The organism is Kineococcus aridisoli (assembly GCF_050871885.1).
Taxonomy (GTDB): domain Bacteria; phylum Actinomycetota; class Actinomycetes; order Actinomycetales; family Kineococcaceae; genus Kineococcus.
In genome coordinates, this window is sequence record NZ_JBJLSF010000013.1 from 1 (window position 1) to 57,671 (window position 57,671).

A 57,671-nucleotide genomic window follows, 5' to 3' on the forward strand; every position below is an offset into this window, starting at 1 on the left:
CCGGGTCGAGGACCCGGCGGCCGTCTGCTGCACGCGCGTGCTGATCGACCCGGCAGTCGCCTCTCGGCGAGTGGCCACTCGAAGTGGCGGAAGGTGAGGCCCGGGGACATGCAGTGGATCGATCACCCTCTACAAGCACCGGCATCAGCCCGGCATTCCCCGCTCTTCTCCGCGTGCGTGGGGTGGCCGCGGTTCATCAGCCCCGGCGCCTCAGCGGGGGCGGCTCAGCAGTGCCGCCTCAGCAGTGCCGGCTCAGCGGGGGTCGACCTCACAGGCCACACCGTCACCGTCGCGGTCCAGGTCACGGCTGTAGCCCTGCTGACCGGCGTACAACGGCGAGCCGATGGTGTTCCACACGTCGGTGCAGTTGGCGTAGAAGGCCTTGGACTGGCGCACCACACCCCCGGCGCGCGTCCACGTCAGGGTGCCGCCCTGGAAGTTCTGGTACACCCCGTTGGCGCTGGCCAGCTCCTGGCTGGTGGGGTACCCCAGCGTGCTGCGCTCCCAGCCGCGGGCGGCCCAGTAGCTGTAGAAGGCCCCCGAGACGCTGTGCGCACCGGTGGCCGGCGACCAGTACAGGGTGCCGCCCTGGAAGCGCTGGAAGACACCACCGGCCGCGGGCAGCTCTTCACCGGTGGGAAAGCCCAGGAAGGAGCGCTCGAAGCCCAGGGAGGCCCACAGCTGGTAGAAGGAGCCGGACACCTTGTGCGCGCCGGTGGCCGGGCTCCAGTACAGGGTGCCGCCCTGGAAGACCTGGAAGACGCCACCGGCCGCTGCGGGCTGCTCGTTGGTCAGCGGGTAGCCCAGCGGGCCGCGCTCCCATCCTTGGCCGGCCCAGTAGCCGTAGAAGGCGCCGTGCACCTCGTGGGCACCGGTTCCCGGGGACCAGTAGATGACCCCGTTCTGGAAGGTGTTGAAGGCCCCGACCGCGCCTGCGGTGGGCAGTTCATCGCTGAGCGGAGCGCCGGGCTTGAAGCCGGTGCCGGCCTGCAGGCGCAGCCACTCTTGCTCGATGGCCCCGCGCACGTCCTTGACGCCGTTGGGGCCGGGGTAGGGGGTGGCCTGAGCGGTGCCCGCTGCGGCCAGCAGGGCTGCTGCGCTCAAGCCGGCAGCCAGGAAACGGCGCGTCATCACGCCCATGGGAGAGCCTCCACACACGTTCGGTCGGGTTCGGAGCGTAGCGCTGGTGAACCGGATACAGGCTGCAAGACACCCACGTGGAACCTTGCTGACACGCACCTGCCGTGCCGTCCATGCCGTCCTGTCCACGGCCGCTCCCACCGCTCGCAGCACTTGCGAGCGGCTCACCCGGATGCGCGCACCACCCCCACCGCCCTCAGCAGGAGCTCAGAGCGGCGGCGCTGTCGCTGATGGCCGCGGTGCTGCCCAGGACGAGGATGCTCCGCGACTTTAGGTCGGTGACCGCCTGGCTGGTGGGCGACGGTGTGCAGTCCCTGGCGCTCAGCAGCAGCGGCGCGCCGTCGCGGGCTGCGACCGGGGTGCCGGCCAGTGCATCGGGGAAGTTGGCTCCCGTCGCCAGGTAGACCACCTGGGAGGTGGGGAAGGCATCTCGGGCCACTGCCGCGGCCGTGGCGTACCGGTCGGCGCCGGCGACGCGGCGGGCGCCGAGCGACGCTTGCACTCCCTCGCTGACCGCTGCGGGTCCACCCAGCACGATGCGCTCGCCTCCGATGCGCGGGGTGACGGAGGGAATGTAGTCGGGAGCGGTAAGCAGCAGCGGCCAGCCGCGGTGAGCCGCAGCGGCGCCGCCGGCCAGGGCGTCGGCGTAGGTGCTGCCGGAGGTGTAGTACGCGCCAGCGGCGTCGGGGAGGAATCGATCGGCGACGGCGGCAGCGGTGGCGTACCGGTCTTCGCCGCTGATGCGAGTCACCTGCAGGCCACGATCGCGCAGCTGCTGCAGCACCATGTCACTGATGGTCGTTGAGCCGCCGATGACCCAGACGCGGCGAGGCCGCAAGCGGCTCAGCTCCGCGCTGATCGACGCTGGCACTGATCCGGTTTCCACGGGCAGGATCGGCGCGTTCAGCTTCGCTGCCGCTGGCCCCGCGGACAGCGCGTCCGGCCAGTTGGAGCCGGTGACGATGAAGACGTCGTTGGCGGTGCCGGGGAAGCTGGCGCGTGAGGCTGCGGCGGCGGTGGCGTAGCGGTCAGCGCCGCCCAGGCGGGTCACGCCGCTGGCCCGCGGCAGGGCGGGCGCGATGGACGGCTCTGCGCCGGGCGGGCCCGGTGACGTGGGCGTTGGTGTTGGCGTGGGAGTCGGCGTCGGCATCGGAGTCGACGTCGAAATTGGATCAGGTGTGGGGACCGGAGTGGTGGTGAGGGTGAAGTCTCCGCTGGCCAGGGAGGGGCCGGTGGCGGGGCCGCTGGCGCCGGACGGGCTGAGGGTCACGGAGCCGTCGCGCAGGTAGCCGGTGACGTTGTTGGCTGGGTTGGCGTCGGTGAGGATGATGTTGACCAGCTTGTAGTTGCCGCTGGGCCAGGTTGCCGTCGAGGTCGTGGACGTGGCCCAGCTGGTGAAGTTCTGGTGCGCAGGATCGAACCGGGCGAACGCCTGGTACCACTGGCCGGTGGGGCCTTCGTAGGTGAACACGACGCTCTGGATGCCGGCGCCGGCGTCATGGGCGGTGAAGTCGACGCGCAGCGGCTGGCCTGCGATGAGGTTGGCGGGCGAGGTGCGGGTGAAGGCATCCAGCGTCGGAGCCGTCGTATCCACAACGTTGGAATTGGTGAGGGTGAAGTCCCCGCTGGCCAGGGAGGGGCCGGTGGCGGGGCCGCTGGCGCCGGACGGGCTGAGGGTCACGGAGCCGTCGCGCAGGTAGCCGGTGACGTTGTTGGCTGGGTTGGCGTCGGTGAGGATGATGTTGACCAGCTTGTAGTTGCCGCTGGGCCAGGTTGCCGTCGAGGTCGTGGACGTGGCCCAGCTGGTGAAGTTTTGGTGCGCAGGATCGAACCGAGCGAACGCCTGGTACCACTGGCCGGTGGGGCCTTCGTAGGTGAACACGACGCTCTGGATGCCGGCGCCGGCGTCATGGGCGGTGAAGTCGACGCGCAGCGGCTGGCCTGCGATGAGGTTGGCGGGCGAGGTGCGGGTGAAGGCATCCAGCATCGGAGCCGTCGTATCCACAGCGGCAGCAGCGCTCGTGGCCCCTAGCGGAGTCACCAGCACAGCACTGAGAACGCTGACCAAGACACCTCGAGAGCACCGCATGGGTACAGCTTGCCTGGGGGCAACCTTCATGAGGCACAGATCCCGCAGCTCAACGGCCCGCCTGGGGCGGTTGTCACCCTTGCGGGTCAGTCACCTGAGCTGAGGTGATCTGGTGTAACTGTGAGCAGGCGACAGGACGAACCGCGAGGGGGTGACGCGTCGCTGCGCCGATGACCTTCCGCCGTGCCGACGGTCCATGGTTAGCACCGTCTGCTCGGCCGGTCCCAGTTCGCTCGCCTGCGCGGCCGGGTGGCGGCGACACCGGGCCGCCGTTGCTGTCGGCGTCAGCCTGTCAGAGTGGAGGGGTGACGATGTGGCCCTCCCCCGGCCGCCGCGTGGGCGCTACGGCCGCAGCTGCCGCCATGGCGGTGACCCTGCTCGCCGGGTGCACCCTGAGCACCTCCACGACCGAGGGCAGCTCCCGCGCTAACTCCCCCGCCACCACCCCAGGCAACGCGAGCTCGCCGGCCGGCACCCCGCCAGCCACTTCTACCCCGGACGCCTCTGCTGCCTCCAGCGAGCCACCCACGAGCGCCGCACCCGCCGCCGGCCGCCCAGCAGCACCAGCGGACGGTACGCAGGCGCAGACCGCCTTGGCGGTGCTGGGCACTCTGCAGGTCAAGGGCCGGGCACCCAAGACCGGCTACAGCCGCGAGCAGTTCGGCGACGGCTGGGTCGATGTCGACCACAACGGCTGCGACACCCGCAACGACGTCCTGGCCCGCGACCTCACCGGCGAAACTCTCAAGCCCGGCACCCGCGAGTGCGTCGTCGCCTCCGGCACCCTCGCCGACCCCTACAGCGGCACCACCATCGCCTTCACCCGGGGGCAGGACACCTCCTCCGCGGTGCAGATCGACCACGTCGTGGCCCTCTCCGACGCCTGGCAGAAGGGCGCCCAGCAGTGGGATGAGGCCAAGCGGGTCGCCTTCGCCAACGACGGCCTGGAGCTGCTGGCCGTCGACGGACCCCTCAACGGGCAGAAGAGCGATGCAGATGCGGCCACCTGGCTGCCGCCCAACCGCGCCTACCGCTGCACCTACGTCGCCCGGCAGGTGGCGATCAAGGCCACCTGGGGGCTGTGGGTCACCGCCGCTGAGCGCGACGCCATCACCGCCGTGCTGAGCACGTGCCCCAAGCAGCCGGTGCCTACCGACCCGGCCGCGGCGCCGGCCAGCGGCGGGGGCAGCGCAGCACCAGCACCGGCTCCCCCGGCACCAGCAGCCCCGACACCCGCAGCCCCGGCACCCGCCGCGCCGGCACCCGCCGCGCCGGCACCCGCCGCGCCGGCACCCGCCGCGCCGGCACCCGCCGCGCCTGCTGACCCCGCACCTGCTGACCCCGCACCCGCTGACCCCGCACCCGCTGACCCCGCACCCGCTGACCCCGCACCCGCTGACCCCGCACCTGTGGCGGGCGCGAGGACGGATCCAGACTTCGGCACCTGCAAGGCCGCCAACGCCGCCGGCTACGGGCCTTACGTCCAGGGACGGGACCCCGAGTACGGCTTCTACCGCGACGCCGACGGCGACGGCACGGTGTGCGAGTGAGCCCGCAGCCACCTGCCCAGCACCCCGCACCAGGGCCCTCCGCACCAGGGCCAGGGCAGCCGGCGGCGCTGCAGCGGCTGCTGACGCTGCGCCAGTACCAGCAGAACGGCCTGCGCGCCCCGCACAAGCCGCTGCTGCTCATGCTCGCCCTGGCCCGGCTGCTGAGCACCGGCACCAGCGCCCTCACCTGGCTGGAAGCACGCCGGGAGCTGGCCGCCCTGATCACCGAGTTCGGCCCCACCAGCAAGACCACCCCCGTGCAGTCGGCGGCCTACCCCTTCACCCGGCTGCGCTCGGACGGCTTGTGGACCCTCACCCCCGACGTGCCCATGGACCGCGTCAAGCCGCTGGAGGAGCACGCCGTCGTCGGCCGGCTCGAACCCGCGCTGCAGGCGTGGCTGCTGGCGCACCCTCACGTGGCGCTGCAAGCCGTGCACGAGCTGGCCGGCACCAACATCGCGCCCACCGTCGCACCCGACGTCCTAGCCGCCATCGGCCTGGATGCGGACACCCTTCAGCTGCCGCAGCTCGACGAGCGCGTCGGCACGGACAGCATCCCTGCCACCCTTGGCGCACCTGGTAGGGCTGGGGTGCTGGCCGACGACGCGCGCCGCTCCCCCACCGAGCGGGGGCGCAGCGCCGCCTGGCGCCGGGAGGTGCTGACCGCGTGGGACCGCTCGTGCGCCTTCTGCGGCTTCGACGGGCAGCTGCTGCACACCCCCCTCGGCCTGGAAGCTGCGCACACGTGCGCTGGTTTCAGTTCTCCGGCCCGGACGAGGCCGAGGGCGGCCTGGCACTGTGCGGCCTGCATGACAAGCTCTTCGACCGCGGCGTGCTGGGCCTGACGACTCAGCTGCGGGTGCAGGTCTCCGCCGCCTTCACCGCCCGCTCCGCCGCCACCCGCAGCGTCTACGAGCTGCACCAGCGCCCGCTGGCGTTGGATCGCCCTGGGCGGGTGCCGCCGGCGGCGGAGCACCTGCGCTGGCACCAGCGGCAAATCTTCAAGGCGCCGGCCCTGCCTTGAGCCGAGTAGCCGAGGCATTCCTGCCGTGTTCTATGCCATCGCCATCGCTATCGGCACTGTCATCACCACACCACTCACCTCCTCGACAGGTGAACATCAGCAACGCGCGGATCCACAGGGTGCTCTCAACGGGTGAACCAAAGGCATCGACTGCCCATGCAGGTGAAGCATTCGGGGAATCACACGTCCATGGACCCGATGACTGAGTAGGAGCGGTGCCGCCGGCCTTGAGGCGCAGGCCGCACACCCACACGGAGCGGCGCACCACTAGGCCATGTCTGGTAAATCATGGGGTAGCGCGGTTCACTGGTCGACGTGGCACAGACCGAGGTGCTCACCCACGCCACCTGGACGCGCATCGAGTCGCTGCTGCCCTCGACGAAGCCGCAGCGCGGTGGGCGGTGGCGAGATCACCGACAGGTGATCGAAGCCATCGCATGGAAGTACCGCACCGGCTCGCCCTGGCGGGAGCTGCCCCAGCGGTACGGGCCCTGGCAGACCGCCTACTACCGCCTGTCCCTCGCTGCGCGGGAGGTACCCGCACCGGTGGGTTGCGGATAGCACGTGGCAGCGGCTGCTCGAAGCGGTGCAGGCAGATGCCGACGCTGCCGGGGAACTGGACTGGCTGGTCGCGGCGAACTCCACGCTGGTACGTGTGCACCAGCACGGCGCCAACATCAGCCGGAGCACACCCCCGGGGGCTCGGTTGGTGCGGACGAGGCTCGAAAGAGCCAACGGACCACGCGATCGGCCGCTCCCGCGGTGGGCTGACCACCAAGACGCACCTGGCCGTCGACGGGCTGGGCAGGCCGCTGGCGATCGTGCTGACGGCTGGAAACGTCAACGACACCACCATGCTCGCCACCGTGCTGGGCGAAATCCGCGTCTTCCGCAGCGGTCGGGCCGACCGCGCACACGCCCTGAGCAGGTGGTCGCCGACAAGGGCTACAGCTCGCGCGCCAACCGTCGCCTGCTCGCCGTCCGCGGCATCGCCGCCACGATCCCCGAACGCGCCGACCAGCTCGCCAACCGCCGCGCTCGTGGAAGCGCCGACGGACGCCCTTGCCGCTTCGAGGCTGCTGTCTACCGTCGGCGCAACGCCGTGGAGCGGGCCTTCAACCGCCTGAAGCAGTGGCGCGGCATCGCCACCCGCTACGACAAGCACGCCCGTCACTACCGCGCCGGGCTGCTGCTGGCCTCACTCCTTCTCTGGCTGAAGTAAAGATCCGTCAGACATGGCCTAGCGAGGCATCACCTGTTCAGCCCACATCTTGGGATGGCTTTTTGTCCTAAGGAGCGTGCGAGCAGCGAGCTCGCCAGCGAAGAGGGCGCCACCAGCATCTGGTGGTGTCCTCTTCGTCGTTCCCGCCCACCACCCGCCGGCACGCGCTCGGCGGGGTCACCGGCGACCAGCAACCCCTCGAGGAGAATCCCCGATGCACCAGCTTTCCTACCGCTCCAAGCCGGTCCTGAGCGCCGACCCGCGTCAGCTGAAGCAGCTGCACCGCGAGCATGGCTACATCTTCATCACCACCGCCGACCAGCAGGTGCGCGCCTGGCTGGGCCCGGACCGCGTGCGCTCGGCCCCCGGCCCGGACCTGTCCGGTACCCACGCGGTGCTCGACGAGTGCGCGCGCGAGTTCCTGCGCTACTGCCCGCGCGGCGGCGTCTTTGCCGTGCGCTGGCACACCGTGCGGGTGGTGCACCATCCGCGCGAGCAGATGATCGCCTACCTGCGCAGCCCTCACGATGGCAGTACCTGCGCGTCGAGCCCTCACCCCGTCCTGGGTGAGCCTCAGGGTGGTCGCCGGAGCGGCACGGCGTTCACCGCGTCCTTGACCGGCAGCAGTCGGCGCGAGCGGGGCCTGCTGCGCGAGCAGCTGCTGCAGGCGCTGGGCATGCCCGTGCCGGGGCAGCGGCGGTGAAGCACCGGCGTGAGCACCGGCCACTGCTCAGCGCTGCCCGGCGCGCCGGGTGGCGCATGGTGGATACCAAGCACGGGTGCCTGGTCTATCCCGCCGACCCCACCCTGCCGCCCATCGCGGTCGGTGGCACCAGCAGCGACTGGCGCGCTGCTCGCAACGCGCGAGCCCGGCTGCGCCGCGTCGGCCTGGGGACGCCGTGAGCAGCCAGCACCGGCCACGGCCGCCCGACCCGCTCACTCCATCTCGCCTCGTGCGGGCAAGGGCCTTGGCCCTAGCCTGAGGTGATGATCACCGCGGGTGTCGACCTGGCCACCCAGCCGGCCAAGACGGGTCTGGCGGTCATCCAGTGGCAGCCGGGGCGTGCGCAGCTGACGCAGCTGCGGCTGGGCGCCAGCGATGAGGACATCGTCGAGGTGGCGCAGGAGGCCGACAAGGTGGGCATCGACTGCCCGCTGGGCTGGCCCGATGACTTCCTAGCCTTCATCGGCGCGCACGCCGCCGGGCGCCTCCAGCTGGCCGGTGGGGAGAGCGGTGATGAGCTGCGCCGGCGGTTGGCCTACCGGCAGACCGACCGGGTGCTGCGCCGGGCCGGGTACGCGCCGCTGAGTGTGGCCGCTGACCGCATCGGGCTGACGGCGATGCGTGCGGCGCTCATCCTCGAGCGGCTGGCGGCCGCGGGCAGGCCGGTGGACCGCTCCGGCGCCGGCGTGGTCGCCGAGGTATACCCAGCGGCCTCGCTGAAGCAGTGGGGCCTGCCGCATCGCCAGTACAAGCGGGAGGGCAACCGGCACGCGCGTCAGGAGCTGGTGGCCGCCTTGCGCCGCCAGGTGCCGTGGCTGGAGCTCGGCGCGAACGCTGCGTTGTGTGATGACTCCGACGACGCCCTGGACGCCGTCGTCGCGGCTCTGACGGCCCGGGCCGCGGCGCTGGGGCGCTGCGACCCACCGCCCGAACAGGACATGGAGCGCGCCAGGCGGGAAGGGTGGATCATGCTGCCGAACGGGCCCCTGTCGACCCTGGTGCAGGACGACTCCGGTGGAGGGGCGAGATGACACGTCGGTGGCTCCGGTGAGGGGTGACGAAGCCCGCGTGGTCGTGCAGTTCAGTGCGTGGTTGCAGGACGCCGGGTGGCAGGTCAGCACCGAGGTCGACTTCTGCGACGTGGTGGCCACCCGGGGCGGGCAGACCCTGTATGCGGAGGTAAAGGGACGCACTACGTCCCCGGGGCTGGATGTCGACACCATGTACGGGCAGCTGCTGCGCCGGATGCTCCCCCAGGTCGGTGAGGACGTCAGGTACGCGGTGGTTGTGCCGCAGGCGGCACGGACCCACGCCCTACGGGTACCCGAGGCGGTCAGGGCGAGGCTGGGCATCGACGTCTACGTCGTCTCCGACGAAGGCAGGGTGGAAGCCATCACTGCTCCTCACGTGTGAGCCATCGCTGCTTATGAGGCTCGTGATCAGCCAGCCAGCTCCTGTCTAAGCCGCGACCGTGTGCGCTTCATCTGCAGAGGACCACCTGCTGTACGCGCCACGTCAGCGACATGAGCGAGCAGTCGGCGGCTCCTTGAGGCTGCGCTCACCCGCAGGTGAAAGAGGTTATCTGCGGGTTTGGGTCAATGCTGTGTCTGAGGCGAATGCTAGCGTCGTGATCGTGGTCGCCTCCCCGCAAGACTCGCCCATCGCAGCCGAGCTGCTTGATCCGCATGCACCCCTGCTCAAGCCGATGTACGTCACGGTAGGACGGCAAGGTCGTCCGCCGATGGGCTATGCATGGCGGATCTGGACCCATCGGACATCCTTCTATCTCAAGTCACGTGCGCCTGGTCTTGAGCAGCTGAAGCTGAGTCTGCATGGAGACGATCCTCGCCACCCGGCGGGCGGCGGCTTCAAAATCGCGATGGACGCGGCAGCCGAGCCGTCTCAGGAAGTCCTAACTTCTCAGTTCGGGGACTGGCCGATTTGGTTCCCTGGCAAGGAGATCGAAGAGGGAACCATCCTTGTAGCAAGGCTGCGCTGGACCTGGGACGCATGTACTCGACTGCCAGCAGCGCCATCACCCGGGGACCTAAGAAAAGGCGCCACCGGTGTAGCGGCACCGCCGCCTCCTGAGCCCGGTGATGCAGTGGATGTCGACCTCATTCTGACTACGGGCGAACCTTTCTGGCTCAACGAGTCCAAAGCGCGAGCTGATGACGCCTGCATCGGTCCGCTTCGTAACGACGCTGATCAGTGGCTTACGGGCACCGTAATCAAGCGGACAGCGAGCCACACACCCCCACCTGGGCATGGGGTGGCTCCCATGCCCAAGGGGCGTGGTGACGAGATCCGCGGCGTATCGGCCTCTATCGATCCTGAGGGCTATCTTTGGCTTTTGGAACAACGCATGTCTCGAGCTGGCCTCTCCACCTTGGCGAGCCAGGAACGACCTGATGACGACTGATCTGCTCTCCGTCATCGCGTCAATCGTCAGGCCCGCACCTGAGGTGCGTCCTCTACCGCTGGACCGGCTACCTGGCTCCCCCGGCGACGACCCCTTCCACCGCCTCGCCGCGGCCTGGCTGCTCAGCTACGGCGGGCACACCCAGACCGCTTACCGCCGCGACCTCACCGCCTGGGCCACCTGGTGCCAGCAAATGGACGTCCACCCCCTCGCCGCCCAGCGCTTCCACGTCGACGCCTGGGTCCGCCACCTCAGCACCACCCCCCAGCCCCGCACCGGCCGCCCCGTCTCACCGGCCACCATCGCCCGCCGGCTCTCGGCGCTGTCCGGCTTCTACGACTACGGCATCCACGACGCCGGCGTCCTCACCCACTCCCCCGTCGCCTCCGTACGCCGCCCCCGCGTCAGCGACGGGGGCCAAGCCGTCGGCCTCACTGCCGACGAGCTGCGCCGCCTACTCACTGCCGCGGCCGCGCACTCCGTCCGTACCCATGCCTTGGTCGCGCTGCTGACCTTCTGTGGCTTGCGCATCAGCGAAGCCCTCGGTGCGGACGTGCGCGACTACGGCCACGACTACGGCCACCGCGTTCTGAAAATCACCCGCAAGGGCGGCAAGACCGCCCGCGTCCCCTTGCCACCGCCGGTCGTGCGTGCCCTCGACGACTACCTCGACCAGCGAAACGACCACTTCCCCGGCCGACGAGGCAGTGGTCCGCTGCTGCTGGCCGCCGACGGCGTCGGCCGCTACCCGTACAAGAGCGCCTACGAGCAGCTGCGCCGCCTCTGCTCCACCGCAGGCCTGCCCGCCGGGGTCACCCCCCACAGCCTGCGCCACTCCTACGCCACCGAGAACCTGCGACTGGGCGCTGCGCTGCAGGACGTCCAAGACGCGATGGGCCACGCCGACCCCCGCACCACCCGCCGCTACGACCGCTCCCGACACCACCTCGACCGCTCCCCCAACTACCTCCTCGCCACCTCGCTGACCGGAGATGACGCAGGCTGACTCGGCGGGGCAATGGGATCGGCGTCGACACCGTAAGGACCGCTGTGGTGTTGTTAGTTGCCTGGCCTCTAACTAGTCAATAGGAAGTGTGTAGCCCATCGGGTTGCCATAATTTGCGCGTAGGTCCGGAATCGTATGGGAGGTGGCGTGCCTTGATGCAGCAAAGTTGGGCAATAGCCGAGACATGGCAGCTTGTCGCCACGGTAGTGGCGCCCCTTTTTATTCTTACGTGCACTTTGCTGCTGATATCTCTAGTCGACACATGCCAAACCTTGGTTCCAGTGGGCACCTCACGTATTGTGCTCTTTTGGTTGGAGCGTAACCATGACTTGGATGTGTTTGATCTGGATGGTGAAACGGCAGAGCAAGTGCGACGCCTACGCAAAGCTGCAAAGAATGATGATCAACAAAGAATTTCGGCTTCAACCGCCGAAAATCGCATTGCTCATGTAACTGGCGTGTATTTCAATCCAACATGGCAAGCGCAACTGCAAGAACTAACAGAAAATTACCACATTCAAATTAGGGCTCGTTGTCAGAGTGTGGATCCTCACCTTGCCCTTAGAAAACAGGATGCATGGCAAGCAGCGGGACGTCGCCGTCAGCTTCCCCTTATAGCCAAGCTCGTATTGTGGCCAGCGTACAAGCATGTAGTAGAAGACTCTGGAAAAAAAGCTTTACACACGGGTGCGCTGGGGCTAATCTTGGCCACCATTTATTGGCTAGTTCTTACCATGTCCGGCAGGCGTCCTGAATTTATTGCAGATATTGGAAACGGGTCAGCGTTTGGTGGTTTCGCTGGCCTCGTATTAGCCTTTACGCTCCAAGCGTGGCCTTTTTTCTGGCCCAAGCAGAAAGAAGATGACCGTCCGCAGCGCATTCTTTTTCGGCGGATTGCGGTCATAACTGCGTTAACTGTTGCTGTATCGGTATGGCCCCTGACGTATTTCGGGGTGTTAATTAGAGTTCAGGGATGGCTTCTCGCTAAGCCTGAATTTGGCGCATGGGCGTGGGTTGTTGTTGTTACTGTTGGCACGTTGATCAATGTACTTCGCCCCCGACCTGCAGGTACGGCTCGGGCGTCTCGCGCTTACTACCTGATCGCTATACCAGGCATAGCGCTGTTTTTAGGAGCCGCCATCTGGGCTGATGATGAAATTCCGTCATGGTATGCACTTGGAGTTATTTGGGGAAGCCTTGCGCTTTCTATGGTCGCTGTAAGCATAGCCCAAATTTTAGATAATCGAGATGTTAACGCAGACCGCCCGGATGGCGTTTCCGCTGTGCCCTTGGACTACGTCGCTTCAATGATGCTTGTATTCATTGTAGTTGTAATTCTTGGAGTTATTGGATGGGGACTGCTTCAAGTTGTCACATCGCCGACCGGAGACCTGATTGTGCTACTTTTGTTCGCTTTGCCAATTTTAGCTGTCCTCACCCTAGGGGCGCAGTGGGCAGATGAGAATAAGAAGCGACGCCCGGCCGCTCGTGCCGCACTAAGCAAAGCTCGCCGCGAGCAAGCTGAAAAGGAGTAGAAAGCGGCGCAAGATAAATTTATTGGTTCCGATTTTCTGATACCCAATTTTGAAGGAGATAACTTCCCCTAATGCATGAGCAGATTTCATGCCCGCCTTGAAATTGATCCGGTCAGGAAAAGCCATTTCCATACCCTAGTCGGTAATTTTAATGGAGGTGCATGCATACTGCGACGCCAGTTTTGCACCAAACCCTTTTTTTACTGGTCAGGTTGAGTCAGCGACCGGTAGAGCGTGGCTCGCAAGACGCCTATTGCGGCTGCTCCGGTTACTGAGTGCTGTCCGCCGTCCAACAGTGCACGGGCTGCGGCCAGCTTCGCTGGAGTCATTACCATCGGCCGTTCTCCCCGCCGGCCACGGGCGGCGGCCTACAAGCCGGCGGCGGAGCGCTCACGCAACAGGTCGCGCTCAAACTCGCCCAGCGCTCCGAAGAGGTGCAGCACTAAACGACCGGCTGCTGCCATGATGCGGTCTGTGACGGACGCAGGATCGGAGTCGGCGAAGCAGCCACCGTCGTGGCTATCCCCCTTCGGACGCCCAGGGCGCTGGTTCTCCGTCACGCCTCTTCGCCGTACCTGGGCCGCGATCCTGCTCATCCTGCTCGCTCTTGGCCTGCTCACGCTGGCGTTGTGGGTGGTGCCAGAGGTGCTCAACCGCCGTGACTTCAAGGACGCGGCCGAGCGGGCCACCGCCGTCAACGCGGCTCGTGTCCCGGTCGCCGGCCTTTTCCTCGCCGTCGTCGGTGGCCTGACCGCCTGGGCTGGTCACCGCAGCGTGCAGCAGGCCCGCAGAGCCATGGAGGAGGCCGGTCGACAGCACCAGGAGAAGCTGGAAGCGGACAAGCTCGCCGCAGCGCGGACGGCCGACCTGACGCGACAGGCGCAATACACCGACCGCTACATCAAGGCCGTCCAGCTGATCAGCGACGAGCAGATCAGCGCCCGCGTCGGCGGCCTGTACGCCTTGGAACAGCTTGCGCGCGATGTTCCGCTGAGCTACTACGTCACTGTCATGGACGTCGTAGCTGCTTACGTCCGTGACCGCGCCCCCTGGCCGCCGCGAAGGGACCAGTCGGCTACACCGACAGCGCCTCGCCCAGTCCGCTCCCGGGTAGCACAGGGGTCTTCGAGACAGGGAACACTTACCGCAACGCCCCGTATCCAGCCTCCGGTCGACGTTCAGACGGCTTTGACCATCCTCGGTCGCCGTGACATCGATTTCGAGGAGGATGCGGAGCTGAAGGTGGCCGTGGATCTGGCGCGCACCGACCTGCGCGGTGCCTACCTGCGTGAGGCGCGACTGCCGAAAGCCTTCTTGGAAGGAGCGCACCTGGAGGACGCAGATCTCGAGGGAGCGGACCTGAGGGATGCGGAGCTGGATGGTGCGCACTTAGAAGGGGCTTACATGCCCGGGGTGGTTCTGCAAGGTGCGCTTCTGCAGAGGGCACACCTACAAGGTGCCGATCTGATGGGGGCTCAGGCGCGGGGTGCCTCCTTCGCCCAGGCGCACCTTGAGGGCGCCGACCTCGGGGTGGCTTACCTGCAGGGTGCCAACCTGGAAGGGGCCCGTCTGCAAGGTGCCAACTTTACGGCCACCCGCCTGCAAGGTGCTCGGCTGAAGGCTGCCGACATGACTGGTGCTCTCACTTTGACGCAGGGCCAGCTAGACACCGTCAGGGTCAGCAGGGACACCCGGATTCCCGATGGCCTGGTGCTTCCGCTGGTTGCTGCTGAAGAGCCGAGCAGCACTTCGAACGGCTAGCTCCTCATCTCCCGGTGGCTAACCGTTCTGACGCAACGATATCCGCGTCGTCACCGAGTGACGGCGGCGCCTACCGCAGGACGCATGGTCACATCCTGGCTGACATGTTGAGGATGCTCGCTCATTGGTGAGACTGAGTCAGTGACCGGTAGAGCGTGGCGCGCGAAACGCCGATCGCGGCGGCGGTCTTGGTGACTGAGTGCTGTCCATCGGCTAGTAGTGCTCGTGCTGCGGCCAGCTTCTCCGGGGTCATCACCACCGGTCGCCCTCCGCGTCGGCCGCGCACCGCGGCCGCTTCCAGGCCGGCAGCGGTGCGCTCATGCAGCAGGTCACGCTCGAACTCCCCCAACGTGCCGAAGAGGTGCAGTACGAGGCGGCCGAGCGGGCGGTCAGCGCGCCGGAGGCGGTGTCGGTCCAGACCCGGTAGCAGTCGGCAGCAGTGAGAGCGTCGTACTGAAGGGCAGGGTCCTGGGCGGTGGCCGAGACGCGGGCGTAGCCGAGCAGGTGAGCGGGCACAGCCGGACGGTCCTAGAAAGCACCGACGTCGCGTGGGCGAGACGCCAGTTGTGTACACGGATTCTGAGACGGCGTGTCGGAGCTTCAATGCCACTCTCCCGTCCTGTCTCAGAACCGGTCGCTTCTGAGACACCAGCTGGAGCGACAGGCAGCCCTTCAAGGGCTGCCGAGCGGGGTGCCCCATACGTGACGCTGCTTGACATCCAGCCGGAAAGTTGAAATAATCCTCGACACAGCCCCGGAGTGGCCCACGGCCCCGGGGTTGTGTCGTTCCTGTGGCTTGTCCTGAGCAGGCAGAAGCCATCCGGGTGACAAGCGATCAAGGGTGCGTCCCCGCGGGTCGATGCGCTGCAGGAGCGCTGTCCTCGCAGGTCTAGGCATCGGACCTGCGTACGTGATGGCGCCGCTGCAGCAGCGATCGAAAGCGGTGAGCCAGCGTGCACGAGGGGCACTCCAACCGGCATGGTCACGAGGCCGGGCAGGACCCGCGTGGCGCGGCGGTGCGCCGCTCAAGCAGTGGGCGCATCCCCCAGTGGGCAATGGATGAAGCCGTCGGCCGTTCCAGCACCGCCCCCACCTGGCGCGGTGACCTCGTCGACACCTCCGTCGCCACGGCAGCCGGCGCCCCTGGTCGGCGCAGTGGCCGGCAAGGCCACCGCAGCCTGTACCGGCGCCGATTCACCGCACGGCTGCGCGGGCGGGTGGGAGTGGCCGCGCTGGTGGTCGCCGTCGTAGCGGGCGCAGCATGGCTGCACACCAGTGGACTGGTCGCAGGGCCGGCCGCCGCCACCAGGGCCGGGCAGGCCCCCTCCCCCGGCCATGAGTCCGCCGACGCACCCCTGGGTCAGCCCGCGCCCCTGCTCCAACGCAGTGACGCTTGGCGACCGCTGCACACCCAAGCTGACGGCGCCACCGCGGTGGCCTGGGACCCGTGCCGACCCATCCACTACGTCACCCGCCCCGACGCCGCCCCCGCCGGCGCGCAGGAGCTGCTGCACCAAGCTCTCGCCCGCGTCAGCACCGCCACCGGTTTGCACTTCGTCGACGACGGCGCCACTACCGAAGGCCCCTCCGCCCAGCGCGAGCCCTACCAGCCCGAGCGCTACGGCGACCGCTGGGCCCCAGTGCTGATCACCTACGTCAGTGCCGCCGAGGTTCCCGACATCGCTGCCACCGTCATCGCCCAAGCGGGACCCGTCGCCATCACCACCACCCAGCCCACCGCCTGGCAGCGCATCAACGGCCAGCCCGGTGAGCCGGTCTCGGTGTACGTCTCCGGTGCCGTGCAGGTCGACGCGGCCCAAGTCGCTGACGCCCTCACCCGCCCCGGCGGTCAAGAGCTGGTACGCGCTGTCTTCGAGCACGAGCTGGGCCACCTGCTGGGACTCGCCCACATCGACGACCCCACCCAACTGATGTACCCGCAGACCGCCGAGCAATACGACTACGCCGCCGGCGACCTGACCGGCCTGGCTGCCCTGGGCGCCGGGGCGTGCGTTCCTAAAGTCTGATCCACCCGTCGATGTGTCGACACATCGACGGGTGGATAGATCGCTTTGTTGACCCGACACGCCGTTCCTGGATCCCCACATCGACAGGTTCACCTGTCTACGGTGCCGCCATGGCGAAGATCGTGACGGTCCACTCCCGCAAGGGCGGGGTGGGCAAGACGACGGTGGCCTACGAGCTGGCGAACCTGCTGGGGGCGCCGCTGGTGGACTTCGAGTGGGACGAGGGCAGCGCATCTCGCATGTGGGGCTACCGCCACGAGGAGCGCACCGCGGTACCGCTGGTGGACGCCTTCGAGAAGGACCGCACGCCCCGGCCGCTGCGCGGGCACGGCAAGCCGGACCTGGTGCCTGGGCACCCGCACCTGGTCTACCTGGAGCCGTCCTAGGAAGATGTGGCCAGTGCAGTGAAGCGCTGGGCGGGGGAGTGGGACAGCGAGTGGGTCGTGGTAGACACCCACCCCGGCTGGAGCGCCTGGAGCGATGGCGCCTGCGCCATCTCCAACGTCGTGGTCGCCCCAGTGCCGCTGCGGGTGAAGGAGCTGGAGGCCACCGCCGGCATGGTCCGAGAGATGGCGGACTACCCGCTGGTACTGCTGCCCAACATGGTCCCCCGTGTTCCCGACGCGCAGAGTCGCAAGAAGCTGCGCGAGATGGTGGCAGGCACCCCAGTGCGGGTGGCCGCGCCCATCCCCGCAGTCACCGCTGTGGGCTTGCGCCGCAAGCGCATGGCCATGACCGCCGAAGACCGCCCCGCCAAGGCCTTGCAACCTGTCGTGGACGCCCTGCACTCCCTGGCCGACCTGGTGAAGAGGTACCCCGCGTGAGCGCCACCAACGGCTTGGACAGCCTGGACGCCCTGGCCAGCCGAGCCAAGCGCAAGAGCCCCCCACCGCCCAGGAGCCGGCGGACGATGGCCCCGCAGCACCCCGCCCCGGCCCTAACGGCCGCCCCTGTCGGGGCGCGAGAGACGACCGCACCCCTGGAAGTGCCCGAAGGGCAGCAGCAGTTCCCCGGCATGTCCGAGGAGCGTCCCGCCCTCACCTCCAGTCCTACTCCGGCATCAGCCATGCAGGTGAGCGCGCCGACCAAGCCCGTCGCAGCAGGTGAGCTTCGCAAGGTGGCCGTCTACCTGGACGAGGACACGGACACGGCCCTGGAAGCCATCCGGTACGCGGGCACCACCCGCCGACCCCGCCTGGACGTGAGCAAGTCTGCGGTGGTCCGCCTGGCGCTGGAGCGCCTGCTGACCGAGCTGAGCCATGAGGAGGTCGTGGCCGCCATCGCCGCCCGACCGATCGACTCCCAAGCCACCGGGCGCAAGCGCCGATAGCTCCACGCTCAGGAGGCAGCCTGCTCCTCGGGCTGTCCCTCGTCCGCTCCAGGCTCGGGCATCTCGCCGTAGCGGCGGGCATCGTGCAGCAGCCGGCCCACGGTGCCGGTGGAGCAGCCCATCGCCTCGGCGATCTCGGCGTAGGAGGCGCCAGAAGTACGCAGCTGCACCGCCTGCGCCCGCCGGGCCGCGGCCCGGCTCAGGAAGGCAGGCCGCGGTTCAGCAATCATGCGTTGCACGGTGCGCTGAGAGATCCCGTACTGCTCCGCAGCCTCTCGTGCGGTCACCTTGCGGCGAGCCGGCATCTGCGCGCTCACAGCACCCCTTCCGCCAGCTGCGCGATCGTCACCTTCGGGCGGCTCGCGCTGCCCTCGCTCTGACTAGCCTTACGTGCATTGCGCCGACGCTGCTCCTGCTGCGCCGGGGTGTTGGCCCGTCCGCCCTTCGCTCCACCCTTCTTGCCACCGTTGCTGCCGCGCTGGGCCTGCACCGCGCGGAAGCCAGCCTCGTCGAAGGAGCGGCGCCAGACCCATCGTGCAACGGACTGCGCAGTCTGGGCCACCTCCGCGGCCGGCAGGGGGATGGCGAACTCGTGGTTGACGTTGAGGGCGAAAGCGTCGACGACCTCCTCCCACTCCAGGCGGTCGCTGTAGCGGCGCCGTGCCCGGTAGGCCCACAGCCGCAGCCGGTTGAACAGGGCCACGTTGCGTCCCAGCCCCGAGGACTCCGCCGTCCGCCGCGGCAGCTGGGCCGAGGGCGACCCCACCACCCCGACCCCCTCACCGACCACGCCGCCGGTCGCCTGCTCGCCAGCGGAGCCCCGACCCCGACCCCGACCCCGACGTCAGCCACCGCATCATCGACGGCGTGGGCCGCGTCCTCGACGAAGCCACCCGCAACGACGCCGAGCACGCAGGCGCCCTGGCCGTGCAGGCGTTCATCGCCTGGGACCAGGACAACACCATCGCCGCCGAGCTGTGGGCGCGCGAGACCATGCAGCACGACGACCGGTGCTTCCTGGCCCGCCTGGTGTACGCCGCCGTCTAGCGCGGCGTACACCAGAGTAGAAGATCCGCTGGCCTGCCGGTGCAGTAAACGCAACGCTTCCTGTCGAGACCACCACACGGCCGCCGGCGTTCGATATAGAGATTTATCACCAGCACAACGTCGCGGAGCGCTGCCTTAGGCGGTGCGATTAGTTCCGCACCTCTGCCACTCATCATGCCCGAGGTGCTGCCCGCCTCCACATCCAGGTGATCATCGCCTGCGTCATGCTGTGCTTTCGATGATGCGCACGGTGGACCCTCGTCGAATGCCAACGGGTACGGCGGCGCCGCATTAACTACCTCAACCGATGGCGCCGATCACAGAGCCTCGTACAAACCCTGCACATACCCCGACCGCGCAAGACTCTCCAGCAGCTCCCATTCATCCTGCGGCCGCAACCACATCATGTTGGGCGGGTCAACCACATCCGCGATGGTGCTGATTGGCCGGTCGAGGCTCGTGACCGGCGCATACGCAGTGTCAACGAGGACCAGCGGGATCGGCGAGGACCACCACTCCAACCGCACCGGCTCGTGCTGGGGCCGCAGCAGCGCTGCGCGCTCCTCCGAGCTAAGAGCCTGCAGCTCCTCCGGGTACGCCTCAGCGAGCGCGAGGGCTTGAGCAGCCACCGCCGCCCGGTAAGCCAAGCGGATACGCGCGACCAGACGCGCTTGATCATCCAGACCGCAGTAACCGGGGATCAGGGCGTCCAAAAGATCAGCCGGGACGTCGCCATAGGCGATGCACCCATTCCCGCCGTAGCGCACGGCCAAGGGAAACCGGGAGCCGTCAGGGCGCAGCAGCGGGCGTGGGGGCCCGACCTGGCCTCGGGCGAGGCGGTCGATCACTACAGGCATATCTGCTCCTGAGGACGGGGGAACAACTTCTGGCATCAGCCTCTCACCCGCCCCCGACATCACCCAGCACTTCCTTCAGCACTAGACCGCGGTGCACATCATGTTCCTCATCGCCCTGGCCCGATGCACCATCATTGCGCCTCACTGGCGGCCAGCGATGAGTACTTCCCTCCTCGACAAGTGACCTTCGGTGAAGAAGAAGTGGTGGGTGGCGCTGCATCCCGGGTCGCGCACGAGCCGTAAGGCGTGCACGGCACCCGATGTCGCGGCAGGTAGCTTGTGAAGGATCGGGCACCGTCTCTGCCCGCCCAGCTGCGTCATGCACGCGAGTGTCGACAGATGTCGACAAAGGGATCCTGATCAGCACTTGGCCGCCCGCGGACCGTCCCGACGTGTGTCCTGCGCGGTGAGGCGGTGTCGCCCCGCCCAGGCGGGGCGGTCGATACTGTACCCGGTCGCAGCAGGTCTACCCAGTCGCAGCAGACCGTGCCACCCGTGCCCGGAATGCCTCTGGTTGTACTTGCCTGATGCGCTAATCGACTCCCGTCAGTGCCGGGCGTTGCGCGGGCGTGTGTGGGTCAGCACCCACTGCTCGCGTCCCGGTGCTCTGCTGTTGCTTCGGCTCCGCAGCACTGGCGCATGCCACCGCGTTGCCGCCGACGCGGAAGCGGTGGTAACGATGCGGCGGTGGGGTCGAGCGGTGGACTGTCGAGGGTAGAGGAAGGGACGGTGAGCATGATCTCCTCACCGTCCCTTCCTCTACCGAGGAGGTCAGCTCCGGTGCATCATTTGCGTAGACGGTGCCGGTCAGGGATGGATCGGGCACGCCGGACGCTTGGACGGGGTATACCCGTTGGGGCGCTGGTAGCTGCGGAAGCCGATCAGGTGTAGCAGGCTCTCGCTTCCTGCCGTGTAGCGGCAGAGCAGTCCCGCCGCGATGAGTTCGCGAAGGTCGCGGGCCATCTCGACCGCCGTGTGCTCTGGCCGCAGTGGCCACAGGTCGGCGTTGAGCAGGCACCCGTTGTCGCGCAGCCGACCGTCGTCGTCGGCCTGCGTCAGCAGACCGAAGAAGGTCCACTGCGCTGCCATCGACACCTTCGCCAGCTTGACTGACCTGAAGAAACTCGGCCTAATCTGCCGAATGCGAGCCATGTTGGCCCTCCTGCAGTCTCGCCGCGCCGGAACGCGGACTGTCGTTGGATTTTTTGTCCTTGGGTGTTCTGGCCTGCCCGGGGTAGGCCGTCGTGTCTTCACTAGAGCTATCGGCATGACGAGCCGGGGTTGGCACCGCATCGGTCCCCGGCTCCCGCAACTGACATCGGCCGCTTCTGGTGCCTTGGGTCCTGGCGGTCCATTGCCATCGTTCATGCCTGAGGACTGCTGGCGGAGGTCGCCTCACGTGACGAAGAGACACTCAGGCCGGGGCCGTGAAGATGGTGCTCAGGGAGTGAGCCCCAGCAAGGCAAAGCCGTACAGCGCGTGCGCGCCGACGGCGCACAGCAGCAGATCCACCAGCAGCGGCCGGTAGCGGCGGTACTCCTGCACCTCAAACGGATCGGCACAGGTGGGGTGACGCGCGTGCCAGTCCTCGATCACCTCCAGGATCTCGCCGCGCTCAGGATCGTCGCGGTGCTCTCGCAAGGCTGGCAGAAACGCGAAGGCCACGATCATCTGGCGGCGGGTGAAGAGCAGCAAGCGCTCATCCACCATCGCTCGCAGCAGCGAGCCCGGCGGCAGCACCGTCCGCCACAACGGCTGCTCCACGACCAGGTCGTCATCTTCGCTGAACGTGATCTGCGGACGGTACAGGCAGCGCAAGGTGACAGCCGTCCACAGCGCTCCCGCCGCGGGAACCGTCCACTGGTAGCCGCCTGCGGCGCTCTGCCAGGCCGACTCCAGCAGCCGCAGCGTGATGAAAGCGATGATGCCCACGGCGAGCGCACGGGCGCGGCGGCGATAACCCAACATCACAAGTGCTCCTTCCTCTTCTGCTTCAGCGTTACCGCGGTGGGCGCGGCGCGTCCTCATGGTCGTGACGGGTCCGTCATCGGCAGGCTGACGGTGGGGCGTGACCGCCGGCCGCCCCGACCGTTGATCGCCGACGCGCCACATCCACCGCCCTCCCACCTCACTCATGCCCAGCGCATCCCTCCACGCCCGCCGTGCTCGCCGTGCCCTGCGCGCCCAAGGCTGCCCACGGCAGGACGAGCGCGTTCGCCGTTCTCGGCCCACTGGCTCGTGCGTTTCCCACACGGCGACTGTGAGAACGCCGGGTGTGCCGGGTGGTGCGCTGTGCTGCGGGTGAGCCGTCGCGGTAGGCGCGCCGGGCAGGGCGCCGGGGCGCTACCCGTTCGAGCATCAGAACGGCACGCCGTAGGGGTCCTCGCCGAGGCTGCCGGGGTCGCTGGCGCTCTCGCCGTTGTGCTCATCGGCGAAGGACGGGTCAGGGCTGACGCCGTGGATGTCCGTCACCTCAGCCCACCGCTGCAGGGGGTCCTTGCGATCGGGGACCATGGTGATCGTCACGCGGAAGGTGTGGCCGACGAGGTTGTCGGTGTCGATCACCATGCCGTCGCTCAGCTGGTTCCCATAGATCGAGGTCAGCCAGCGAAACAGCCTACGGTCCACCTCCGAGCCGAAGCGGCGCAGCGCTGCGGTGGTGGTGCCACGCACCCTGCGGCCGGTGAAGCGCTCATCAGGGCCGATGACTGTCATCTGCCACTGGAGCAGGGACCAGATTGAGCCGTCGCGGCGGGTGATGGTCTTCTCCTCGCAGCGGTCCAGCCGGGCGTCGTAGATGCCCTCGTGTGGGAACTCGATGGCGCTCGTCGTGTCCGGCGAGCCGATCGTCAACTTCATGATTGTGTCCTTCGCATTGTGTTGTCGGTGGTGACGTGAGCTGATGTGTTCCTTCACTGCACCGCATGGGGCTTGTGAAGGGTCTGAGTGGTGCGTGCTCTGCGGTGGCGCGCGGTACGGGTTGCGAGTGGTGCATGTGCTCGCAATCCCGGTGGTGGCTCAATAGTTGATCATGAAGCAGCGATCCTCCCTGCCTGCCTGGCCTGCCCGGCGTTCCTCTCTAGGCATTGGCAGACAGGCGGGCTAGATGCACCGAAGCGAGCAGGGAAGTTCAAGATTTTTCGGAGATGGCGCTGGCGGGCCGGAAGCTGCACGGTCGCTGACCCGGCGGTCGGCAGCGACGCGCCTCCTGCATCGGCCCGTCACGCGTCCGGCGAGGCCGTGGCGGCGCAGTGCGGCTTGACGCTGTGGTGGCTTGCATGCAGTGGTCCGCTCAGGGACCCGGAGCGATGGACGCTGTGGCAGCCTCGGCTGTGTGCGCGTCAAGAGGCGCGGTCGCGCATCAACCCGGGGTCCGTCTCGTCCGTCGCCTCCCGGCGGTCCGCTGAAGGCGACGGGTGCGCACCTCAGCGCTCCAGTGCGCTCTGCTGATCAGGGGCGCTGGCTACCTGCTGGCTGCCGAGGGACGGTCACCGCACGGTGATGGATCGGGCAGCCGGGCAGCTTGCGCCGTGCGTACCGCCTGCCCCGGCGCCAGCTCGCCCGGCTGTGGCAACGCACCGACGTGCCGAAATCCCAGCCTGCCTGCCGATGGCGCTGCTCGACCGGGTGCCCTGCCCGGTCCCCGGTCTGGGCCCTCGGGGCCCGCCGGGCGAGCCCGATCGGCAGGCCACCATGAGTTCTGGTCCCCACCCCACTGCGCCTACGGCACCTACCCCGGCGCCCACTCCGGCGTCCACATCGCATGCTGAGCGGTCCCTGCCGGCTGCGTCGGCGCAGCAGCCCACTCCTGAGCTGGTGCGCCTGCAGCAGGCGCTGGCCGCGCCCGGTCGCCGGGTGCGCCTGATCAGCCCCGACAACACCTCCCCCGGCACCGTCGCCACCGTCCACGCCGCCTGGCGCAAGGTCAACGACCCCCACTCCCCAGCCGCCACCTTCGCCATCGAGCTGCGGGCCGGCCTCGTAGCCGCGGACGTCGACCTCGATGGCGTGGACGGCGATGTAGCCACTCACCAGCTGCTGGCCCGGTGCCGGGCTCACGGCATCCCCGCGGTCTTCGCACTCTCGGGCCAGCCCGGTCATGCCCACGTGTACGCGGCCGTCTCCGCCGAGCAGCGCACCACGTTCGGCGAGTACGCCGCCAAGCTGGTGCCCTCCTCGCAGCTGCGCGAGGGCGGCTCGCTGATCCGCCCGCCGGGCGCCCCGCACCGCCTGCCCGGGCTGCCGCCCTCGCGGCTGGATTCCAGCCTCAGCATCCCCGAGGTGGTCCGCCTGCTCGGGCTCGACCGACCGGCCAGCACCGTCAAGACCCGGCGTTTCAAGGCCGGCCACACCCAGACCAAGGCGGCCACGGCAGGAGCGGGCACGACGGCGCACAGCACAGCAGTCACAGCACCCCCGGCCGGCGCTCGGCGGAGCTCTCGCGGCACCCACCACCTGACGGGCCAGCAGAACGCCGCGAGCAGGCAGCGCAGGCAGGAGGATCCGGCGCGGAGGCGGCGCGGGCAGGACACCGCCGCTCGGCAGCACTCGTATGCGCCTACGCCGGACTCGGCCCGGATCGGGCGCCGGCGCACCGGACGGGGTGATCTGAGCGCTGAGCAGTGGATGCTGGCCCGCGATGCCGCAGGGCCGCTGGTACCCCGCGGAAAGGACGGGCGCGCCGATGAGTCGCGGATGTTGATGATTCTGGCTACTGCAGCGGTAACCAAGGGGCTGTCCGAGTCTTGGTTCACCGCACTGGCCACCAACCGGCGGATGGCCGGGTGCCGTCACGCCTGGCGCCGCTCAGCCCACGGCAAGTCCACGCCAGAACGCTGGGCACGGGGCACCTACCGCCTGGCGGCGGCGAGGCTGACGCGACTGCGCGCCGAGGACGCCGCCCGCACGGGTACTCACAACAGCCGCGCTGGGCGCCTCCGTGACGGGGCCACCAGCGGCGAGGGCACCGCCACGAGGTGGGCAACGGGGCAGGCTGGGGATGATCTGCTGGGGCACCTGGCGCGGGTGCGCGCCGCCGCCGAGCACTACCCCTGGGGCGTGCGGGAGCGCCCCGGGGTCCTGGCGCACCTGCAAGCGCACTGCCTGATCGCGCTGCAGGCCGGGACGGCTGAGGGCTACGGCGCCTCGGAGCGGCAACTGCAACAGATCGCGCTGCAGCACGATCGCGGTGAGGCCCGGGCAGCTCGGCGCAAGCTGCAGCAGGCGGGGTTCCTCTGCCCGGTCAGCGAGCCCGTCGTGGCGCAGGAGCCCCACCCGGCCCCGGAGCAGGCCGAGACGTCGCCTGGCGCCGTCCCGGGGGCGTTCAGCGCCCAGCGTTACCGGCTGGCGCTGCCCGAGGGTGACCACGTGATGGGGCCGCTGCCAGCACGCTTGTACGCGCTGGATGGCGCCAGCGTGGGTCATGACGTGTGGAGCGAGCAGGTCGCAGCAAATTGCGCCCCTCCCCGTAAGGGGGTGGTACCTAAGATTGGGGGGAGTTGCGACATCCGCGCCGCCTCCTCACCTGCTGGCAGCAGGCTGGGCAAGCGTGGCTGGCTGGTCTACGGGCTGCTGCACCAGCCCAGCACCCTGGATCAGCTGGCTCAGGCTGCCGGCATGAGCACGCGCGGGATGAGGGCGGTGCTGCGCAGGCTGCACGCGCACGGGCTGGCCACTGTGGACGGAGCGCGGTGGCGGCGCGGGCAGGCCAGCCTGGACGAGGTGGCCACCACGCTCGGGGTCCGCGGGGCCGGTGAGCGCCTGGCCGGGCGCCTGCGCGAGGAGCGGCGCGTGTGGGAGCAGCGGTGGCTGCGCCACTTCAACGCCCCCGCTGAGGTCGTGATGGAAGTTGAGGCCGTCGTGGGCGGCCATGGCGGCGCCGGGCGCGCTGCCGGCCACGGCAGCAGCGCGTGGCCCGACGAGGCGGGGAGCGTCAGTGCCGCCGACCTCGCCTGGTACGAGGCGGTCATGGCCTCAGCAGATGCCGCCAGCGCGGAGGTGACCAGCGCGGAGGTGGCCAGCGCTAATGCGCGCAGCGCCGGCACGCCGACCTTCAGGCTCGTGCCCCTCTAGCCACCGGCGCGCGCCGGCGCGCCGCACACGCGTGCGCACCGGGCGCTGAGGGCTCTGCAGGTAGCGCGCCCGGTCGCGGCGGCCGACCTGCCTGCCGAGGACACCAGCAGCGGGCTCGGTGCGCAGGACGGTCACCATCGTCAACCTGCCTGCCGAGAGCGTCAACAGCGGGCGCCACGCCTGCAGCGGCTCACCAGCGGCGCTGATGAGAGCACGAACCACCCGACATCCACAACGACACAGGAGATGACCACGATGAACGACTCGGCGGCGCCGGTGCTGCAGGCACTGACCCAGATGGGGCACCGCCTGCAGGAGGAGTGGCTGGCGGCGGGGCGGACGCTGGATGCCCGCTTCCAGCGGGCCGTGCTGCGCGCCTTCGACGCCTACATGTCGCAGGTCCCACAGCGGCAGCGAGACGCCCTGGCCAGCGAGGCTGATGCCCTCTCGCGCTCGTTGGCTGCCTGCGGTTGCCCACGGTGCGTGCGCCGACTCGTCAGCACGCGGCCGATGGCGGCTGCGGGCGCGTGCTGATGCCCGCGACAGCAGCTCCCTGGCAGCTCAGCTGCCCATCGTCGCTCGGACGCTGATGTGTGGTCGCACGGTCAGCGGGCCGATGTTGCGCGGCCGAGCGGATCGCCGGCTCGTGAACGCGCTCCACGTCATGCGCATGCTGCCTCGACTGCCCCCGCACACCGATAGGCGCAGCGCTGACCGACCGATTGTGTGGGGTCAGTGCTTCAGCACCGCAAGATTTCGTGTTTACAGTTTGACTTATGGCTCCAGAAGCAGAAATGAACAATGCCTGAGGCAGCCGACCTTAAGGAGGCTCAAAATTTGCAGGCCGTCGCCTCAGCTGAAGAACTCCCGGTGCGGCGCGTGCCGTAAATCAGCTATGGCAGCCAGAGTCGCTAGGTCAATGCACTTGTTGGTGATACACAGCGACTGAGCAAGGAGCAGTAAAATGTATTCTGGCATACGCTTGACCCGTACTACGCCAGGCGATACGTTCGAACGCGTGTTCGATTCAGGACTGGATGGCGGCCTGTACACGACTGGCACCCTCATCGGGCGACTCATGTTCCCAGATGCGCACCACAGCCCAACCAGCCGCCCACAGGATGGCGTCGGCCTGGCGATCCCGCTCAACATTGCGGCGCAGCTTCGGTGTCCAGTACCACTCGTTGCTGGTGGGCTCCCGCCCATGCAGCGGACACACATGCCAGAAGCAACCGTCGACGAAGACGGCAACTTTGCGGCGGGTGAAGACCACGTCCGGGCGCACCCGCCCGCCGGGCAGGTCCAGCCGGTGGTCTTTGCGAAAGCGCAGGCCACGACGGTGCAGCGTAGAGCGCAGCGCCACCTCCGGCTTGGTGTCAGAACGCCTGATCGCGGCGAGGTTGCGCGAGCGTCCCGACGAGGTCGGCGTCAGCACCCTGCGCTCGCTGCCGTGCTGCCCGCCCTGCCGATCACTGCGTCGCCCGCCCGCCACAGCGCCACACTAGGCCGCGCCTGCCCGCAGCGGGCCAGCGCATGCAGGAGGATGTGCGCGGTGCCAACCAGCGCGACACGACCGGACCCGAGGCACCATGGAGGGCAGCTGTGAGCATGTTCAACGTCGTGGAGATCTGCGCAGGCGCCGGTGGGCAGTCCCTGGGGCTGGAGCGCGCCGGCTTTGAGCACCTGCTGGCCGTGGAGATCGATGATACGGCTGTACAGACGCTGCGCAATAATCTTGGCCGGGATAACGCCGAGCCAGCGAGGCAAGACCTGGAGACAGGAAACCCTGTTAAGGAGGGCGTGCAGGAGCGCAAGGACGTGGTGCGCCACGGTGACGTGGCCGACAGGCAGGTGTGGGACCCGGCTGAGTACGCCGACCAGGTGGACCTTTTCGCTGGTGGAGTGCCGTGCCCACCATTCTCCATTGCCGGCAAGCAGCTGGGCACCAGCGATGAGCGCGACCTATTTGCCTGGGCGGTGCACCAGGTGGGAATCATCAAGCCTAAGGCACTCCTGCTGGAGAACGTACGAGGGCTGTCGATGCCCCGGTTCGCCGCCTACCGTCAGCACGTGCTCGATGAGCTGGCCGAGCAGGGTTATGTCGGCTTCTGGAAACTGCTACAGGCTTCCGACTTCGGCGTGCCGCAGCTGCGCCCGCGCTTTGTGCTGGTGGCACTGCAGCAAGAATACGCGCCGTACTTCCGCTGGCCCGACACGAGCCAATACCCGAGCAGCAGTGTCGGTGAGGTGCTCAAGGACCTCATGGCTTCCAGGGGCTGGCCGTTCGCCGACAAGTGGGCTGAGCAGGCCAACGCTATTGCCCCCACCATCGTTGGCGGAAGTAAAAAGCACGGCGGCGCTGACCTCGGCCCGACCCGCGCGAAGCAGGCGTGGAAGAAGCTGGCCGTGGATGCCATGGGGGTCGCAAACGAGGCGCCAGGACCTGATTGGCCGCACTTCAACATCAAGCCGCCAAAGCTGACGGTGGAAATGGTTGCACGCATCCAGGGCTGGGACAGCCTGGAGAACTGGCCTATCCAGGGCCGTAAAACGTCGCAATATCGGCAGGTCGGCAACGCCTTCCCGCCACCAGTGGCAGAGGCCGTGGGACGCCGCATCATCGCCGCTCTGCGCAAGGAGGGTGAGGCCGAGGACATGCCGGAGCTGGCGGAGGCGGTGGATCACGATCCCGTGTACCGGGTACTGAAGCAGGCTGAAAAGCCGTTGACGTCAGCAGCCATCCAGAAGCTGCTCAAAGAGCCATACGGCGAGGAGCAGCTGTCCCGCCGCATCGCCTACCTGCACCGCGACTTCAGCATCGAGACTACCGAGGTAGGCGGCAAGCCCGCCTACACCCTCGGCGGGTTCAGGGGATTCATCGGTCAGGAGGATCACGAGCGACACAAGTCCTTCGAGGGCAAGGCACGCGGTCAGATCAGCTGAGAATGAGCGACTGAGGCAGCGAGACCACCCTGGCGCGAAGGTCCGCTACAAACGGGAGTTTGATGCTGGGGACGCTGATTGAGGTCTTGTCAGTAGCAGCGTGAGACCGCCGCTCGACCGGGAGTTGAAGGCGCTGGGGCACTCAGGGTCTGGACGAGACGATGGAGGCGACCAAGCCCTATCCGCCGTACTCACCTGGACGCTGCGTGCTCTCCTATCGTGCCAGCCTCGACGTTCCCCGCGTCCTGGCCCAGACCGTCGCCCGACTGCTGTTCACTCACCGCGCCCGGATCGGCACCCGCCGCGGACGCCGCTCGATGGGCTGCTTCGCTCAGGCGGTGCTGCTGCTGCGGTTCATGCGCCAGCGCGCCGCCGTCGCCGACCTGGCCCGCGACAACACCATCAGCCTGTCCAGCGCCTACCGCTACCTGCACGAAGCCCTCGATGTTCTGGCCGCCCAAGCACCTGACCTGTCCGAGGTCGTCGCCGAAGCAGTGCGCCGAGGAACTGAGCATCTGCTGCTTGATGGCACCCTCATCGCCACCGACCGCGTCCGCGACCGGACCGGTCGACGCGACCGGTGGTACTCAGGAAAGCACCGCCACCACGGTGGTCTCGTGCAGGTCGTCACCGACGCCGACGGGCGGCCTTTGTGGGTTTCACCCGTGGAGCCAGGCTGCACCCATGACCTCACGGCGGCACGCATGCACGCCCTGCCGCTGCTCTACGTCGCCGCAGGCCACGGCGTCCCTACGTTGGCCGACAAGGCATACACCGGCGCGGGAGCCGGCATCCACGTGCCGGTGCGGCGCCCCAAGGGCGGGCAGCTTCTCGATCGCAGCACGCGGGGCTGGAACTCATACGTCAACGCCGAACGCGCCTTCGTCGAGCACGGCATCGCCCACCTAAAGACCCACTGGCGGGCTCTACATCACGTCAGCCTGTGCCCGTGGCGCATCACCGCGATGGTCGCCACAGCCCTCGTCTTGAGCCGACTGGAGAACCGCTACTGACAAAGGCTCATTGAGCCGCCCTGGGACGGAGATACCCGCTCTCGTCTGGCCGTCCTTGAAACACCAGCCCGTCATGGGCGCTGGCTCGCGGGGGCGGACGCTCACCCGGTGCGCTGGCGCTGAACTTACATTACGGCAAGCGGCGGGCTCGCCAGAATCTGCGCCAGCGGCTCCTGCTCGCACTAGTTGTACCCAGCTAGGACGTTGATAGCAGCGCAGCGACTTGAACGAGGGAGGACCTCCGGGTGGGGTGTGACTTGTCGAAGGTCCACATCCACCTGGAGGTCCTCGTGACCCACGCTAACGCCCGCACCACTGTCCACGGCCGGCTCCTGATCGTCCAGCGCCACCAACAAGGCTGGGCCCAAGCTCACATCGCCGCCGCGATGGGCATCTCCCGCAAGTGCGTCCGCACCTGGATCACCCGCTACGCCGCCGAAGGCCTCGACGGACTGCGCGACCGCTCCAGCCGCCCCCACCGCAGCCCCACGCGGACTCCTGGCGACATCGAGGCCCGCATCATCGAGCTGCGCACCCGAGAGCGCTGCGGACCCGACGAGCTGGGCGCTCAGCTCGGCCTGCCGGCGCGGACGGTCTCCCGGGTCCTGGCCCGCCACGGCCTGCCACACCTGTCGGCGCTGGATCCGATGACCGGTGCGGTGCTGCGCTCATCGAAGACCACCGCGGTCCGCTACGAACGCGAACGCCCCGGTGAGCTGGTGCACATGGACATCAAGAAGATCGGCCGCATCCCCGCCGGTGGTGGCTGGCGCGCCCACGGTCGCGCAGCCCGTGAAGCCACCTACGACCGCAAGGCGAGGATCGGCTACGACTACGTCCACTCCCTGGTCGATGATCACTCCCGGCTGGCCTACTCCGAGATCCTGCCCGACGAGAAGGGCACTACCTGCGCTGCCTTCTTGACCCGCGCGGCGGCCTACTTCGCAGCCCACGGCATCGCCCGCATCGAGCGGATCATGACCGACCCCTCCAGTGGCAACGCGTGGGCTTATCGCTGGTCGCTGCGCGAGGTCTGCACCGCGTTGGGAGCGAAGCAGAAGTTCATCCGTCCGCACTGCCCCTGGCAGAACGGCAAGGTCGAGCGGTTGAACCGGACCCTGGCCACAGAGTGGGCCTACCGGCAGGTGCTCACCAGCAACGCCCAGCGCGCCGCTGCCCTTGCACCGTGGATCGAGCACTACAACACTCGACGCCGTCACAGCGCACTCGGTGGTCTCCCGCCGATCAGCCGCCTGTCACCAACGTGATGGCCGGGTACAGCTAGGCGCAGCTGGGCGCGGCAGCTGTCCCGTGCATAGTACTGACCTCGTACCGATGGCCATGGTCGAGCACCGGGCATGGTTAGCGGCGCGGCCTTGTCAGCAGGGCATCTCAGCTCAGTGAAACCTGCGGCTGTGGTGATGCCGGCGGGTTTCCTTAACTTTGCGTTCGGGACATTATGGCTGCTCGCGCGTACCCCCGCCCAATCCTGCCGGGCCAGTCACCGCCAGCGCAGCATCCCTGCCGCGTTCTGGGACATGGCCAACCGCAGGCCGGCCGTCGCGAGACGCAGCAGGTGCCCGGCGTGGTAGTCAGCGCCCTTCTTCAGCGATTGCCTGCAACCGCTTGCGCTCCTCCTCAGTGATCTTCTTATTGGCCCGGACAGTGTTGACGACGATCGTTGGCACTACAGCCAGGTTCACGCGAGCGCTATCTAGGGAGTACGTGTCGTTGCCGCTGGCCTTGGCGGCGATGACGTCCAGGCCCAGCTCGCGCAGCTCGCGCACCCGCCGCTCGGCGTGCACGGCGTCGGCGGTAACGATGCGGAGGTAGTCACCGGGAACCGGGGCGCCCTGGCGGTCGATCAGGATGCAGAAGAGCTGCTTGTGCACCGCCGACCCGTAGGGAACCTTCAGGGCCCACTCCGGCAGCAGGCCCGCGTACTTCTCCTGCATGCGCTGCTCCACCGACTGCCGCACTGCCACCCACGCCGCACCGTGATCTGGGATCGAGGCGAGCAGCAGGGACTGGAAAACACTTGCCGAGAGCCGCTTCATGCGTAGGTAGGCATCCAGGAGGTCCTGGCTGGAGGCATTTGCCTCGATTAGAGCGGTCAGCTCCCCGTAGGCGTTGATCAGCTCGGGACGCTGGGCCTGCCAGTGGGCGTTGTGCTGGATAGGGTTGTCAGGAGTTGCCATAACTTTGTCCTCTCATCAGGTGAGATCGGCTGCTGGGGGGTAGCGCAGGACGTGGACGTCCTCGCCGGCCGCCTCGAGCTCGGCGACGTCGCCGAGCCACTGGCGCAGGAACTGTGCGCCCTTGGTGTCCTCGGCGTTGGCGCGCCGGAAGGAGACCTGGTTGCCCAGGCGCACCCGCCCGGAGCTGTTCTTCTTGCCCAGGGACTCCTGCAGCTCCAGCCCTGCGGCGAAGCGGCGGATGTCCGAGACGAAGTCCAGGACGATGACCTTCTCCTTGCCGGGGGCCAGCCGCAGGCCACGGCCCAGCTGCTGCACGAAGATGCGCCGGCTGTGCGTGACGCGCTGGAAGACGACGATGTTGACGTCCGGCACGTCCACGCCCTCGTTGAGCACGTCCACGGCGCATAGGACACCGGCGCGCCCCTCGGCGAAGTCCCATAGCGTCCGGGTGCGCTCAACCGGGGTAGTCGCTACCCCGGCAGAGTTGCGGGAGGCGATCACCTGGGCATTGGTAAAGGCTAGCGCGTTGATCTTGCTGGCCATCTTCTCAGCGTGGTCGATCGTGCCGCAGAAGACGATGCACTTGGGATTGCTCTGATCAGCCCAGGTTTCCCTGAGCCGCTCGACGACCGCGTCATCCCACTCCTCGATGAATAAGCGCCTGTTGATTGCCTTAGGGGTGAACGTTTCACCGTCCAGGCCCTGTAGCCGGTCCCAGTCGATGTTGTCGGTGAACATGCGGTAGTCGATGTTCGCCAGGTATCCCTCCCGCAGCCCACGCACCATGTCGATGTCCACTACGGGCCGGTCGAACCAGCGCTCCAGCGATGCGCCGTCGGGACGCCACGGAGTAGCGCTCATGCCCAGCAGGAAGGCACCTCCAGCGCCGGCCGACAGCTCGCCGAGTACCCGGTCGTACATCTCGGCGCCGAGGTGGTGGCACTCGTCGACGATGACGGTGGTGAAGCCATCTAGCGTTCCTCCGCTACCCAGGTAGGCAGCGACACTGCCCACGCAGGCAAAAACGAGGTCGGCGTACTGCAGGATCTCTTGGTCGGGCTTCTCATACCCATTCCACACAACGGTGGATTGTGACGCCCTGAGCATGGGCCAGAACGCCTTCTCTAGCTGGTAGACCAGCTCATTGCGGTGGGCGAGCACCAGCGCCCTCGCACCCGGCCGCAGCAGGGATAGGCGCCGGAAGAATTCACCGGCGACGAAGGTCTTGCCCAGCCCGGTCGCGAGCACGACTAGGGCGCTGCGGCGCCCTTGCGTAAACTCGGCCATGGCCCGTTCGACAGCCTCGCGCTGGTAGTTCCGCAGCTCATAGGCATCAGCGTCGCGCAGCGCCAGGGGATCATCCTCAGCCTGCTCAGCCTGCCGCAGCAGCCGTGGCCGGTCCCACAGCTGCAGGGGTACACCCAGGTCTGCCAGCCGGCGTTGCTGCCCGGGCACCGCCGCCTCGAACCCACTGCTGGAGACGATGACCGGGACGTCAGCTCTGTACTTCGCGCACGCATCGACGGTTTCATCGACGACGCTGCCACCCACGCGCGCTTTCCAGCGCTTGACCTGGAAGAGCCAGCGGCGCCCCGCCTTGCTGGCGGTGACGTCCGCTCCCCCGTCTCCAGACATGCCGGCCAGGCGCACGTGCTCAAAACCACGCACCATCAGCAGGCGCATGACCATCCGCTCGAGCGCTTGCCAGCTGGTGCCGCTGATGAGCAGGTCCGTGACTATCCGCTGGCTCACCGCAGCTTGCCCGAGAGGTAGTCCAGGGCCGCCTTGGCCCGCACGACCAGCAGGCGCTCCGGCGACTGGTACCTCAGATAGGACGCGCAGTCCTCCAGGCATCGGAGGTACTTGTCTGTCAGTTCCTGCCGCAGGCCCTCAGCCATCGCCAGTCCCATCTCGTCGCCAGGCCACACGTCCTCCCAAACCTGGCCACCGAACCACACGTGCGGGTACTTGCCGAAGAACCTGACTAAAACCGGGAAGTCGGCATAACGCAGATAATCACCACCACCAATGAGGCCGGCGAAGTCGGTCATCGTCACCCCAGAGGACAGCATGTTGTCCGCCAGGCGGCGCTGCTCATCTACGGACAGCTCCGTGTAGAAGTCCGCCACCTCCCCGGTACCGGCAAGGCGGTCGACGATGAGAGAGAAGAGCGCGGCAATGTCACTGCGCACGCCCTCCGGGGCCTCAGAGATCCTGTCCGGCCAGGCCCTGCGCAGCACCTGGGTCATAAGGTTTGCCGTGGCATGGCCCCGAGCACCTGTGAGGGACGAGTGCGAGTCGTAGATGAAATGTGCCACCTCCGCTGCGACCGCATCCTCCAGCCGCAAGCCGAGGTCGGCGAAGGCAGAGTGGCCCGGGTCGACGTAGACAGTGATCTTTCTCAATGCCTTGTGGGCCACCACTGGCACCGCATCGGCGCCATAGGTTGGCACGATCGGGCGCGAAACCAGGCGGACCGATACGTCGACCGGCGCACTGGAGCCGCCGCGAACCAGGTCGACGGACAGGGCAGTCACAGCCAGGTCGGCCTCCTCAGCGGAGTCCTCGTCTAGAGCTGCGGCATCGGCCGGGTGCGGTGCACCACTGCGGCGACGGCACTGCATGCACGCAGGCTCGTCACCATCGTTGACCGTCGCGCAGAAGGTGCACGCCCACGGCGCAACGACGGTGGGCACCTGCGAGGCGCCGCACTGTGGGCACTCCAGCGCAGACAGCGGCAGGATGCACTCGCACGTCTCGCTCACGCACGGCTTCGGCTGCAGCACATGTGCACAGTCCTCGCAGACTTCCGCGCCAGGCGCATTCTGGTAGCCGCACTCCGGGCACTCAGGCAGCTCCTCCAAAGGCTTGTCGGCAGCCGACTCCACATACTCCCACCAGCGCGTGTCCTCGTAGTAACCAGGCTCGCGCGCCTGAAAGCGCTCCAGCAGCTCACGCTCGGTTTCGCGTGGGATTCGTTCAGCCTTCTGCCGCGCCGGGTTATACCGACCCATGTACATGTCCGCCCGGCCGAAGTTTCGAACCTTTCGGTAGCCCTGGAACAGGCGTGAGACCGGTGAGTCGTTCCTCTGCCCGGCCGACCACTTGCCAGGAAGCAGTGACCCACCGCGCAGGAAGGCCAGGGCGTTATGCCACTCGTCGCTGGTGCGCTGGAAATCCTGCTTGGAGAAGTCGACCGGAACGTGGTCCAGGTGCACTTCCCCGACGATGCGGCCGTACTGCTGGTCGACGGGGTACTCCTTCTCGGAGCGCTTGGTAACCTCGTCGGTGTAGTCGAAGAAGGCCGGTTTCTCCCCGATGCGGATGGCGCGGCCATTGCGGATCAGGTCGATGCCGAAGTCGTTCGGGTCGTCATAGCGCTGGATGCCCACCCAGCCCCACACCCGCTCGGTGATCTCCCGGACATCCCTGGCGCCACACCGCGGGCAGGGCGCATCACCCGGCATGAGGGTGCCGTCACGCAGGCAGCGGTAGGAGCTGGACAGCTGCTCGTCGAAGTCGATGCGCGCAGGGATGCGGCCATACCCAGCTCGCTCAACGAATCGGCTCTTGTCCCATACACAGTGCTCGAATGCTGGTTCTGGGTCGTTGTTGACGAGGATGCGCGCCGGTGTACCGTCCTCACCGCGCATGAGGGTTGCGTAGCGACGCGCGAGCTCGCGTCGTACGACGGTTTTCGACATTCCGGCCAGCTTACGGATGAAGGCGTTATTGGGGTCACCCGTTGGCCACCAGTCTCGAACTTCGACGATGGTGCCGCGCTCGAAACCGTGTGGCTTAGCGATACGGCGGGCCGGCACTTCAAAGGTGCCCTGCTCCATGAGCCTGGGCAGGTCGACCACCACCTCCAGGGCGTAGTCGTCCTCACGGCGCGCGGAGGTCAGCTTGGTGACCCTTCCCAGCTTTCCAGTCGCGATGTTGAAACCCATGCCAAAAAGACCCAGCGTGTCAAAGGCGTTCTTGGACGAGTACCCAGCGCGCAGCGCGTCGGCGACCTGATTTTCCGTCAGCCCCAAACCCGTATCACGCACGCGAAGAATCCCCTCTCCTCGGTTCACCTCCGATTGGCCGGGGATCTCCAAGAAAACCTGGCGAACAGCAGTGTTGACTCCTTCCAGCTCGGCGGCCCGGAAGGAGTCAATGGCATTATCGATCAGCTCACAGAGTGCATCCAGCGGAGTTATGGGAGTACGAGTGAGGGCTAGCAATACATTAGGAGTGGGCTGGATGTCGACCAGTGTGTGCTCACTCATGCGATCACTTTCCCCCTATGCTCGATAGGCGCGCTCGAAACGCCACCTCAGTGCATAACATCTATTAACCAAGAAAAGTAATGAATTGATTCATGCGGCTAGCGCATCTCGATGCCTGAAGCTACTTTCCGCCAACTTGAAGGGAGCCTCCTTGCCTAGAGCAGTTGCCTCGTCTAACGACAGCATGCCTGACCCAGCCAACATGTGCTGGAGGACTGAGTCGCTGGAGTACTGAGCCGCCGAAGCATGATCACATGTCCGCGCGTTGGTGTTGGAGTGATCGGGCCAGCGCGAAGGCGTTCACACCTGATCACTAGGCACTCCTGCATGTGTTGCAGCAGCGCGTCGTGGACGGCGGGCGCGGTGGGGTGCGTCCGGGAGCGGACATCGAAGTCGACGACGTACTGGACCTGCACGACCGCTCCCTCCCGCTACTCACCAGCCTCTGGCCCGCCGCGTCGGGCGGCGGGCACGGGGAAGAACGTCGACAAGGAGGAGGAGCGGGCTGAGGACCTGTTACCGGAACGGAGCAGTCGGGCACCTCCCGGCCGAGCGCGCCGGCCGGGGTGCACCGGTTCGCGGAGGGAGGGCGGCGTCCTACGCTGGCGCCCATGCCTCACGCTCCGGTCTCCCCGCACCGAGGCCTCCTCACCGAGCGCATCGCCCGCGAGCTGGAGCACGAGATCCGCACCGGCGCGCTCGCGGTGGGCGACAAGCTGCCCTCGGAGCGGGAGCTGGCGATCCGCTTCGCGGCGAGCCGCGGGGTGGTGCGCGAGGTGCTGCGGCGGCTGGAGGCGCAGCACCTCATCGAGGTGGCGGCGGGGCGGGGGTCGTTCGTGAGCTCGCCGGGGCTGGCGGAGTCGCGGGGCTTCGACGCGGTGTACCGGGCGAGCCGGCCGACGGTGCGTCAGCTCATCCGGGCGCGGTTGCCGCTGGAGGTGGAGAGCGCGGGGCTCGCGGCGGAGCTGGCGAGCGAGGAGGACCTGGCGACGCTGGCGGCGGCGCACCAGGCGGTGCTGGACGCCCCGGACGCGGTGGCGATGGCGCGCGCGGACCTGGGCTTCCACGAGGCGATCGCGGTCACCAGCGGGAACCCCGTGCTGCGGATCATGCTGCTGTCGATCGGGCCGATGATGTTCGAGATGATGCTGCGCTCCAACTCCGACCCCTCGATCGCGGAGCCGGGGGTGCCGCATCACGCGGAGATCCTCGCCGCGATCACCGCGCACGACGTGGAGCTGGCGCGCGAGAACATGCGCGAGCACCTGACCCTGGGGCTGCGCACGTACGGGCCGGACCTGGACGAGCCGCTGGAGGTCATGGCCAACCGGCACCTGGAGCACCTGCTGCAGCACCCGTTCTGAGGGTTGACCACGTCGGCGGCGTCCCATTACGGTCCAACTGGTCCTACCAGTTGGACCAGTGGTCTCCGGCCTGACCCGAGGATGACGATGACGTCGACACCACCCGCGCTCACCCGGCGCGCCCTGCTGACCGCCACCGCGGGAGCGGGGACCACCGCGGCCCTCGCCGCGTGCAGCTCCGGCGGCGGCTCCGTCGGGCCGAACACCCCGCTGCGCATCGCCGCGGTGAACCACGTGTGGTCGCAGGCGATCGCCGAGCGGCTGCCCGAGTTCGAGGAGCTGTCCGGGCGGCGGGTCAGCATGCAGCTGCTCACCGCCGACCAGCTCGGCAGCAGCTACAACGTCAAGCTCAACGCCTCCGCCACGGACATCGACGTCATGATGGTCCGCCCCCTGCAGGACCAGCTCCTCTTCGCGCGCAACGGCTGGCTGACCGACCTCAGCGACCGCGTCGCCGACCCCGCCTTCGCCTGGGACGACGTCCAGGAGGCCGTGCGGGAGCGCTCCACCACCCGCGGGCGCGTCTACAGCGTCCCCGTCGTCACCGAGCGCCCCGCCCTCTACTACCGCAAGGACCTCGTCGACGGCCCGCCGCAGACCCTCGACGACCTGCTGGAGCAGGCGCTCGCGCTGACGGACGACGAGACGTTCGGCTTCGTGGGCCGCGGGCAGCGCGCCGGGGCGGTCAGCCAGTGGTCGAGCTTCCTGTTCTCCTTCGGCGGCGACTTCACCACCGACGACGGCGCCTCGGCCATCGGCAGCGAGGAGGCGCGCGCGGCCTACGCCTACTACGGCCGCCTGCTCCACGAGGCCGGCCCGCCCGGGGCGACGAACATGAGCCTAGAGCAGGCCATGCCGATCTTCGCCCAGGGCAAGGCCGCCTTCTACGTCGACGCCGACGCCATCTACACCAACTTCCTCGACCCGAGCATCTCCACCGTGATGGACACCGTCGGGTTCGCACCCTTCCCCGCCGGCCCGGCCGGCGCCGTCCCCTACAACGTCCCCTCCTGGGCGCTGGCGGTGAACGGCTTCTCCCGGCTGCAGGACGACGCCTGGGCCTTCCTGGAGTGGGCGGCCGGGCCCGAGCGGGTCGCCGAGGTCCAGTCCGCCGGCATCCCCGGCGCCCGGACGTCGGTCTGGGCCGACCCCGCCACCACCGCCGCGTTCCCTGCGGAGCTGGCCGAGGCGATGCGGGTCAACACCGAGAACGGCACCGGCCACGACCGCCCCGAGGTCATCCAGGTCGGCCGGGCCCGCGACATCGTCGGCCGCCCCCTGGTCGCCGGGATCCTCGGCGAGGACGTCGGCCCGGTCGCCGCCGACGCCGACGCCGAGTTCGCCGACTTCCTCGTCCGCGACAACCGCCAGCAGGAGTTCTGATGTCGACGACCTCCCCGGACCTCACCTCCGACCGGATCGCCCTCGCCCCGCCGGGCAGGCGGCCGCGGACCTTCGAGCAGCAGAACCGGCGCCTGAAGTGGCTCATGCTCGGGCCCGCGCTCACCTTCGTCGGGTTGATGATCGTCTTCCCGCTGCTCTTCACGCTCAACCTCAGCCTCACCGACGCGTTCGGCGCGGTGAACTCCGGGCGCCGCTACCTCGGCCTGCAGAACTTCACCGACGCCCTCGGGGACACCCGCCGGTTCTGGCCCGCGCTGGGACGCACCGCGATCTTCACCATCGGCGCGGTCGTCCTCGAGACGGTCCTCGGCCTGGCCATCGCGATGCTCATGCGCAGGGCGTTCACCGGCGCCCGCATCGTCCGGACGATCCTCATGGTGCCGCTGCTGGCCACCCCGGTCGCGATCGGCATCCTCTGGCTGCTCATCCTCGACCCGACCAACGGCATCGCCAACCACCTGCTCGAAGGCGTCGGGCTGCCCCGCCAGGAGTTCCTCGGCTCGGTCTCGCAGTCCCTGGGCGTGCTGATGCTGCTCGACGTGTGGCAGTGGACGCCGATGATGACGATCCTGCTGCTCGCCGGGCTCTCGACCCTGCCGGAGGAGCCGGAGGAGGCCGCGCTCGTCGACGGCGCCAACGCCTGGCAGCGCTTCCGCTTCGTCGTGCTGCCGATGCTGTCGACGACGCTGTTCACCGCGCTGATCCTGCGGGCCGTCGACGCGCTGAAGACCTTCGACATCCTCTACGCCACCAAGGGCGCCGGCGGCGGCTCCGACTTCGAGGTCGAGACGCTCAACGTCTACGCCTACGGCCTCACTTTCGACTACCAGGAGTACGGCCTCGCCGCGGCCGTCCTCGTCCTGTTCACCCTCCTCATCATCGGCGTCGTCCTCGCCCTGCGCGCCCGCTCCGGAAGGACCAGCTCGTGAGCACCGCGACCGCCACCCGGCCCGCTCCCCGACCCGCCCTGCGCCCGGTGGTCCGGCGCTCTCCGTGGGGCGCGCTGCGCGCGATCGCCATCACGCTGGTCTGCCTCGTCATCGTCGCCCCCGTGGTGTGGATGATCGCGGCGGCGTTCAAGACGAACGTGCAGGTGACCGACCCGACCGTCGGCCTGGTCTTCTCCCCCACGCTGGACAACTTCCGCAACGTCCTCGCCGACGGCGCGATCCTGCGCTCGCTGGGCAACTCCGCGATCGTCGGGGTCGTCTCCACGGTGCTGGCCGCCGTCATCGCCGTGCCGGCGGCCTGGGCGGTGGGGCGCTTCGCCATGCAGCGCACCGGCTCCCTCGTCCTGGTGGCGCGCATCGTGCCGGCGATCTCGCTGCTCGTGCCCTGGTACTACCTCTTCGCCCAGGTGGGCCTGGTCGGCAGCTACACCGTCCTGGTGCTCAGCCACATGTTCGTCGCCGTGCCGCTCATCCTGTGGATCATGATCGGGTTCTTCGAGGGCCTGCCCGTGGAGCTGGAGGAGGCCGCCCGCACCGACGGGCTGTCCCCGTTCGGGGCGTTCCTGCGCATCGCCCTGCCGCTGGCCGCACCCGGCACGGCGACCGCGTCGCTGCTGGCGTTCATCGCGAGCTGGAACAACTTCATGTTCGCGCTCATCCTCTCCGACGAGGACACCCAGACGATGCCGGTGACGCTGTTCACCTTCATCTCCTACGCCAGCACCGACTGGGGCGGCCTCATGGCCGCCGCCACCCTCATGACCGTCCCCGTCCTGCTCGCCGCCGTCTTCGGCCAGAAGTACCTCGTCGCGGGACTGACCGCCGGCGCCACCAAGGGCTGAGGCCCGCAACCCCTCGACACCAGGAGAACCGTGAAGATCGTCGACGCCTCCGTCCTCGTCACCTGCCCCGGCCGCAACTTCGTCACCCTCAAGGTCACCACCGACGAGGGGATCACCGGCCTCGGTGACGCGACCCTCAACGGCCGCGAGCAGGCCGTCGTCGCCTACCTGCGCGAGCACGTCGTCCCGCTGCTGCTGGGCACCGACCCGCACCGCATCGAGGACACCTGGCAGTCGCTGTACCGGGGTGCGTACTGGCGGCGCGGCCCGGTGACGATGGCCGCGATCGCCGCCGTCGACGTCGCCCTGTGGGACATCAAGGCGAAGGTCGCGAACCTCCCCCTCTACCAGCTGCTCGGCGGCGCCTCCCGGGAACGCGTGCGCACCTACGGCCACGCCAACGGCCGCGACATCCCCGAGCTCCTTGACTCCGTGCGCGCCCGGCAGGCCGAGGGCTACCAGGCCATCCGCGTCCAGACCGGCGTTCCGGGGCTGCGGAAGGTGTACGGGGTCCACACCGGCGAGGCCATCGCTCACAACCCCACCCGCCTCGACCAGCGCGCCGTGCCCGTCGTCGAGGACTGGGACACCCCCGCCTACCTGCGCCACCTGCCGACCGTCCTGGAGGCGGTGCGCCACGAGTTCGGCCCCGAGCTGCCGCTGCTGCACGACGCCCACCACCGGCTCACCCCGCTGCAGGCCGCGAAGCTGGGCAAGGACGTCGAGCGCTACGACCTGTTCTGGCTGGAGGACTGCACCCCGGCCGAGAACCAGGAGGCGTTCCGCCTCGTCCGCCGGCACACCACCACGCCCCTCGCCGTGGGGGAGGTGTTCAACACCGTCTTCGACTACCAGACGCTGGTGAGCGAGCAGCTCATCGACTACGTCCGCTCCGCCGTCACCCACTTCGGCGGGATCTCCCCGCTGCGCAAGCTGTTCGACTTCGCCGCGCAGCACCAGGTCAAGAGCGCCATCCACGGCCCCGAGGACATCTCCCCCGTCGGCATGGCCGCCGCCGTCCACCTGGACCTGGCCGTGCACAACTTCGGCATCCAGGAGTACTCCGGGCACACCGCCCTCACCGACGAGGTCTTCCGGCACGCCTACATGTTCACCGACGGCCACCTGCACCCGGGCGAGGCGCCGGGCATCGGCGTGGAGTACGACGAGGAGCTCGCCGCGGCCCACCCCTACGACCCGGCGTACCTGCCGGTGAACCGGCTCGCGGACGGGACCGTGCACGACTGGTGAGGGAGGGCGCGCCGGGGCCGGGGGTTCACGGCCCCAGCAGCGCCGCCGGCACCACCGCGATCCCGTCGCGCCGCCGGTAGGCGTCCGTGCCCGCCGTGACGACCACCGCGTCGAGCACGTCGTCGCCGAGCGTCTCCCGCAACCAGTGCAGGTGCTTCACGTCCGCGTCGGTGACCGTGCCGGCGAGCTTGACCTCGAGGGCGAGCACCTTCCCGTCACCGCGTTCCACGACGAGGTCGACCTCGTGGTTGCCGCCGCGCAGCCGCAGGTGCCCGGTGCGGGCCTCGGCGGCCTGGGCGTGGACGCGGACGTCGAGGGTGACCAGCGACTCGAACAACTGCCCGAGCAGCGTCGCCTCCCGGCCGGCGCCGCGGGCCGGTGCCGCTCCGGCGAGCGCGTCGGCGTCGACCCCGAGCAGGCGGGCCGCGAAGGCCGGGTCGGCGAGGTGGTGCTTGGGGGCGGCCGCCAACCGGGTCAGGTGGTTGCGCGAGGGGGTCCAGGCCGGGACGGGATCGAGGAACCACAGGCGTTCCAGGACGTCGCGGTAGGCGGTGGTCGTGGTCTTCGCCGGCTTGTCCTGCTCCCCGGGGGTGGCCGCCTCGAGCAGGCGGTCGTAGGCGGTGGTGGTGGACTCGGCAGCGGCGTAGGCCGTCATCCAGCGCCGCAGCGGTGCCGGGTTGCGGACGGCACGGCCGAGGTCGGGGAAGTCGCGGTCGATGATGCGGTCGACGTACCCGTCGAGCTGGGCCCGGCGCAGTCGCGGCGGCAGCGAGCGGATCGCCGGGAGCCCGGAGCGGCAGATCTCCTCGGCGTACTCGTCGAGCCCGACGGCCGTCGTCCCGGCGACCGCAGGCCGTCGGCCGGACAGCAGACCCGCCAGGGAGACCGTGGGCCGCGCGACGCCGCGTTCGGCGAGGGTCATGGGCCGCATGCGCAGGCGCACGATCCGCCCGGCCCCGCTGTGCACACCGCTGTCCCGGGGGACGGCCGAACCGGCCAGCAGGAAGGAACCGGGGGCGGCGCCGGCGTCGACCGCGCGCCGGACGGCGTCCCAGGTGGAGGGGACGTGCTGCCACTCGTCGACGAGGACGGGCGTCGGCCCGCGCAGCGCCCGCCCGGGATCCGCGAGGACGAGGTCCCGCTGAGCGGGGTCGTCGAGCTGGACGACGGTGCGCGCGCGCTGCATCGCGGTCCGCGTCTTGCCCACGCCCTTCGCCCCCTCCAGGGCCACCGCGGCCAGGCCGGTCAGGTGCTCCTCGAGTTCGGCGTCGACGACGCGGGGAGAGTAGGGCGGCGCGCTCGGCACACCGCCACGCTACCTTTTGGCACACTCCTGCGCTACCGATCGGCACGATGCTGGGCTACCGTTCGACCTGAGCAGGGCACGTCGATCGAGGAGGCTCCGTGGACCGGCAGCACCGGGTGATGGGCGCCCTCGTGGGCTCCGCCGTCGGCGACGCGCTCGGCGCGCCGTTCGAGTTCGGTCCGCCGGGCGCCTTCAGCGCCCGCTTCCCCACCGCCGCCCGCGGGGTGGCCACCGAGATGTGCGGGGGCGGGACGCTGGGCTGGGAGCCCGGGGAGTTCACCGACGACACCCAGATGGCGCTGCTGGTCGCCCAGTCGCTGCTGGAGCGCGACGGCCTCGACGAGGCCGACGTGTTCGAGCGGTTCCGCCGGTGGGCGCAGGCCGGGCCGCCGGACATCGGGGTGCAGACGTCCGCGGTGCTGGGTTCCGGGCTGCCGTGGGACACCGCGGCGGCCGAGCACGTGCGCGCCGGGCACCGCGCCGCCGGCAACGGCTCGCTCATGCGCACCACCCCGGCGGCGATCTCCTTCGCCCGCGCCGGGCGGCGGGCGAGCATGGACGCCGCCCGGCGGATCAGCGCCCTCACCCACGGTGACCCGGCGGCCGGGGAGGGGTGCGCGCTCTTCCACGAGGTGCTGCGGGTGCTGCTGGAGGGCGGGAACGCCGACGAGGCCGTCGCCGCGGCGCTGCCGCTGGTGGCGGAAGAGCACCGGGCGAAGTGGGCGCAGGTGTGCGAGCCGGGCTGGCGGCCGCAGGACGCCACCGAGGCCAACGGCGCGGTGTGGCCGACGCTGGGATCGGCGCTGTGGGCGCTGCGGCACTCGACGACGTTCGAGGAGGCGCTGCGGCTGGTCGTCGACCTCGGCGGGGACACCGACACGCTCGCCTGCGTGACCGGTGCGCTCGCCGGTGCCCGCGCCGGGATCACCGGCATCCCGATCCGCTGGACGTCCGTGGTGCACGGGCGCATCCCCGGGTTCGGCGACCGGGTGTGGGAGCTGCGCGACCTGCAGCTGCTCGCCGCGCAGCTGGACGGGGCGCGTCACCTGCGCCTGCACGAGCCGGCCGCCACCCGCGGCCTGCCCGCCACGGAGGTCACCGACGGCGTGTGGGCGGCCGACCTCGACGGGGCCCGGCGCAGCGACCGCGACTTCGCCGTCGTCTCGCTGTGCCGCACCGGCGGCCGCTTCGGCCACGACGTGCAGCGCTTCGCCTACCTCACCGACGACGACAGCAACACCGAGCTCGTCACCGTCCTCGACGACGTGCTCGGCGACATCGCCGCGCTGCGCGCCGACGGCCGGCGGGTGCTCGTGCACTGCCACGCCGGCGCCTCCCGCACCGGGCTGGTGCTGCGGGCGTGGCTGGTGCGCGAGGAGGGGTTGTCGGCGCAGGAGGCGACGCAGCGGGTGGCGGCGGTGTGGCCGCACCTGAGCACGTGGAACGACACCTTCACGGCGGCGCTGGAGGAGCTCGCCCGGCCGGAGGTCTGACCCGCCTCCGCGAGCGCTCAGACCGGCACCAGCAGTTCCCGCGCCTCGTTCGTCAGCAGGTCCTCCGCCTCGCTCCACGGCACGACGTAGGTCCGGGTGCCGTGGCCACCGAGCTGGAAGTCCTGGAAGGAGAACGCGAGCCCGTCGGGGGTGGACTGCCAGGTCGCCCAGTTCCCCTGCTCGGGGGCGAGACCCTCGGGCACGGTGACGGGATCGCCCTGCGCGGCGGCGAGGTCCTCGACGACCGGCGCGAGGTGGGCGAAGGCGGCCGGCGGGTCGGCGAAGAGGAGGTCGAGGGTCACCGGGCGGCCGCTCCGCACGTCGACGACGGTGGAGGCGAGGGTGGTCGTGGGGTGGGCGGTCCCCTCGGTGGAGTCGACGACCTCCAGCAGCACCTGCACGGTGCGGCCGTCGTCGGTGGTGACGGTGCCCTGCCCGGTGATCGTGCGGGGCGGATCACCGTCCTGCACGGAGGCGCGGGCCCGCTCGAGGACGTCCTCGGCGGAGGCGAGCACCCGCCGGTTCACCTCGGCCGCCACCGGGGAGCCGGAGAAGCGGGGCACGACCACGTCCCAACTGAGGGAGCCGGCGGTGCCGGTGAGGCGGGCCTCCGTCCACGGCAGGACGCCGGGGTCGGTCTGCGCGTCCGGGAGCGCGGTCTCCGGGGAACCCGGCGTTGCGGGTGAGGCGGTCGAGGCGGGCAGCGAGACGGGCGCGGGCGGTGCGGCGGTGGCCACGGCCCCGGCAGGGGTAGGAGCCGTGGCCGGTGCCGCGGGGCTCGTGGCTTCGGGCGCGAGGGCGGGTTCGTCGGCCCCGCACGCGGTCAGGCCGGTGGTCAGGCAGGCGAGGGCGAGGAGCGCGGCGGCACGGGCGGGCACCACGGGAGCGGACACGGCGCGTTCCTCCATCGGCGACGGGATCGGCAGCCTACGGACCCGACCCCGTCCACGCCGGTGTTTTCCGGCGGGCCGTCACCCCCGCCGGGTCACCGCCTCCCGGTGCGCCGCCGCGAGCGCCACGACGGTGAAGACGGCGGCGCTGCCGAGCACCCACGCCACGTGCACGGCGAGCGGCTGCACGCTCAGCCCGGTCAGGCCCGCGATGTCGGCGTCGTCGGCGACGGCGTGCAGCACGACCTGCCCGAAGTGGTAGCTGGGCAGCCACCGCGCGACCTGCCCGACGACCTCGGGCAGCTCGGACAGCGGGACGAAGAACCCGGAGACGAAGGACAGCGGCAGGAACAGGACGTTGGTGACGACGACGGCCGTGCGGGGCCGGGTCAGGTAGGCGATCGCGAAACCCAGCGGGCTGAAGGCGAGGACCCCGGCGACGAGCAGGGCGCCGAGCAGGAGCCACCGCCCGGCGGGCAGGTCGACCGCTCCGACGAGACCGGCGAACAGGCACAGGGCGGTCACCATGAGCAGGCCGTGCACGAACCCGGCGCCGAGCTTGCCGAGCTGGTAGGCGCCGCTGGGGACGGGGGTGGCCGCCAGGGTCCGCAGCCAGCCGCGGCCGCGGTCCTTGGCGACGTCCTCGCCGAACACGACGATCCCCAGGGTGAGGGCGCCGTAGCAGCCGATCCCGGCGAGCACCACCACACCCGTGGGGGTGCCGCCGGGCAGCACGTCCCCGGCGTTGGGCAACCCGAAGACGGCGTAGAGGATCACCGGCAGCGTCATGCCGAGCACCGCGAACTCGGGGCGGCGCAGGCCGGCCCGGGTCTCGGTGAGGACGGCGAGGCGGGCGAAGCCGAGCCGGGAACCGGTGCGGCGGGCGGGCTGGGCGGGCAGGGCGGGAGCGGTCATCGCGGGTCTCCTGCGGGGGCGTCGGTGAGGGTCAGGTAGGCCGACTCGAGGTCGCCGCTCCCGGCCAGTTCCCCGGGTGCGGCGTCGGCGACGCACCGGCCGGCGGCGAGGACGACGACCCGGTCGGCGTGGTGAGCCGCCTCGGTGAGGTCGTGGGTGGCGAACAGGATCGTCGCCCCGGCGGCGGTCGCGGCGCGGGCCTGGGTCCAGAACGCGCGGCGGGCGAGGACGTCCATCGCGGCGGTCGGCTCGTCCAGCAGCAGCAGCTCGGGTTCCCCGACGAGGGCGAGGGCCAGCAGCAGCCGCTGCCGTTCCCCGCCGGACAGGGCCGTCACGGTGCGGGTGGCGCGGCTGGTCAGGCCGGTGCGTTCCAGCACGTCGGCCACGGGCAGGTGCCGGGGGTAGGCGTGCCCGACGAGGCGGACCAGCTCGCGCACCGTGACCTGCTCGGGCAGACCGGCGGACTGCAGCATCGCCCCGGTGCGGGCGCGGGCCGCGGCGGGTTCACCACCCAGGACCCGCACGCGGCCGGCCGTGGGCCGGACGAGGTCCAGCAGCAGTTCGAACGTGGTGCTCTTGCCGGCGCCGTTGGGTCCCAGCAGGGCGACGACCTCGCCCTGCCGGACCCGCAGGTCGAGCCCGTCGACGGCCCGCACGGTGCCGTAGGTCTTCACGACCCCGTCCATCTCGATGACGTCCACCTGGTCCTCCATCCCCTGCTCGTCCCCGGTCGTCCCCGGTCGTCCCCGGTCGTCCCCGGTCGTCCCCGGCCTCGCCGGTCGTCGCCGGTCGTCCCTGGCGGTGCTCAGGACGGTAGGGAGGGCGGGGGATCCGCCCGAAGTGCCGGAGGTCACCAGCTGCGCCCGTGACCTCCGGCAGGGGTGGGGCGGGCCCGCTCCCTCCTACGATCCCCCTGTGTTCTCCGGGGCCCAGGAACGCTCGACGGCGCTGACGGGGTACGTCGCGCTCGCGGCCGTGGGGGCGCTGGCCGCGGTGGGCGCCTGGGAGGGTCCCCCGGGCACCCGGGGCTGGTGGTGGCTGGCCTACGGGGTGTTCGTGCTCGCGTTCGTCGTCGACGACCTCGCCGGGACGGGGGTGCTCGGCGACCGCCCGCGCTGGGTGCCGACCCGTGCGCTGCTGGCCGTGGACGTCGCCGCCGCGCTGGTGGCGTGGTGGATCGCGCCGCAGGTGGGCTGGACGGCGATCCTCTTCGTCGTCACGGTGGTGCCGGCCGCGCTGAGCCTGCCGCCGGTGGCCACGGCCGTCCTCATCGCGGTGCAGAGCGCCGCCGTCGTCGCCGGGACGGCCCGGGCGGGCGGCGACGTCGACGAGGTCGTGGCCCTGGGCGCGCTCTACGGCGCGCTGCAGGTGTTCACCGCGATCGTCGTCGTGGCCGGCCGCCGGCAGGCCGAGCAGCGCGCCGCGCTGGCCGCGGCCCACGCCCAGGTGCGGGCCGCCTCGGCGCTGCTGGCCGCCTCCAGCCGCGACGCCGAGCGGCTGCGCATCTCCCGCGAGCTGCACGACGTCGTCGGCCACGGCCTGACCGCGCTGGCGCTGGAGCTGGAGGTCGCCGCCCACCGCGCGCAGGACCCGGCGCTCGAGCACGTCGAGCGGGCCCGCGGCATCGCCAAGGACCTGCTGGGGGACGTGCGCTCGGTCGTGGGGGACCTGCGCGGGGAGGTGCGGGGGCTGGAGAGCGCCCTGCGCGAGGTCGTCGGCCGCGCCCCCGGCCTGCAGGTGGTGCTCACCGTGCGCGAGGAGGTGCCGGTGGCCCCCGAGGCTGCGCTGGTCGTGGTGCGCGCCGCGCAGGAGCTGCTGACGAACACCCTGCGCCACGCCGGGGCGCACCGCTTCACCCTCGACGTGCTCGCCGACGCGGCCGGGGTGCGGCTGCGCGCGCACGACGACGGCCGCGGCAGCCGCCGCCTGCGGCCGGGCAACGGGCTGACGGGCCTGGCCGAACGGGTCGAGGACGCCGGCGGGAGCGTCCGCTTCAGCACCGCCCCGGGCGAGGGGTTCACCGCCGAGCTGGAGGTGCCGGCGTGAGCGGGCCGGTGCGGGTGGCCGTCGTGGACGACCAGACCCTGGTGCGCCAGGGGATCCTGCGGCTGCTCGCCCTCAGCGACGACGTGCGGGTCGTCGGGGAGGGCGAGGACGGCGACCAGGCGCTGGAGCTGGTGGCCCGCGGGGACGTCGACGTCCTGCTGCTGGACCTGCGGATGCCGCGGCGCGACGGCATCGCGACGCTGGAGGCGCTGCGCGAACGCGGGGAGACCGTGCCCGTCCTGGTGCTGACGACGTTCGACGACGACGAGCTGGTCCTGGCCGCGCTGCGCGCCGGGGCCCGCGGCTACCTGCTCAAGGACGTCACCCTGGAGCAGGTGCTGTCCGCGATCCGCACGCTCGCCGACGGCGGGAGCCTGCTGCAGCCGGCGCTGACCGACCGGCTGCTGCGCGCCGTCACGAACCGGCCGGCCGCACCGGCGGACCTGGGGGTCCCGGCGCCGCTGACCCCGCGCGAGCTGGACGTGCTGCGCCTGGCGGCCGCCGGGTGGTCGAACAAGGAGATCGCCGCCGCGCTGCACCTGGCGCCGGGGACGGTGAAGAACCACGTCACGGCGGTGCTGCTGAAGCTGGGCGTGCGCGACCGCACCCGGGCGGTGCTGCGGGCGCTGGAGCTGGGGCTGCTGGACGGGTGAACGGCGCGGTCCCCGGCGGTCCGGGCGGGGCCGCCGCGGAGCCTGCTTGCGCCTGCTGCGGGCGCGTGCTCCCCTGACGAGCGGGCGACGAGGCGGAGGGCGCGGGTGGGAAGCGGGAACGGCCACGGGCACGGGCACGAGGGCGCGTCCACCGCGCCGGTGCTGCTGCTGGCCGACGACCTGTCCGGTGCCGCCGAGGCAGCCCTCGCCCACGGCGGCCCCAGCACGCTGCTGCTCGACCCGGCCGCCCCCGCACCCGGCGCCGAGGTGCTCGTCGTGGACCTGGACTCCCGCAGCGGCCCGGCCGGGGCGGCCGCCGCGGGGCTGGCGGCCGCGCTGGAGCGGCACGCGCCCGGCCCCGGCGGGCAGCGGCGGCGGGTGGCGCTGAAGGTGGACTCCCTGCTGCGCGGGCACCTGGCCGCCGTCACCGCTGCCGCGCTGGCCACCGGGGCACCGGTCGTGCTGGCGCCCGCGCTGCCGGTGGCCGGGCGCACCGTGCGGGGCGGCGTCGTGCACGTGGACGGGACTCCGCTGCACCGCACCGGCGCCTGGCACGCCGAACTCACCGCGCCGCCGGTGTCGGTGGCCGCGGCGCTGGCTCCCGGGTCGAGCACCGCAGCGCCCGCCGTGCCGGCGGTCGTGCTCGGCCTGGACGCCGTCCGCTCCGGCGAGGCCGAGCTGACCGCGGCGATCGCGGCGGCCGCCGCGCAGCGGGCGGTGGCGGTCTGCGACGGGAGCGAGGACAGCGACCTGGACGCCGTCGTGCGGGCCGCCACCCCGCTCGGGGCGGTGCTCGTGGGGTCGGCGGGGGTGGTGGCCGCGCTGGGTCGCTCCCGCCCCGCGGGCCCGGCGCCGGTGCTGCCGCCGCGGACCGGGGAGCGCGACGTGCTCGTCGTCGTGGGCACCGCGGCGCCCGGTGCGCGCACGCAGGTCGCGCTGCTGCGGGGTGCGGGGGCGGTGGTCGCGGGGCTGGCCGAGGACAGCGACCCGGGGGCGGTCGCGGCGGCGCTGCGCAGCGGGTGCGGAGTGCTGACCCTGCCGCCCGGCGTCGTCGACCCGGCGCGCTCGCGGCCCCTGGTGAGCGCGCTCGCGGAGACCGTGCGGGCGGTCGTGGCCGCGCACCCGGCCGGGGTGGACCTCGTGCTCACCGGCGGGGAGACCGCCCGCCGCGTCCTCGACGCCCTCGGCGTGCGGTCGCTGGAACCCCTCGCGCAGGTGCACCACGGCGCCGTCGTCTCCCGCGCCCCGGACGGGCGGCTCGTCGCCACCCGGCCGGGCAGCTTCGGCGGGGCGGACTCGCTGCTCGCCCTCGCCCGCGCGCTCGGCGCCCTCCCCGAAACCACTCCCAGCAGCAGCGCCCCCACCGGCACGAGACCCCCCACGCCCTCGCAGGTACGACAGGAGATCCCCCGATGAGCACCACCACCAGCCCGACCGCTCCCGCGACCGGGAACCCCGCGGACCCGGGAACCCCGGTCATCGCGGTGACGATGGGCGACGGCGCGGGTGTCGGTCCCGAGGTGACCGTGGGCGCGCTGCTCGACGCCTCCGTGCGCGCCGAGTGCCGGCCCGTCGTCGTCGGCGATGCCGCCCGGTTGCGGCAGGCCGCGCGCGTCCTGGGCGCTGACGTGGACGTCGTCGCGGTGGATTCCGTGGCGGAGGCGACGTTCGCCCCCGGGCGCATCGACGTCGTCGACCTGGGGCTGCTGCCGGAGGACCTGCCGTGGGGGGAGGTCTCCCCCGTCGCCGGGGACGCCGCCTACCAGTACGTCCGGGTCGCGTGCGAGCTGGCGATGAGCGGTGCGGTGCAGGGGATCTGCACGGCACCGCTCAACAAGGCCGCGCTGCACGCGGGCGGTCACCTCTTCCCCGGGCACACCGAACTGCTCGCGCACTTCTGCGGCGTGGAGGAGGTGTCGATGATGCTGTCGACACCGCGGGTGAAGGTCATCCACGTCACCACCCACGTCGGCCTGCTCGACGCGGTCGAGCGCATCGAACCCGGCCTCGTGGAGCGCACCGTGCGCCGCGGGCACGAGGCGATGGTGCGTTCCGGGATCGAGGACCCCCGCATCGGCGTGTGCGCGATCAACCCGCACGCCGGGGAGAACGGCCTGTTCGGCCGCGGCGAGGAGGCCGAGAAGATCACCCCGGCCATCGAGGTGCTGCAGGCCGACGGCATCGACGCGCGCGGGCCGCTGCCCGCCGACACCGCGTTCTTCCTCGCCGGCCGCGGCGACTACGACCTCGTCGTGGCGATGTACCACGACCAGGGGCACGGGCCGGTGAAGGTGCTCGGCATCGAGGCCGGGGTGAACATCACCGTCGGCCTGCCGGTGATCCGCACCTCCGTCGACCACGGTACCGCCTTCGACATCGCCGGCACCGGCCGCGTCGACGTGCGCAGCATGGTGGAGGCGCTGCACCAGGCCGCGCAGCTGTCCCCGCGCCCCGGGGCGGCCTGACACCAGGTGCTCGGGACACCCGGAGGCTGGCCGCGCCGATCCGCACGGGTGCTGGCACGCTGACCCCGTCCGTCCCAGGCGTCACACAACCGTCACCTGCCCGAAGCACAGTCGACTCAGGGCGCACGTACGGTCCGGCGCGACAACCCAGCGTCCTCGGAGGTCCCGTGCCCGTCCCGTCCCGCGTCCGCCGCCGTTCCGCAGCCCTGCTGGCGGCGACCGCGCTCTGCCTCGCCCCGGCCGCCGCGCCGGCGAGCGCCACCACCCCGCACGACGAGCTGCCCCGCGTCGTCGGCCTCAGCGTCAGCGACCAGCTGGACCTGCTCGCGGCCGGGCAGACCTCCTCGGTGGACCTCGTGCAGGCCTACCTGGACCGCATCGCCGCCTACGACGACGCCTACGCCGACCAGCCCGGTCTGCACTCCGTCGTCACCGTGAGCCCGACGGCGCTGGAGAACGCGCGGCTGCTGGACGCCGAGCGCGCCGCCGGCATCACCCGCGGCCCGCTGCACGGGGTGCCGGTGCTCGTGAAGGACAACTACGCCACCTACGACATGCCGACGTCCGCGGGCAGCGTCGCGCTCGCCGACTACCAGACCGCCGAGGACTCCACCGCCGTGGAGCGACTGCGCGACGCCGGGGCGATCATCATCGGCAAGACGAACATGGCCGAGTTCGCCTGGCACGGCACCTTCACCCTCAGCTCCGTGCGCGGGGAGACCCGCAACCCCTACGACCAGGACGTCAGCGCCTCCGGCTCCAGCGGCGGCACGGGCGCCGCGATCGCCGCCGGTTTCGCCGGCGCCGGCCTCGGCACCGACTCCTGCGGGTCGATCATCGGGCCCAGCGCCCACCAGAGCCTCGTCGGCTACCGCCCCACGATGGGCCTGACGAGCGTGGCCGGGATCGTGCCGCTGTCGGTGCGCCAGGACGTCTCCGGCCCGATGACGACGACGGTGGAGGACGCCGCCCTGCTCGGCAGCGTCCTCGCCGGGGTGGACCCGGCGGACCCGCAGACCGCGATCGCCGCCGAGCAGGACCCCGCCACGTTCGTGCCCGGCCTCAGCGACACCGCGCTGCAGGGCAAGCGCATCGGCTACTTCCACTGGGACTACTCCGAGTCCACGCCCGAGGGCCCCCGCCCGGGCACCGAGGAGGTCACGGGCATCGTCGACCGGGCCGTCGCCGACCTCGCCGCCCAGGGCGCGGAGATCGTCGAGGTGCCGTTCACCCGCGAGTTCGTGCAGCAGCAGCTGGCCAGCGGCGGCTGGATCGACATGCGCTCCAGCGTCGACGCGTTCTTCGCCGCGACCAAGGCGCAGTGGCCCGAGGGGCTCGCCGAGCTGACCGCCCCCGCCGACCGGCTGACGTTCTCCGACGTCGCCGCCGACGGCCGCAGCTCGCTGGAGCAGGAGACCATCGACTCCTGGCTGGCACTGGCGGACGTGCCCAACCCCGACTACGACGCCGCCGTCGCCGCGCAGGAGGCCGGCAAGGAGGCGATGGACGCGTTCTTCGCCGAGCACGACCTCGACGCGCTCGCCATGCCGACCTCGGAGGCCCCGGCGAATGAGGAGTGGGCCGGCACGACGTTCTGCGACGTCGGCGCCAACACCGGGATCCCGACGATCTCGCTGCCCGCCGGGTTCACCGCCGCCGGGCTTCCCGTCGGGCTGGAGCTGGCCGCCCCCCGCTCCACGGACGCGACGCTGCTGGCGATGGCCTACGACTACGAGCAGGCCACCGGGCACCGCCTGGCCCCGGCCAGCACCCCGGAGCTGCCGCGCGACGGCGTCATCCCGAAGTCGGTGGTCGCCACCGGTCCGGTGCGCGAGGACGGCTGAGCCCCGCCCGGGGTGCGGCGGCGGGCAACCGGCTCGCCGCCGTGCCCCGGGCGTGCAGGACGCCGTGGACGCGGTCCGCGGCGGCGACCGCGTCCACGTGCTCCCACACCCGCAGCACGTACCAGCCGGCCGCGCCCAGCGTCGCGTCGGTGTCGCGGTCGCGCGCGGTGATGCTGCCCAGCTTCACCCGCCACCACGCGGCGTTGGCCTTCGGCCGGTGCACGTGCACCGGGCAGGAGTGCCAGAAGCAGCCGTCGACGAACACCGCCACCCGCGCGCCGCGGAAGACGAGGTCCGCGCGGCGGCGGCGGTTCGTGCCGGGCGGGGTGGTGTCCACGAGGTAGCGCAAGCCGCGGCGGTGCAGCTCGCGGCGCAGCGCGAGTTCCGGCGCGGTGTCGCGGCGGCCGGTGCGGCGCATGATCCCGGCGACGGCTGGGTTCGACGCCAGCGGTGCGGGGCCGGGCTCCTGCCAGGCGCTCACCGCGGCAGCACCCTCAGCGCTCCTGCGCCGCCTGCGGGTAGCGGTCGACGATCTGCTGCACCGCCAGGTGCGCCTCCCCCAGCCAGATGCGCGCGAAGTCCGCGGCGTCCAGGTCCCCCTCCTCGAGGGCGCGGCGCAGTTCCGCCTCCGCGCGCTCCACCTGCTCGCGGCGGGCCTTCAACACGAGCTTCCACGTCGGCATCCACGACCTCCTCGATCCGCGGCGCACTCTGCACGACACCTCCGACACGGGCACCACCGTCGCCTCCCGGCTACCGTCGGTGCGTGCCCGCGGTCGACGCCCTCGCCCTCGGTGCGCGCCTGGCGCAGCTGCTGGCCACGGGCCGGCGGGTGTCGACGTACAAGCTCGCGACGCTCAGCGCCCTGGTGCAGCACTGCCTGGAGAACCCCGTCGCCGAGGACGCCGCGGCGGACGTGCCGATCCCGGAACTGGCCGATCGCGTCGTCGAGGCCTACTGGCCGCAGGTGCGTGCGTTCGGCGAGATCGGTCTGCTGCGGCAGAACGAGCAGGCGGGGGCGGGCGTGCGGACGGTCGTCGACACGGTCCGCCACCTGCGCACGCTCGCGGAGCAGCGCGGGCTCGGCACGCCCGCGCAACTGCGCGCCGCGGAACCCGACCTCTGGCGGCGCACCCGGCGGGCGCTGGCCATCGTGCTCGCCCAGCAGCCGCTGTTCGCGCTGCAGCGCTCCGGTGGCCGGGCGCCGGGCACGGCGTTCCTCTACGACGACTCCTGGCTCAGCAAGAAGGTCACCGTCGCAGCCCTCGACGCGCACGCGTGGAGCATCGAGCTGCTGCCCGGGGTGTCCACGGCGCTGCGACGCCTCTCCCCGGTGCTGCAACCGGTGGTCCAGCAGTGGTGGGTCGACGACGTGCAGCGGATGAACCGGGCCGAGCTGGGCGTGCCGGACCTGCACGGGTTCCTCTTCGGCGCCGAGCGCACGGCCGTCGCCCGTCTCGCACCGGGTCTGCGGGAGTACCAGCGCGGGAAGTGCTTCTACTGCGCGCAGCGGCTGCCCGCGGACGTGCACGTGGACCACGTGCTGCCGTGGTCGCGGGTCGCGATCGACGGCGTGCGCAACCTCGTCGTCGCGGACCCGCGCTGCAACGGCGACAAGCTCGCCGCGCTGCCGGCGCTGGAGCACGTGCAGGCCGTGCTGGCCCGGCCCGAGGACGACCTCGCGCGGATCGCCGCGCCGCTGCGCTGGCCGGTGGAGAGCGAACGGGTGCGGGGCACCGCGCGCAGCCTGTACGCGAGCGCACCGGTGGGGACGCCGCTGTGGCGGCGGGCCGGGGTGTACGAGTTCCTCGGCACCGCCCCGCTGCCGTTCTGAGCGCCGCCGCGACCGCCGACCGGGCTCCTCAGCCCTCCACGGTCAGGCCGTGCCCGGTGAGCCAGCCGGCGAGGCCGAAGGCGTGGCCCTGCCCGCGGGCGCGGAAGCGCCAGCCCTCGCCGCGGCGGTAGAACTCCCCCAGCACGAGGACCTGCTCGACGGTCGCCGCGTCGAGGGTGGACTGCACGAGCACGGCGCCGTCGCCGGAGCGCAGGCGCAGCTCCACCGCGCCGACGTCGCCGAAGGTGACGCCGGCGGTGAGCGCGGCCGCGACGGCGACCCGGTCGACGGCGGGGGGCAGCCGGTCGAGGTCGAGGGCGACCTCGGACTCGCCGGTGACGCTGACGTCGACGCGCACGCTGCGGTCCGGGGCGACGGGGGCGTTCCAGAAGACGAGGTCCTCGTCGCCGGTGGCGCGGGAGCCCTCGTCCAGGCGCAGTGCGACGACGTCCACGGCGGCGGACCCGAACGCCCACTGCACGTCGAGCACCCACTGGCGCTGCTCCGGCGGCAGGTCCACGGCGCCGCCGCGCGGCAGCACGGCGGGTTCGGGGCGCTCCGCGACGGAGGACCCGGCGGCGTCGAGGCCGTCACCGATCAGGTCGGCGGGACGTTCCCACGTGCGCGGGTCCAGCAGCGGCAGCCGCAGTTCCCGGGTGCGCCTCCACCGGCTGTCGCGCTCGGCGCCGGGGAGCGCGACGACGTCGGTGGTGGTCATGGTGAGGTTCACCGCGGCGGCGCCACCGCGGGCGACGACCTCGGCGCGCGCGGCGGCGGCCTGCTCGTGGGTGCCGCCGAGGACGAGGACGCGGCGGCGCGCGAACGGCCCGGCCGCTGCCGGCGGGCGCGTCGCGGGCACCGGCGCGCTCTTCGGCACGCCCGGGGCGACGGCGGCCAGCAGCGCCTCGAAGACGTCCTCGTCGACCACGGGCACCTCGAGGGCGACGGCGTCGCGGGCCTTGCGCGAGGCGAGCGTGGGGTCGTTGCAGACCAGCAGCGCGGTCGTGCGGTTCACGCCGTTCTTCACGTCCAGGCCCGCGGCGATCGCTCGGTGCATGAGGTCCAGGCGGGAGGCGCGGGTGTCACCGGTGAGCACGACGCGGGCGCCCTGCACGAGCGGCGCACCCGGCACCCACGGCTGCGGCAGCCGCCACGGGCACTCCACCCGCGGGGCGCTGGCCGGCCACGAGGGCACCGGGCGGGGCACCGGGCGGGCGGCCGGGTCCCAGCGCTCGGGCACGCAGCGGGTCAGCGGCAGGTCGAGGTCGTAGTCGGCGGCGGTGCGCAGCTGGTGGCGCAGCACCTCCACGAGCACGCGGGTGTCGTCCTCGGCGTCGTGGGCGCGCAGCTGCTCGACCTCCCAGTGCGCGGCCAGCGAGGCGAGCTTGTAGTCCGGCACCGGCAGGTCCAGGCGCCGGGCCAGCGCGAGCGTGCACAGGCGGTGCTCGACGTCGAAGGGGTGCCCGGCGCGCTGCATCTCCACCGACAGGAAGCCCCAGTCGAAGGCGGCGTTGTGGGCGACGAGGACCCGGCCGGCCAGGTGCTCGGCGACCACCGGCGCGATCTCCGCGAACCGCGGGGCGCCCCGCAACCGGGCGGTGGTGATGCCGTGCACGTGCACCGGGCCGGGGTCGCGCTCGGGGTCCACCAGCGTCGACCACGTCGCCTCCACGGCACCGGAGGCGTCCAGCTGCGTGAGCGCGACCTGCACGACGCGGTCACCGCGCTGGGGGGAGAAACCCGTCGTCTCCACGTCCAGGACGGTGTAGCGGTGCGGGTAGCGCTGCGCGACGGCGGCGCGCAGGGCGGTGGACTCGACGGTCATGCGGGTGCTCCTCGGGCGGTCAGGGCTCCGACGATGGCACCCGCCTCGGACACGACCCCGCCCGGCCCGCCCCGGGACCGCTTCCGCTCACCCGCACGGCCCACCCCGCCACGCACCGTGCACCCGTCCGGGCGACACCGGCTGCGGGGGGCGGGCGCAGCTGCCGACAGAGGGGCGTGCAGCACCCGGGGAGCGCGTCGTGACCGTGGCCGGCGAGGGCGTGGCCGGCCAGGGCGTCGCCGGCGGGGGCGCGGCCGAGCAGGCCCGCCGCTCCGCCGACCGCGTCGCCGACCTGCGCCGGCAGCTGGCCGCCGCCGAGCAGCGCCAGCGGGCCTGGGAGGCCGGCGCCGAGGGC

Annotated in this window: 52 protein-coding genes and 2 pseudogenes (1 of these 54 running past the window's edge); 33 read left to right on the forward strand and 21 right to left on the reverse strand. The window is 70.5% G+C overall.

Annotated features, from left to right (window positions below):
• Window positions 1-252 precede the first annotated feature (252 nt).
• Together ACRYM2_RS05695 and ACRYM2_RS05700 are read right to left on the reverse strand one after the other, a co-directional pair.
• Entirely contained in the window at window positions 253-1,104 is an 852-nt protein-coding gene (locus ACRYM2_RS05695) for an excalibur calcium-binding domain-containing protein (protein WP_432520567.1), read from the reverse strand.
• A gap of 232 nt (window positions 1,105-1,336) precedes the next feature.
• The gene (locus ACRYM2_RS05700) at window positions 1,337-3,127 is read right to left on the reverse strand and encodes a cell wall-binding repeat-containing protein (protein ID WP_432520569.1); all 1,791 of its coding nucleotides are present in this window, start codon (window positions 3,125-3,127) and stop codon (window positions 1,337-1,339) included.
• Window positions 3,128-3,828: 701 nt separating this feature from the next.
• On the opposite strand from ACRYM2_RS05700, the gene ACRYM2_RS05705 reads away from it, so the two are divergent.
• From ACRYM2_RS05705 to ACRYM2_RS05750, 10 genes and pseudogenes are all read left to right on the forward strand, one after another.
• Window positions 3,829-4,779 carry a GmrSD restriction endonuclease domain-containing protein gene (locus tag ACRYM2_RS05705; protein ID WP_432520570.1) on the forward strand — a complete coding sequence of 317 codons (951 nt, stop codon included), beginning with the start codon at window positions 3,829-3,831 and terminating at the stop codon, window positions 4,777-4,779.
• Between the two features lie 68 nt (window positions 4,780-4,847).
• Window positions 4,848-5,803, forward strand: a pseudogene (locus tag ACRYM2_RS05710) (phosphorothioated DNA-binding restriction endonuclease).
• Window positions 5,804-6,118: 315 nt separating this feature from the next.
• Window positions 6,119-7,025: pseudogene (locus ACRYM2_RS05715) on the forward strand (IS5 family transposase).
• A gap of 214 nt (window positions 7,026-7,239) precedes the next feature.
• A complete protein-coding gene (locus tag ACRYM2_RS05720) occupies window positions 7,240-7,728 on the forward strand; it encodes a hypothetical protein (protein WP_432520572.1) in 489 nt (162 codons plus the stop codon).
• Between the two features lie 284 nt (window positions 7,729-8,012).
• Window positions 8,013-8,780, forward strand: coding sequence for a DUF429 domain-containing protein (locus tag ACRYM2_RS05725; protein WP_432520574.1), 768 nt, complete (start codon window positions 8,013-8,015; stop codon window positions 8,778-8,780).
• Window positions 8,781-8,817: 37 nt separating this feature from the next.
• Entirely contained in the window at window positions 8,818-9,162 is a 345-nt protein-coding gene (locus tag ACRYM2_RS05730) for a hypothetical protein (RefSeq protein WP_432520575.1), read from the forward strand.
• Window positions 9,163-9,376: 214 nt separating this feature from the next.
• Window positions 9,377-10,171, forward strand: a complete 795-nt coding sequence (locus ACRYM2_RS05735) for a hypothetical protein (RefSeq protein ID WP_432520577.1) — start codon at window positions 9,377-9,379, stop codon at window positions 10,169-10,171.
• Window positions 10,161-11,177, forward strand: a complete 1,017-nt coding sequence (locus ACRYM2_RS05740) for a tyrosine-type recombinase/integrase (RefSeq protein ID WP_432520578.1) — start codon at window positions 10,161-10,163, stop codon at window positions 11,175-11,177. The genes ACRYM2_RS05735 and ACRYM2_RS05740 overlap by 11 nt, the downstream gene beginning before the upstream one ends.
• Window positions 11,178-11,476: 299 nt before the next feature.
• The gene (locus ACRYM2_RS05745) at window positions 11,477-12,712 is read left to right on the forward strand and encodes a hypothetical protein (RefSeq protein WP_432520579.1); all 1,236 of its coding nucleotides are present in this window, start codon (window positions 11,477-11,479) and stop codon (window positions 12,710-12,712) included.
• 474 nt (window positions 12,713-13,186) lie between these two features.
• Window positions 13,187-14,473, forward strand: coding sequence for a pentapeptide repeat-containing protein (locus ACRYM2_RS05750; RefSeq protein WP_432520580.1), 1,287 nt, complete (start codon window positions 13,187-13,189; stop codon window positions 14,471-14,473).
• 121 nt (window positions 14,474-14,594) lie between these two features.
• Here ACRYM2_RS05750 and ACRYM2_RS05755 read toward each other — a convergent pair whose 3' ends face one another.
• A complete protein-coding gene (locus ACRYM2_RS05755; RefSeq protein WP_432520581.1) occupies window positions 14,595-14,822 on the reverse strand; it encodes a helix-turn-helix domain-containing protein in 228 nt (75 codons plus the stop codon).
• Window positions 14,726-14,989, reverse strand: coding sequence for a recombinase family protein (locus ACRYM2_RS05760; RefSeq protein ID WP_432520582.1), 264 nt, complete (start codon window positions 14,987-14,989; stop codon window positions 14,726-14,728). The genes ACRYM2_RS05755 and ACRYM2_RS05760 overlap by 97 nt, the downstream gene beginning before the upstream one ends.
• A 437-nt stretch (window positions 14,990-15,426) precedes the next feature.
• On the opposite strand from ACRYM2_RS05760, the gene ACRYM2_RS05765 reads away from it, so the two are divergent.
• From ACRYM2_RS05765 to ACRYM2_RS05780, 4 genes are all read left to right on the forward strand, one after another.
• Complete coding sequence (locus tag ACRYM2_RS05765) at window positions 15,427-16,500, forward strand: matrixin family metalloprotease (RefSeq protein WP_432520584.1); 1,074 nt, start codon at window positions 15,427-15,429, stop codon at window positions 16,498-16,500.
• Window positions 16,501-16,610: 110 nt separating this feature from the next.
• Window positions 16,611-16,886, forward strand: a complete 276-nt coding sequence (locus tag ACRYM2_RS05770; RefSeq protein WP_432520585.1) for a ParA family protein — start codon at window positions 16,611-16,613, stop codon at window positions 16,884-16,886.
• A gap of 57 nt (window positions 16,887-16,943) precedes the next feature.
• Complete coding sequence (locus ACRYM2_RS05775) at window positions 16,944-17,324, forward strand: P-loop NTPase family protein (protein WP_432520587.1); 381 nt, start codon at window positions 16,944-16,946, stop codon at window positions 17,322-17,324.
• Window positions 17,321-17,830 (forward strand): hypothetical protein, encoded by a 510-nt coding sequence (locus tag ACRYM2_RS05780; protein ID WP_432520589.1) that lies wholly within the window; start codon window positions 17,321-17,323, stop codon window positions 17,828-17,830. The genes ACRYM2_RS05775 and ACRYM2_RS05780 overlap by 4 nt, the downstream gene beginning before the upstream one ends.
• 8 nt (window positions 17,831-17,838) lie before the next feature.
• Here the strand turns inward: ACRYM2_RS05780 and ACRYM2_RS05785 are convergent, their stop codons facing one another.
• A complete protein-coding gene (locus tag ACRYM2_RS05785) occupies window positions 17,839-18,060 on the reverse strand; it encodes an RNA polymerase sigma factor (RefSeq protein WP_432520590.1) in 222 nt (73 codons plus the stop codon).
• Between the two features lie 83 nt (window positions 18,061-18,143).
• A complete protein-coding gene (locus ACRYM2_RS05790; protein WP_432520592.1) occupies window positions 18,144-18,596 on the reverse strand; it encodes a primase C-terminal domain-containing protein in 453 nt (150 codons plus the stop codon).
• A 101-nt stretch (window positions 18,597-18,697) separates the two neighbouring features.
• On the opposite strand from ACRYM2_RS05790, the gene ACRYM2_RS05795 reads away from it, so the two are divergent.
• Entirely contained in the window at window positions 18,698-18,877 is a 180-nt protein-coding gene (locus ACRYM2_RS05795) for a hypothetical protein (protein ID WP_432520593.1), read from the forward strand.
• 317 nt (window positions 18,878-19,194) lie between these two features.
• Here ACRYM2_RS05795 and ACRYM2_RS05800 read toward each other — a convergent pair whose 3' ends face one another.
• From ACRYM2_RS05800 to ACRYM2_RS05815, 4 genes are all read right to left on the reverse strand, one after another.
• Window positions 19,195-19,725 (reverse strand): hypothetical protein, encoded by a 531-nt coding sequence (locus ACRYM2_RS05800; protein ID WP_432520595.1) that lies wholly within the window; start codon window positions 19,723-19,725, stop codon window positions 19,195-19,197.
• A gap of 816 nt (window positions 19,726-20,541) precedes the next feature.
• Complete coding sequence (locus ACRYM2_RS05805) at window positions 20,542-20,829, reverse strand: hypothetical protein (RefSeq protein ID WP_432520596.1); 288 nt, start codon at window positions 20,827-20,829, stop codon at window positions 20,542-20,544.
• 345 nt (window positions 20,830-21,174) lie between these two features.
• Window positions 21,175-21,702: a hypothetical protein gene (locus ACRYM2_RS05810; RefSeq protein ID WP_432520597.1), complete on the reverse strand. Its 528-nt coding sequence runs from the start codon at window positions 21,700-21,702 to the stop codon at window positions 21,175-21,177.
• Between the two features lie 390 nt (window positions 21,703-22,092).
• Window positions 22,093-22,593, reverse strand: a complete 501-nt coding sequence (locus ACRYM2_RS05815; protein ID WP_432520598.1) for a hypothetical protein — start codon at window positions 22,591-22,593, stop codon at window positions 22,093-22,095.
• Window positions 22,594-23,550: 957 nt separating this feature from the next.
• On the opposite strand from ACRYM2_RS05815, the gene ACRYM2_RS05820 reads away from it, so the two are divergent.
• On the forward strand, window positions 23,551-25,806 hold the full coding sequence (locus ACRYM2_RS05820) for a hypothetical protein (protein WP_432520600.1): 2,256 nt from the start codon (window positions 23,551-23,553) through the stop codon (window positions 25,804-25,806).
• 246 nt (window positions 25,807-26,052) lie between these two features.
• Entirely contained in the window at window positions 26,053-26,340 is a 288-nt protein-coding gene (locus ACRYM2_RS05825) for a hypothetical protein (protein ID WP_432520601.1), read from the forward strand.
• A 493-nt stretch (window positions 26,341-26,833) separates the two neighbouring features.
• Here the strand turns inward: ACRYM2_RS05825 and ACRYM2_RS05830 are convergent, their stop codons facing one another.
• A complete protein-coding gene (locus ACRYM2_RS05830; RefSeq protein ID WP_432520605.1) occupies window positions 26,834-27,241 on the reverse strand; it encodes a very short patch repair endonuclease in 408 nt (135 codons plus the stop codon).
• A gap of 167 nt (window positions 27,242-27,408) precedes the next feature.
• Between ACRYM2_RS05830 and ACRYM2_RS05835 the strand changes: the two genes are divergently transcribed.
• The 3 genes from ACRYM2_RS05835 to ACRYM2_RS05845 all read left to right on the forward strand — a co-directional run bounded on the left by ACRYM2_RS05835 (window position 27,409) and on the right by ACRYM2_RS05845 (window position 31,030).
• Window positions 27,409-28,749: a DNA cytosine methyltransferase gene (locus ACRYM2_RS05835; protein ID WP_432520606.1), complete on the forward strand. Its 1,341-nt coding sequence runs from the start codon at window positions 27,409-27,411 to the stop codon at window positions 28,747-28,749.
• Window positions 28,750-28,955: 206 nt separating this feature from the next.
• Entirely contained in the window at window positions 28,956-29,762 is an 807-nt protein-coding gene (locus ACRYM2_RS05840; RefSeq protein WP_432520658.1) for a transposase family protein, read from the forward strand.
• 290 nt (window positions 29,763-30,052) lie between these two features.
• Window positions 30,053-31,030: an IS481 family transposase gene (locus ACRYM2_RS05845; RefSeq protein WP_432520660.1), complete on the forward strand. Its 978-nt coding sequence runs from the start codon at window positions 30,053-30,055 to the stop codon at window positions 31,028-31,030.
• 324 nt (window positions 31,031-31,354) lie between these two features.
• Here ACRYM2_RS05845 and ACRYM2_RS05850 read toward each other — a convergent pair whose 3' ends face one another.
• From ACRYM2_RS05850 to ACRYM2_RS05860, 3 genes are read right to left on the reverse strand one after another with little or no spacing between them, the layout of a single operon-like run.
• Window positions 31,355-31,960, reverse strand: coding sequence for a hypothetical protein (locus ACRYM2_RS05850; protein WP_432520607.1), 606 nt, complete (start codon window positions 31,958-31,960; stop codon window positions 31,355-31,357).
• A 15-nt stretch (window positions 31,961-31,975) separates the two neighbouring features.
• Window positions 31,976-33,712, reverse strand: coding sequence for a DEAD/DEAH box helicase family protein (locus ACRYM2_RS05855; RefSeq protein ID WP_432520609.1), 1,737 nt, complete (start codon window positions 33,710-33,712; stop codon window positions 31,976-31,978).
• Entirely contained in the window at window positions 33,709-36,234 is a 2,526-nt protein-coding gene (locus tag ACRYM2_RS05860; RefSeq protein WP_432520611.1) for an ATP-binding protein, read from the reverse strand. The genes ACRYM2_RS05855 and ACRYM2_RS05860 overlap by 4 nt, the downstream gene beginning before the upstream one ends.
• A gap of 611 nt (window positions 36,235-36,845) precedes the next feature.
• Here ACRYM2_RS05860 and ACRYM2_RS05865 point away from each other — a divergent pair.
• The 5 genes from ACRYM2_RS05865 (at window position 36,846) to manD (ending at window position 42,045) form a co-directional block, all read left to right on the forward strand.
• The gene (locus ACRYM2_RS05865) at window positions 36,846-37,598 is read left to right on the forward strand and encodes a FadR/GntR family transcriptional regulator (RefSeq protein WP_432520612.1); all 753 of its coding nucleotides are present in this window, start codon (window positions 36,846-36,848) and stop codon (window positions 37,596-37,598) included.
• 87 nt (window positions 37,599-37,685) lie between these two features.
• Window positions 37,686-38,981, forward strand: a complete 1,296-nt coding sequence (locus tag ACRYM2_RS05870) for an ABC transporter substrate-binding protein (RefSeq protein WP_432520614.1) — start codon at window positions 37,686-37,688, stop codon at window positions 38,979-38,981.
• On the forward strand, window positions 38,981-39,931 hold the full coding sequence (locus ACRYM2_RS05875; protein WP_432520615.1) for a carbohydrate ABC transporter permease: 951 nt from the start codon (window positions 38,981-38,983) through the stop codon (window positions 39,929-39,931). The genes ACRYM2_RS05870 and ACRYM2_RS05875 overlap by 1 nt, the downstream gene beginning before the upstream one ends.
• Window positions 39,932-39,969: 38 nt before the next feature.
• Complete coding sequence (locus ACRYM2_RS05880; protein WP_432520661.1) at window positions 39,970-40,794, forward strand: carbohydrate ABC transporter permease; 825 nt, start codon at window positions 39,970-39,972, stop codon at window positions 40,792-40,794.
• Window positions 40,795-40,824: 30 nt separating this feature from the next.
• Window positions 40,825-42,045: a D-mannonate dehydratase ManD gene (gene manD / locus ACRYM2_RS05885; protein ID WP_432520617.1), complete on the forward strand. Its 1,221-nt coding sequence runs from the start codon at window positions 40,825-40,827 to the stop codon at window positions 42,043-42,045.
• A gap of 25 nt (window positions 42,046-42,070) precedes the next feature.
• On the opposite strand, the gene ACRYM2_RS05890 is transcribed toward manD, so the two are convergent.
• Window positions 42,071-43,351, reverse strand: a complete 1,281-nt coding sequence (locus ACRYM2_RS05890; protein WP_432520619.1) for an ATP-binding protein — start codon at window positions 43,349-43,351, stop codon at window positions 42,071-42,073.
• 98 nt (window positions 43,352-43,449) lie between these two features.
• Between ACRYM2_RS05890 and ACRYM2_RS05895 the strand changes: the two genes are divergently transcribed.
• On the forward strand, window positions 43,450-44,844 hold the full coding sequence (locus tag ACRYM2_RS05895) for an ADP-ribosylglycohydrolase family protein (protein WP_432520621.1): 1,395 nt from the start codon (window positions 43,450-43,452) through the stop codon (window positions 44,842-44,844).
• A 17-nt stretch (window positions 44,845-44,861) separates the two neighbouring features.
• On the opposite strand, the gene ACRYM2_RS05900 is transcribed toward ACRYM2_RS05895, so the two are convergent.
• The 3 genes from ACRYM2_RS05900 to ACRYM2_RS05910 form a co-directional block, all read right to left on the reverse strand.
• The gene (locus ACRYM2_RS05900) at window positions 44,862-45,737 is read right to left on the reverse strand and encodes a hypothetical protein (RefSeq protein WP_432520622.1); all 876 of its coding nucleotides are present in this window, start codon (window positions 45,735-45,737) and stop codon (window positions 44,862-44,864) included.
• Window positions 45,738-45,815: 78 nt separating this feature from the next.
• On the reverse strand, window positions 45,816-46,649 hold the full coding sequence (locus tag ACRYM2_RS05905; RefSeq protein WP_432520624.1) for an ABC transporter permease: 834 nt from the start codon (window positions 46,647-46,649) through the stop codon (window positions 45,816-45,818).
• Window positions 46,646-47,362: an ABC transporter ATP-binding protein gene (locus ACRYM2_RS05910; RefSeq protein ID WP_432520625.1), complete on the reverse strand. Its 717-nt coding sequence runs from the start codon at window positions 47,360-47,362 to the stop codon at window positions 46,646-46,648. Before ACRYM2_RS05910 ends, ACRYM2_RS05905 begins: the two co-directional genes overlap by 4 nt.
• 202 nt (window positions 47,363-47,564) lie before the next feature.
• Between ACRYM2_RS05910 and ACRYM2_RS05915 the strand changes: the two genes are divergently transcribed.
• From ACRYM2_RS05915 to ACRYM2_RS05935, 5 genes are all read left to right on the forward strand, one after another.
• The gene (locus ACRYM2_RS05915; RefSeq protein WP_432520626.1) at window positions 47,565-48,695 is read left to right on the forward strand and encodes a sensor histidine kinase; all 1,131 of its coding nucleotides are present in this window, start codon (window positions 47,565-47,567) and stop codon (window positions 48,693-48,695) included.
• Complete coding sequence (locus ACRYM2_RS05920; RefSeq protein ID WP_432520628.1) at window positions 48,692-49,348, forward strand: response regulator; 657 nt, start codon at window positions 48,692-48,694, stop codon at window positions 49,346-49,348. Before ACRYM2_RS05915 ends, ACRYM2_RS05920 begins: the two co-directional genes overlap by 4 nt.
• Window positions 49,349-49,453: 105 nt before the next feature.
• The gene (locus ACRYM2_RS05925; protein WP_432520630.1) at window positions 49,454-50,764 is read left to right on the forward strand and encodes a four-carbon acid sugar kinase family protein; all 1,311 of its coding nucleotides are present in this window, start codon (window positions 49,454-49,456) and stop codon (window positions 50,762-50,764) included.
• On the forward strand, window positions 50,761-51,813 hold the full coding sequence (gene pdxA / locus ACRYM2_RS05930; RefSeq protein WP_432520631.1) for a 4-hydroxythreonine-4-phosphate dehydrogenase PdxA: 1,053 nt from the start codon (window positions 50,761-50,763) through the stop codon (window positions 51,811-51,813). Before ACRYM2_RS05925 ends, pdxA begins: the two co-directional genes overlap by 4 nt.
• Before the next feature lie 167 nt (window positions 51,814-51,980).
• Window positions 51,981-53,657, forward strand: coding sequence for an amidase (locus ACRYM2_RS05935; RefSeq protein ID WP_432520632.1), 1,677 nt, complete (start codon window positions 51,981-51,983; stop codon window positions 53,655-53,657).
• On the opposite strand, the gene ACRYM2_RS05940 is transcribed toward ACRYM2_RS05935, so the two are convergent.
• A complete protein-coding gene (locus tag ACRYM2_RS05940; RefSeq protein WP_432520662.1) occupies window positions 53,608-54,075 on the reverse strand; it encodes a very short patch repair endonuclease in 468 nt (155 codons plus the stop codon). The genes ACRYM2_RS05935 and ACRYM2_RS05940 overlap by 50 nt on opposite strands.
• A gap of 76 nt (window positions 54,076-54,151) precedes the next feature.
• Window positions 54,152-54,340, reverse strand: a complete 189-nt coding sequence (locus tag ACRYM2_RS05945; RefSeq protein WP_432520633.1) for a hypothetical protein — start codon at window positions 54,338-54,340, stop codon at window positions 54,152-54,154.
• Between the two features lie 83 nt (window positions 54,341-54,423).
• Between ACRYM2_RS05945 and ACRYM2_RS05950 the strand changes: the two genes are divergently transcribed.
• Window positions 54,424-55,491 carry an HNH endonuclease gene (locus tag ACRYM2_RS05950; RefSeq protein WP_432520634.1) on the forward strand — a complete coding sequence of 356 codons (1,068 nt, stop codon included), beginning with the start codon at window positions 54,424-54,426 and terminating at the stop codon, window positions 55,489-55,491.
• A gap of 28 nt (window positions 55,492-55,519) precedes the next feature.
• On the opposite strand, the gene ACRYM2_RS05955 is transcribed toward ACRYM2_RS05950, so the two are convergent.
• Window positions 55,520-57,316, reverse strand: a complete 1,797-nt coding sequence (locus tag ACRYM2_RS05955) for an exonuclease domain-containing protein (RefSeq protein WP_432520636.1) — start codon at window positions 57,314-57,316, stop codon at window positions 55,520-55,522.
• Between the two features lie 199 nt (window positions 57,317-57,515).
• Here ACRYM2_RS05955 and ACRYM2_RS05960 point away from each other — a divergent pair, with 199 nt between their 5' ends.
• On the forward strand, window positions 57,516-57,671 hold the beginning of the coding sequence (locus ACRYM2_RS05960; RefSeq protein WP_432520637.1) for a nuclease-related domain-containing protein. 612 nt of this gene lie beyond the right edge of the window; the window shows 156 of its 768 coding nt (coding positions 1-156); it begins with the start codon at window positions 57,516-57,518; its stop codon lies beyond the right edge, outside the window.

Bases quoted from the DNA above. Each gene is read 5' to 3' on its own strand.
- ACRYM2_RS05700 (WP_432520569.1), bottom strand. From the start codon at position 3,127: ATGCTGGATGCCTTCACCCGCACCTCGCCCGCCAACCTCATCGCAGGC.
- ACRYM2_RS05720 (WP_432520572.1), top strand. From the start codon at position 7,240: ATGCACCAGCTTTCCTACCGCTCCAAGCCGGTCCTGAGCGCCGACCCG.
- ACRYM2_RS05725 (WP_432520574.1), top strand. From the start codon at position 8,013: ATGATCACCGCGGGTGTCGACCTGGCCACCCAGCCGGCCAAGACGGGT.
- ACRYM2_RS05740 (WP_432520578.1), top strand. From the start codon at position 10,161: ATGACGACTGATCTGCTCTCCGTCATCGCGTCAATCGTCAGGCCCGCA.
- ACRYM2_RS05770 (WP_432520585.1), top strand. From the start codon at position 16,611: ATGGCGAAGATCGTGACGGTCCACTCCCGCAAGGGCGGGGTGGGCAAG.
- ACRYM2_RS05785 (WP_432520590.1), bottom strand. From the start codon at position 18,060: ATGATTGCTGAACCGCGGCCTGCCTTCCTGAGCCGGGCCGCGGCCCGG.
- ACRYM2_RS05810 (WP_432520597.1), bottom strand. From the start codon at position 21,702: ATGTTGGGTTATCGCCGCCGCGCCCGTGCGCTCGCCGTGGGCATCATC.
- ACRYM2_RS05815 (WP_432520598.1), bottom strand. From the start codon at position 22,593: ATGAAGTTGACGATCGGCTCGCCGGACACGACGAGCGCCATCGAGTTC.
- ACRYM2_RS05825 (WP_432520601.1), top strand. From the start codon at position 26,053: ATGACCACGATGAACGACTCGGCGGCGCCGGTGCTGCAGGCACTGACC.
- ACRYM2_RS05850 (WP_432520607.1), bottom strand. From the start codon at position 31,960: ATGGCAACTCCTGACAACCCTATCCAGCACAACGCCCACTGGCAGGCC.
- ACRYM2_RS05860 (WP_432520611.1), bottom strand. From the start codon at position 36,234: ATGAGTGAGCACACACTGGTCGACATCCAGCCCACTCCTAATGTATTG.
- ACRYM2_RS05865 (WP_432520612.1), top strand. From the start codon at position 36,846: ATGCCTCACGCTCCGGTCTCCCCGCACCGAGGCCTCCTCACCGAGCGC.
- ACRYM2_RS05870 (WP_432520614.1), top strand. From the start codon at position 37,686: ATGACGTCGACACCACCCGCGCTCACCCGGCGCGCCCTGCTGACCGCC.
- ACRYM2_RS05875 (WP_432520615.1), top strand. From the start codon at position 38,981: ATGTCGACGACCTCCCCGGACCTCACCTCCGACCGGATCGCCCTCGCC.
- ACRYM2_RS05905 (WP_432520624.1), bottom strand. From the start codon at position 46,649: ATGACCGCTCCCGCCCTGCCCGCCCAGCCCGCCCGCCGCACCGGTTCC.
- ACRYM2_RS05910 (WP_432520625.1), bottom strand. From the start codon at position 47,362: ATGGAGGACCAGGTGGACGTCATCGAGATGGACGGGGTCGTGAAGACC.
- pdxA (WP_432520631.1), top strand. From the start codon at position 50,761: ATGAGCACCACCACCAGCCCGACCGCTCCCGCGACCGGGAACCCCGCG.
- ACRYM2_RS05940 (WP_432520662.1), bottom strand. From the start codon at position 54,075: ATGCGCCGCACCGGCCGCCGCGACACCGCGCCGGAACTCGCGCTGCGC.
- ACRYM2_RS05945 (WP_432520633.1), bottom strand. From the start codon at position 54,340: ATGCCGACGTGGAAGCTCGTGTTGAAGGCCCGCCGCGAGCAGGTGGAG.
- ACRYM2_RS05955 (WP_432520636.1), bottom strand. From the start codon at position 57,316: ATGACCGTCGAGTCCACCGCCCTGCGCGCCGCCGTCGCGCAGCGCTAC.